The sequence below is a fragment of the Pseudoalteromonas nigrifaciens genome, assembly GCF_002221505.1.
Classification (GTDB): domain Bacteria; phylum Pseudomonadota; class Gammaproteobacteria; order Enterobacterales; family Alteromonadaceae; genus Pseudoalteromonas; species Pseudoalteromonas nigrifaciens.
In genome coordinates this window covers 1-57,671 of record NZ_CP011038.1, presented here as the reverse complement: position 1 = coordinate 57,671, position 57,671 = coordinate 1, and the positions used below count along the sequence as shown (strand labels likewise).

Annotated in this window: 51 protein-coding genes and 1 pseudogene (1 of these 52 running past the window's edge); 20 read left to right on the top strand and 32 right to left on the bottom strand. The window is 39.1% G+C overall.

Annotation, left to right across the window (positions count from 1 at the left end; genetic code table 11):
• Nucleotides 1–8 carry the 3' portion of a type I restriction endonuclease subunit R gene (locus tag PNIG_RS19820; protein ID WP_089369354.1) on the top strand. The gene continues 2,881 nt to the left of window position 1, outside the view, so 8 of the gene's 2,889 nt are visible here — the last part of the coding sequence; its start codon lies off the left edge, out of view; the stop codon is at nucleotides 6–8.
• A gap of 335 nt (nucleotides 9–343) precedes the next feature.
• Here the strand turns inward: PNIG_RS19820 and PNIG_RS19815 are convergent, their stop codons facing one another.
• The 5 genes from PNIG_RS19815 to PNIG_RS19795 all read right to left on the bottom strand — a co-directional run bounded on the left by PNIG_RS19815 (nucleotide 344) and on the right by PNIG_RS19795 (nucleotide 5,692).
• A complete protein-coding gene (locus PNIG_RS19815) occupies nucleotides 344–1,414 on the bottom strand; it encodes an SAVED domain-containing protein (RefSeq protein ID WP_086996380.1) in 1,071 nt (356 codons plus the stop codon).
• A gap of 15 nt (nucleotides 1,415–1,429) precedes the next feature.
• Complete coding sequence (locus PNIG_RS19810) at nucleotides 1,430–1,942, bottom strand: Mov34/MPN/PAD-1 family protein (RefSeq protein WP_115121855.1); 513 nt, start codon at nucleotides 1,940–1,942, stop codon at nucleotides 1,430–1,432.
• Nucleotides 1,926–3,632 carry a ThiF family adenylyltransferase gene (locus tag PNIG_RS19805; RefSeq protein WP_086996374.1) on the bottom strand — a complete coding sequence of 569 codons (1,707 nt, stop codon included), beginning with the start codon at nucleotides 3,630–3,632 and terminating at the stop codon, nucleotides 1,926–1,928. Before PNIG_RS19805 ends, PNIG_RS19810 begins: the two co-directional genes overlap by 17 nt.
• Entirely contained in the window at nucleotides 3,629–4,627 is a 999-nt protein-coding gene (locus PNIG_RS19800) for a nucleotidyltransferase domain-containing protein (protein WP_086996406.1), read from the bottom strand. Before PNIG_RS19800 ends, PNIG_RS19805 begins: the two co-directional genes overlap by 4 nt.
• A 408-nt stretch (nucleotides 4,628–5,035) precedes the next feature.
• Nucleotides 5,036–5,692 (bottom strand): hypothetical protein, encoded by a 657-nt coding sequence (locus tag PNIG_RS19795; protein ID WP_140391187.1) that lies wholly within the window; start codon nucleotides 5,690–5,692, stop codon nucleotides 5,036–5,038.
• A 582-nt stretch (nucleotides 5,693–6,274) separates the two neighbouring features.
• Here PNIG_RS19795 and PNIG_RS19790 point away from each other — a divergent pair.
• Nucleotides 6,275–7,821, top strand: a protein-coding gene (locus PNIG_RS19790) for an IS3 family transposase (protein ID WP_089367662.1) whose coding sequence is annotated in 2 segments (ribosomal slippage) — nucleotides 6,275–6,755 and nucleotides 6,755–7,821 — 1,548 coding nt in all. Because the reading frame shifts where the segments join, the coding sequence is not laid out codon by codon here.
• A gap of 20 nt (nucleotides 7,822–7,841) precedes the next feature.
• Here PNIG_RS19790 and PNIG_RS19785 read toward each other — a convergent pair.
• The 3 genes from PNIG_RS19785 to PNIG_RS19775 all read right to left on the bottom strand — a co-directional run bounded on the left by PNIG_RS19785 (nucleotide 7,842) and on the right by PNIG_RS19775 (nucleotide 10,102).
• A complete protein-coding gene (locus PNIG_RS19785) occupies nucleotides 7,842–8,321 on the bottom strand; it encodes a hypothetical protein (RefSeq protein WP_218564894.1) in 480 nt (159 codons plus the stop codon).
• 399 nt (nucleotides 8,322–8,720) lie between these two features.
• The gene (locus PNIG_RS19780; RefSeq protein WP_086996368.1) at nucleotides 8,721–9,455 is read right to left on the bottom strand and encodes an endonuclease; all 735 of its coding nucleotides are present in this window, start codon (nucleotides 9,453–9,455) and stop codon (nucleotides 8,721–8,723) included.
• 137 nt (nucleotides 9,456–9,592) lie between these two features.
• Nucleotides 9,593–10,102, bottom strand: a complete 510-nt coding sequence (locus PNIG_RS19775) for a hypothetical protein (protein ID WP_086996365.1) — start codon at nucleotides 10,100–10,102, stop codon at nucleotides 9,593–9,595.
• A gap of 230 nt (nucleotides 10,103–10,332) precedes the next feature.
• Between PNIG_RS19775 and PNIG_RS19770 the strand changes: the two genes are divergently transcribed.
• The gene (locus tag PNIG_RS19770) at nucleotides 10,333–10,749 is read left to right on the top strand and encodes a LexA family protein (protein ID WP_086996362.1); all 417 of its coding nucleotides are present in this window, start codon (nucleotides 10,333–10,335) and stop codon (nucleotides 10,747–10,749) included.
• Entirely contained in the window at nucleotides 10,734–11,993 is a 1,260-nt protein-coding gene (locus PNIG_RS19765; RefSeq protein ID WP_086996359.1) for a Y-family DNA polymerase, read from the top strand. Before PNIG_RS19770 ends, PNIG_RS19765 begins: the two co-directional genes overlap by 16 nt.
• A 213-nt stretch (nucleotides 11,994–12,206) precedes the next feature.
• Here the strand turns inward: PNIG_RS19765 and PNIG_RS19760 are convergent, their stop codons facing one another.
• Both PNIG_RS19760 and PNIG_RS19755 read right to left on the bottom strand, forming a co-directional pair.
• The gene (locus tag PNIG_RS19760) at nucleotides 12,207–12,581 is read right to left on the bottom strand and encodes a replication initiation protein (protein ID WP_086996356.1); all 375 of its coding nucleotides are present in this window, start codon (nucleotides 12,579–12,581) and stop codon (nucleotides 12,207–12,209) included.
• A gap of 532 nt (nucleotides 12,582–13,113) precedes the next feature.
• On the bottom strand, nucleotides 13,114–13,950 hold the full coding sequence (locus PNIG_RS19755) for an AraC family transcriptional regulator (protein ID WP_086996352.1): 837 nt from the start codon (nucleotides 13,948–13,950) through the stop codon (nucleotides 13,114–13,116).
• A 112-nt stretch (nucleotides 13,951–14,062) separates the two neighbouring features.
• Here PNIG_RS19755 and PNIG_RS19750 point away from each other — a divergent pair, with 112 nt between their 5' ends.
• The 7 genes from PNIG_RS19750 to PNIG_RS19720 all read left to right on the top strand — a co-directional run bounded on the left by PNIG_RS19750 (nucleotide 14,063) and on the right by PNIG_RS19720 (nucleotide 27,530).
• On the top strand, nucleotides 14,063–17,182 hold the full coding sequence (locus PNIG_RS19750; protein WP_076922385.1) for a beta-galactosidase: 3,120 nt from the start codon (nucleotides 14,063–14,065) through the stop codon (nucleotides 17,180–17,182).
• A 75-nt stretch (nucleotides 17,183–17,257) separates the two neighbouring features.
• The gene (locus PNIG_RS19745; RefSeq protein WP_086996403.1) at nucleotides 17,258–18,223 is read left to right on the top strand and encodes an aldose epimerase family protein; all 966 of its coding nucleotides are present in this window, start codon (nucleotides 17,258–17,260) and stop codon (nucleotides 18,221–18,223) included.
• Between the two features lie 165 nt (nucleotides 18,224–18,388).
• Nucleotides 18,389–21,136 carry a TonB-dependent receptor gene (locus tag PNIG_RS19740; protein WP_086996346.1) on the top strand — a complete coding sequence of 916 codons (2,748 nt, stop codon included), beginning with the start codon at nucleotides 18,389–18,391 and terminating at the stop codon, nucleotides 21,134–21,136.
• Nucleotides 21,137–21,317: 181 nt separating this feature from the next.
• Nucleotides 21,318–22,844 (top strand): tryptophan halogenase family protein, encoded by a 1,527-nt coding sequence (locus PNIG_RS19735; protein WP_024604794.1) that lies wholly within the window; start codon nucleotides 21,318–21,320, stop codon nucleotides 22,842–22,844.
• Between the two features lie 12 nt (nucleotides 22,845–22,856).
• Complete coding sequence (locus PNIG_RS19730) at nucleotides 22,857–23,618, top strand: SapC family protein (protein ID WP_024604793.1); 762 nt, start codon at nucleotides 22,857–22,859, stop codon at nucleotides 23,616–23,618.
• A gap of 36 nt (nucleotides 23,619–23,654) precedes the next feature.
• A complete protein-coding gene (locus PNIG_RS19725) occupies nucleotides 23,655–25,133 on the top strand; it encodes an SLC5 family protein (RefSeq protein WP_089369353.1) in 1,479 nt (492 codons plus the stop codon).
• A 264-nt stretch (nucleotides 25,134–25,397) separates the two neighbouring features.
• Nucleotides 25,398–27,530, top strand: coding sequence for an alpha-galactosidase (locus PNIG_RS19720; RefSeq protein ID WP_024604791.1), 2,133 nt, complete (start codon nucleotides 25,398–25,400; stop codon nucleotides 27,528–27,530).
• A 61-nt stretch (nucleotides 27,531–27,591) separates the two neighbouring features.
• On the opposite strand, the gene PNIG_RS19715 is transcribed toward PNIG_RS19720, so the two are convergent.
• Nucleotides 27,592–28,293, bottom strand: coding sequence for a FadR/GntR family transcriptional regulator (locus tag PNIG_RS19715; RefSeq protein ID WP_024604790.1), 702 nt, complete (start codon nucleotides 28,291–28,293; stop codon nucleotides 27,592–27,594).
• A gap of 185 nt (nucleotides 28,294–28,478) precedes the next feature.
• On the opposite strand from PNIG_RS19715, the gene PNIG_RS19710 reads away from it, so the two are divergent.
• A complete protein-coding gene (locus tag PNIG_RS19710) occupies nucleotides 28,479–29,237 on the top strand; it encodes an SDR family NAD(P)-dependent oxidoreductase (RefSeq protein ID WP_086996340.1) in 759 nt (252 codons plus the stop codon).
• Nucleotides 29,238–29,240: 3 nt separating this feature from the next.
• On the top strand, nucleotides 29,241–30,191 hold the full coding sequence (locus PNIG_RS19705; protein WP_024604788.1) for a 2-dehydro-3-deoxygalactonokinase: 951 nt from the start codon (nucleotides 29,241–29,243) through the stop codon (nucleotides 30,189–30,191).
• A 36-nt stretch (nucleotides 30,192–30,227) separates the two neighbouring features.
• Here the strand turns inward: PNIG_RS19705 and glpD are convergent, their stop codons facing one another.
• The 7 genes from glpD to galE all read right to left on the bottom strand — a co-directional run bounded on the left by glpD (nucleotide 30,228) and on the right by galE (nucleotide 39,057).
• The gene (gene glpD, locus PNIG_RS19700; protein WP_086996336.1) at nucleotides 30,228–31,733 is read right to left on the bottom strand and encodes a glycerol-3-phosphate dehydrogenase; all 1,506 of its coding nucleotides are present in this window, start codon (nucleotides 31,731–31,733) and stop codon (nucleotides 30,228–30,230) included.
• 36 nt (nucleotides 31,734–31,769) lie between these two features.
• The gene (glpK, locus tag PNIG_RS19695; RefSeq protein WP_086996333.1) at nucleotides 31,770–33,269 is read right to left on the bottom strand and encodes a glycerol kinase GlpK; all 1,500 of its coding nucleotides are present in this window, start codon (nucleotides 33,267–33,269) and stop codon (nucleotides 31,770–31,772) included.
• A gap of 201 nt (nucleotides 33,270–33,470) precedes the next feature.
• Nucleotides 33,471–34,793, bottom strand: a complete 1,323-nt coding sequence (locus tag PNIG_RS19690) for an alpha/beta hydrolase family protein (protein ID WP_086996330.1) — start codon at nucleotides 34,791–34,793, stop codon at nucleotides 33,471–33,473.
• A gap of 22 nt (nucleotides 34,794–34,815) precedes the next feature.
• A complete protein-coding gene (locus tag PNIG_RS19685; RefSeq protein WP_086996327.1) occupies nucleotides 34,816–35,820 on the bottom strand; it encodes a Gfo/Idh/MocA family protein in 1,005 nt (334 codons plus the stop codon).
• A 19-nt stretch (nucleotides 35,821–35,839) separates the two neighbouring features.
• Entirely contained in the window at nucleotides 35,840–36,988 is a 1,149-nt protein-coding gene (gene galK, locus PNIG_RS19680) for a galactokinase (protein WP_086996324.1), read from the bottom strand.
• On the bottom strand, nucleotides 36,978–38,042 hold the full coding sequence (locus PNIG_RS19675; protein ID WP_086996321.1) for a UDP-glucose--hexose-1-phosphate uridylyltransferase: 1,065 nt from the start codon (nucleotides 38,040–38,042) through the stop codon (nucleotides 36,978–36,980). Before PNIG_RS19675 ends, galK begins: the two co-directional genes overlap by 11 nt.
• A 1-nt stretch (nucleotide 38,043) precedes the next feature.
• Entirely contained in the window at nucleotides 38,044–39,057 is a 1,014-nt protein-coding gene (galE, locus tag PNIG_RS19670) for a UDP-glucose 4-epimerase GalE (RefSeq protein ID WP_086996318.1), read from the bottom strand.
• Nucleotides 39,058–39,389: 332 nt separating this feature from the next.
• On the opposite strand from galE, the gene PNIG_RS19665 reads away from it, so the two are divergent.
• Nucleotides 39,390–40,385 (top strand): tyrosine-type recombinase/integrase, encoded by a 996-nt coding sequence (locus PNIG_RS19665; RefSeq protein WP_089369352.1) that lies wholly within the window; start codon nucleotides 39,390–39,392, stop codon nucleotides 40,383–40,385.
• A gap of 8 nt (nucleotides 40,386–40,393) precedes the next feature.
• Complete coding sequence (locus tag PNIG_RS19660) at nucleotides 40,394–40,885, top strand: hypothetical protein (RefSeq protein ID WP_089369351.1); 492 nt, start codon at nucleotides 40,394–40,396, stop codon at nucleotides 40,883–40,885.
• A gap of 282 nt (nucleotides 40,886–41,167) precedes the next feature.
• Here the strand turns inward: PNIG_RS19660 and PNIG_RS19655 are convergent, their stop codons facing one another.
• From PNIG_RS19655 to PNIG_RS19640, 4 genes are all read right to left on the bottom strand, one after another.
• The gene (locus PNIG_RS19655; RefSeq protein ID WP_089369350.1) at nucleotides 41,168–43,039 is read right to left on the bottom strand and encodes a coiled-coil domain-containing protein; all 1,872 of its coding nucleotides are present in this window, start codon (nucleotides 43,037–43,039) and stop codon (nucleotides 41,168–41,170) included.
• 73 nt (nucleotides 43,040–43,112) lie between these two features.
• On the bottom strand, nucleotides 43,113–43,250 hold the full coding sequence (locus tag PNIG_RS20445; RefSeq protein ID WP_370446757.1) for an OmpA family protein: 138 nt from the start codon (nucleotides 43,248–43,250) through the stop codon (nucleotides 43,113–43,115).
• Between the two features lie 37 nt (nucleotides 43,251–43,287).
• Nucleotides 43,288–43,413 carry a hypothetical protein gene (locus PNIG_RS20285; RefSeq protein ID WP_279628569.1) on the bottom strand — a complete coding sequence of 42 codons (126 nt, stop codon included), beginning with the start codon at nucleotides 43,411–43,413 and terminating at the stop codon, nucleotides 43,288–43,290.
• 238 nt (nucleotides 43,414–43,651) lie between these two features.
• A complete protein-coding gene (locus PNIG_RS19640) occupies nucleotides 43,652–43,897 on the bottom strand; it encodes a hypothetical protein (protein WP_089369347.1) in 246 nt (81 codons plus the stop codon).
• Nucleotides 43,898–43,967: 70 nt separating this feature from the next.
• Between PNIG_RS19640 and PNIG_RS19635 the strand changes: the two genes are divergently transcribed.
• The 4 genes from PNIG_RS19635 to PNIG_RS19620 all read left to right on the top strand — a co-directional run bounded on the left by PNIG_RS19635 (nucleotide 43,968) and on the right by PNIG_RS19620 (nucleotide 48,239).
• Nucleotides 43,968–44,738 carry a DUF2726 domain-containing protein gene (locus PNIG_RS19635; RefSeq protein ID WP_089369346.1) on the top strand — a complete coding sequence of 257 codons (771 nt, stop codon included), beginning with the start codon at nucleotides 43,968–43,970 and terminating at the stop codon, nucleotides 44,736–44,738.
• Nucleotides 44,739–44,802: 64 nt separating this feature from the next.
• Nucleotides 44,803–45,342, top strand: coding sequence for a hypothetical protein (locus PNIG_RS19630; protein WP_089369345.1), 540 nt, complete (start codon nucleotides 44,803–44,805; stop codon nucleotides 45,340–45,342).
• 293 nt (nucleotides 45,343–45,635) lie between these two features.
• Entirely contained in the window at nucleotides 45,636–46,508 is an 873-nt protein-coding gene (locus PNIG_RS19625) for a DNA replication terminus site-binding protein (RefSeq protein ID WP_089369361.1), read from the top strand.
• 185 nt (nucleotides 46,509–46,693) lie between these two features.
• A protein-coding gene (locus PNIG_RS19620; RefSeq protein ID WP_089369344.1) for an IS3 family transposase occupies nucleotides 46,694–48,239 on the top strand; the annotation gives its coding sequence in 2 pieces (ribosomal slippage) (nucleotides 46,694–47,175 and nucleotides 47,174–48,239; 1,548 coding nt in all).
• 774 nt (nucleotides 48,240–49,013) lie between these two features.
• Here the strand turns inward: PNIG_RS19620 and PNIG_RS19615 are convergent.
• From PNIG_RS19615 to tnpA, 8 genes and pseudogenes are all read right to left on the bottom strand, one after another.
• Nucleotides 49,014–49,295, bottom strand: coding sequence for a hypothetical protein (locus PNIG_RS19615; RefSeq protein ID WP_089369343.1), 282 nt, complete (start codon nucleotides 49,293–49,295; stop codon nucleotides 49,014–49,016).
• Between the two features lie 123 nt (nucleotides 49,296–49,418).
• Nucleotides 49,419–50,228, bottom strand: a pseudogene (locus PNIG_RS19610) (IS30 family transposase); the annotation flags it as partial.
• 268 nt (nucleotides 50,229–50,496) lie between these two features.
• On the bottom strand, nucleotides 50,497–50,661 hold the full coding sequence (locus tag PNIG_RS19985) for a hypothetical protein (protein WP_157696016.1): 165 nt from the start codon (nucleotides 50,659–50,661) through the stop codon (nucleotides 50,497–50,499).
• Nucleotide 50,662: 1 nt separating this feature from the next.
• On the bottom strand, nucleotides 50,663–51,151 hold the full coding sequence (locus PNIG_RS19605) for a hypothetical protein (RefSeq protein ID WP_089369342.1): 489 nt from the start codon (nucleotides 51,149–51,151) through the stop codon (nucleotides 50,663–50,665).
• A 1,101-nt stretch (nucleotides 51,152–52,252) separates the two neighbouring features.
• On the bottom strand, nucleotides 52,253–53,779 hold the full coding sequence (gene tnpC, locus PNIG_RS19600) for an IS66 family transposase (protein ID WP_089369341.1): 1,527 nt from the start codon (nucleotides 53,777–53,779) through the stop codon (nucleotides 52,253–52,255).
• 56 nt (nucleotides 53,780–53,835) lie between these two features.
• The gene (gene tnpB / locus PNIG_RS19595) at nucleotides 53,836–54,189 is read right to left on the bottom strand and encodes an IS66 family insertion sequence element accessory protein TnpB (protein ID WP_255319079.1); all 354 of its coding nucleotides are present in this window, start codon (nucleotides 54,187–54,189) and stop codon (nucleotides 53,836–53,838) included.
• Nucleotides 54,186–54,353, bottom strand: coding sequence for a hypothetical protein (locus PNIG_RS20245; RefSeq protein WP_244181092.1), 168 nt, complete (start codon nucleotides 54,351–54,353; stop codon nucleotides 54,186–54,188). Before PNIG_RS20245 ends, tnpB begins: the two co-directional genes overlap by 4 nt.
• Nucleotides 54,334–54,492 carry an IS66 family insertion sequence element accessory protein TnpA gene (gene tnpA, locus PNIG_RS20240; protein WP_244181091.1) on the bottom strand — a complete coding sequence of 53 codons (159 nt, stop codon included), beginning with the start codon at nucleotides 54,490–54,492 and terminating at the stop codon, nucleotides 54,334–54,336. The genes PNIG_RS20245 and tnpA overlap by 20 nt, the downstream gene beginning before the upstream one ends.
• Before the next feature lie 94 nt (nucleotides 54,493–54,586).
• On the opposite strand from tnpA, the gene PNIG_RS19585 reads away from it, so the two are divergent.
• On the top strand, nucleotides 54,587–54,847 hold the full coding sequence (locus PNIG_RS19585) for a helix-turn-helix domain-containing protein (protein ID WP_086998905.1): 261 nt from the start codon (nucleotides 54,587–54,589) through the stop codon (nucleotides 54,845–54,847).
• A gap of 372 nt (nucleotides 54,848–55,219) precedes the next feature.
• Here the strand turns inward: PNIG_RS19585 and PNIG_RS19580 are convergent, their stop codons facing one another.
• Both PNIG_RS19580 and PNIG_RS19575 read right to left on the bottom strand, forming a co-directional pair.
• Nucleotides 55,220–56,302, bottom strand: a complete 1,083-nt coding sequence (locus tag PNIG_RS19580) for a ParB family protein (protein ID WP_089369340.1) — start codon at nucleotides 56,300–56,302, stop codon at nucleotides 55,220–55,222.
• Nucleotides 56,303–56,306: 4 nt separating this feature from the next.
• Complete coding sequence (locus PNIG_RS19575; protein WP_089369339.1) at nucleotides 56,307–57,512, bottom strand: ParA family protein; 1,206 nt, start codon at nucleotides 57,510–57,512, stop codon at nucleotides 56,307–56,309.
• Nucleotides 57,513–57,671 lie beyond the last annotated feature (159 nt).

The following is a 57,671-nucleotide window of genomic DNA, read 5'->3' as shown; positions in this document are numbered from 1 at the left end:
GGTTTTAAAGGAATGAGGTGTTTTTCGTAAACCGTGAGCGGTTTGTTAGGGACGTATAAGAAAATGTTGTATTTATGAATTTCAAACGTATTTGGAGTGAGTTTACGAAAACTGTATCTTAGTGTAGCAGGGCAACGTGGATTGAAATTACACAACAAAGTATAAAAATGAGACTGTAAGGCTGATAACTTTTTGGACTAGTTTTTTCGGCCGCTACGTGCCATAAGCCGACTATCAGCCGTAACTCGTTTCTGCCCCATTATTAGTTAGAATAATGGGGCTTTTGCATTTTGTTCATCCGGTTTTGCGATATAAAAATTTATCAGCCCTCACTATTACCGCTCTATGTTTCGATAATAGAAGGTTCTTGTCCTTGAACGTTAAATAAAACGCCCCAGGGATATTGAGTAGTTTGATCTGAGTTATTGACGTATTCATAAACTATGCATTCTGGATGGTTGCGCTCAACTTGTCGTCCCATTGCGAAATTAAATGATGACTGCGCGGCACAAAATATATGAACTCGCTTAACTCCATCAGTATTAAATGTTTTCAAAATCTCTCTAAACTTCTGCTGAAACCCCTCGATTTTATCAAGGCTAGACATACTGTCATACTTAACTTCAGGCATACTTACGGATACAATACCTCTTCCATTTAATAAACTACCAACTTGTTGATGAGAAACTTCAAAAGAAATTCCCATTAGTAAACAAACATCTTCTGTTTTCTTATAATCCTCCCAATTTATAATTGGAACATTCAAGTCTGATGGGGTGTCTTCAAGGGCATACCACTCTGATTTATCGCGATCAAAATCCCATAAAGAAACTTTAGAAGTATTACCTATAGAGTGTCCAAGTACGAAACCAATAGGAACAGATGGTGTACCACCATAGTGCAATGTGACATTGGTTGTATCTGCATTTCGCATCAAATTCGAGAACGTGTTTTTGAAACAAGCAAGGGAATAGTCTAAAGCCTGTTTATTTGAAACTAATAGCCCCTGATTATAATAATTTGATATGTCTATGTATAGACTACTTCCTAGCCCTGTTTTCTTTTTTGCTGCTTCGGTTAAACTTTGATTTTTGGGATATCTAAGGCCTATGTGCTCAATGAATATATTTGGATTTCGTCGCTCACGTTTAAAACCTAAATAAGATGCCAGAAAAGCTGATATAATACCTATTAAAAAAGCTGAGTATGTAATCATGGCGGTTACTGAATCTTGCGTAGAATACCCTGTACTTATACTCTGTGTGTCAGAGTACTTCCAAGTCACATTAATTGCACTATATAGCCCACCACAGATTCCTGTTGATAGAAGAAGCAGAGCTAACTTCCAAAGTCGGTTTTCTAAAGTCTTTGGTTTAAAATACCAATTAAAAACTTTATTGAAATAATATTTCATATAATCATTCTGCCACTACCCTTTATGAACACTATTTTTAAGAGAATACTCTCCTAGAAGTGTTATTTTATAATTTTTGTTGTTGCTTATCCAGAGTCGAATGTCTTTGTGCCCAACGATAATAAAAATTAACGACTGGCCTTCATATTGACCTTGTTTTAAGACTTTATGCCAATCTTTCTTATCCTCATTAGAGTACTCAGGCGTTGGTTCAGGGTGTGTATGCCAAAGGCCAACTAGGTACGCCTCCCCATTACTAGCTTTCCATTTTCCATTTAAAATTTTGTTATGAGCATTCGAGCGAAAAAATGAGTACCTAGTTCTTTTATCACTTGGTTGAGGTAACGTTAAGTCATTTACCTCAATTTCATTGTTTCCCCGTAGACAGCCCATAAGTGCTCCTCCTGCCTCACAATCATGCTTACCTAGTTGCCTGTAACTAATCAGGGTATTAATTACTTCTGAGTCAATTACTATATTCCCATATTCATCTGACTCAATTAACCAATTCTCAGTTATTACTGTCACAACATATACACTCATCGTTTTTTGATAAACTTATTTCTTCCATCAATGCCATACTTTTAAATCTATTAGTTGTTTGTAAGGTGCCTTTATCAATACCTTTCCATGATGTTACTTTTGGTTCCATTTTACCCGAAGTTAAAAAAGTAATAGCTTGCTGAGCTGCTGCTGAGGCGGTTTTAGTTGAATCTAAGTAAGAGAATGGTGTAAAAACACCCGCGCAACCTGTTAAGTTTTTGGATATAGCTTGTCCGAACTCAACTAAATTTATAGAAGTGCTCGGACTACTTTTTTTGTATAAAACACACTCAAGACAAACTTGATCTAAATTTAGAGCAACAGAGTGCCCACCGTAACCATCGGGCTCATTCCAGCAATAAATAACATTGTTGAATTGATGCTCTTTCAAGCTGCGATTGAGTAATAGACTGATGGATGGATTTCCAATAGCTACAATAACAATATCTACCCCTTTCATTACGCTTTTTACGTTGTGAGCTGAAAGTGAATACTGGCAAGCTTCAACGTGAATATGGGGAATATTTACCCTAATTTCTTTTGCTAATGCTCTCACCTTAGATATCTTTCGCACTTTTCTATCCTTGACAGAAGGACTGAAGTTTAAGTAGCGACCACCAAGGCTATGCCTATAGATATTGTCTGCATCAAGTAAATCGTCATCGATCAGTTTAATAGCCCCTACACCTGATTTGGCTATTAACATAGCAATTTCACTACCTACAGAGCCACACCCTACCACTGCTACTGTTTTGTTGTTTATGCTTAAATTGGCTCCGCCTCTTTCGAGTAGGTATTCTTTGTTATGCCTATTCAAAAGGAAAAACTTCAGTTGCCAATCTGTACTATCAGTGAGAATTGGGTGTAGCGCTGGTGCTTTAGCTTTGAACTGACAGATAAACTCACTTCTCTCTCTAGAGCTTCTTGGCATACTTACCAAAACAAAAAATTGGCGTTGTTTCTTAGAATTTTGTCCCAACAGCTTTATAAGTATTTTTGAGTTTTCTTCTGATATCTGCTGTTTTAACTCTGAAATGAAACGGGACGCTGATTCGCTTGTTGTAGACGGAACAACTGGAGCACTTAGGGGAATGTGAACGATATTCACTAATTGGTGTTTATTTAGTGCTTGGGTGTTGCTGAACCCGCAAGGTATATCGCTTGTGCTTTTGGCTAAAGCTATAGGATTTATGTCGGAAGGAGCTAATAGGTTGCTTGATGGTGCTATACGTAGAACTAACTTTTCTACCGAGCTACCTGCTCTGTAGAAGGAGTTAATGGTATCTGCGCCATGTATAAAGCCTTCTAGTTCATCATACAATTCACCTTTAAATACCCGCAAAGAGGAGCGTTCTAGAGTTTTTAAAGTTTGGCATAAGAACGTTTCGATAATCTCACTTGGTGAATGATAATCAACTAGTATCGAATCTCCCTCTTCAACACATAAAGTTCCTTTCGAATTCACATGTGGCATTTTGCCTATGTATTCTTCATTGAGGATTTGCGCAAGAGGTAAGCTAAATGGGAATGTTAGGTAGAAGTACAGGCGGACGTTCCATTTAATGGATCGCCCTTGTAGTTCAAAGTCAAAGGTTCTTTCATCGACTTGCTGTTTCGAAATAAGCTGATTGAATGTGATGCTTTCAATCAAGCCAGCTATTATTTCTGGGGTCATGCACTCATGCCTGTAGGCAAGTAGGGCTGCTTATTCGATTTAACAGCGTCGCTTATCACAGGGAAGTCGCCAAATACCTTGTTTAAAATTGTACTACTCTCCGAGAGACTCTCTTCTTCTTGAGCGGCCTCCAACGCTTCGACTAGTTCATCAACTTTGTTATAGTAGTTATCAAGTTGCTTTTTAGTCATCTTATAGTAAACGTTTTTGCCTGGCGCAACTGGTAGTGGCACATCCACGACTTTATAAAACTTCATATCATCAACACTAAACGATAAAGTAAAGCTATCACGAATACTCTTTGCTATGCCTATAAGGCAAGATAGGTCGTCTTCTTTTTTGTAAACAAAAGAAGTTTTTGCTTGGATTGTTAATCCAATTGAAGGGGGAGCAGTATTGCCGTTAGATGTGAAATTTTTGTTTTTCCAGCGCTTAAGGTATCGCACACAGCGTCTGAATTGTGCTCTTTGCTCACCATCGTTAGAAACGTCCTTGACCCATTGCTTTAAACCTTCTGGGTCTGACTCATACCAGACGTGTTCTGAGGACGTTTCTTTGCCCCATGCAATATGTATATTTCCGCCATTTTTGGCATATACAGGTATATCAACATGATAGCCTGCGGCATAGTTGACGCTAATACAAGGTCGGTTATATGAAACGTTTCTATTATTTTGTTTATCGAGTTTATCTCGAACAAGTTTCTTCAATTTTTTTGAATCATAGTCATCAGTATTGATGTCAAAGATCACCCCAACATCGATATCATAGTCATCATCAAGAGGTTTGACTCCTGTATGCATCGAGTAAGAGCCTTGATCGATCTTAGAAAAGGTCAGTTTCTTTTCGGTATTAGGAATCTTCTCGTCACGTAAAGACTCTTTAAGCCCATTTATCAGTAAGTCTCGCTTATCGCGCAACGCCTTATTTTCATCATATGTGCCTAGTTTTATTTGATCATGATAATCTATAAATGCTTTCTGAATATCAGCCACTGCAACCTCCACGATAAATTACTCAGTATTAAGCATTAATTATATGGGGGCGTTGTGGGTAAACCCAACCCATAAGATTATGATTTAATTAATGGTTGATCTGTCAGTAGTGCTAACTTGTCAGAGCGAACAGTATCACTTTCAATCCGTTAAGTATGATAAGTCTAAATTATCTAACACGCAGCCAAGTAACTCGCACCACTCAGATTGAACACTTCATTAAACGAGTTTGTCATACTTAAGATAATTTATTGATTTGCTAATTTAGTAAGGTTACTGAATTGTTTCTGTCCAAAAACGAGTTTACTCGACCGTCTGCTTCTCGCTCTTTGCCGAAGTTCGGCTCAGTGCCAATTGCGGACATTAGTAACTCTGCACTCTGCCGCTCGTCGGCAGCAGCTTGTTAGGCTATTTTTTTCGATAATTCACCTGATTAAACAGGTTTTCCGTCGTACCAATTTCAAGCATCGCTTTTACCAAAGACTTCAACAGCATATCTGATGCTTCGTACAAACCAGTCAAAGCTATGGAAAAATCCATGATTTTCAGCTCTGAGATAATTTCGTACTGATGTAGAGCGTCGGCCTCTCTATGGGCAATAGTGTTGTGCCTTGCCTCAGAAATTTCATTTTCAATTGCTTTTCTTGCTTTCTTTAATTTTTTTAGGGCATCAACAACCATACTCCTTGAAGAATCAGACAATCCTGTCGATTCGTATATAAACTGCATTCGCCGTCCAGTAACTTTTCCCATATCCCACTCATAAATGGTTAAAAGCAGTGCACGTAACGCAATATTCCTTTTTGTCTCATTAGGATGAGCGAAAGCATCAGCTTTTAAAGCTTGGATATCTCTCTCAGCAAGCAAGAAATACAGGCCAATATTTAGAAACTGCTTTGTCGCAGGAAACAGCTCCTCATTGACCTTCTTGCATTCTTTCACTGTGATTTCTATAGCTCCGTTTATAACTTTATCTTTTGCTTTAAATTCTTTTTCCAATTTACGGTAAAGTCGCCACAAGAAAACAGCTTTTATCTGCAGCCCAAAATTTCTGTGGAATTTCATTCGAAACCACCGCTCTTGAACACTTCTATCTTTATCGAAAAACCTACTATTGAGCATCAAACTTCCATTGGTTTATTGCCTAACTAGACTGTAGAATAACTCCAACAGTCAAATTCAATTAAAAAATAGCTCCTACAATTCACTCTAAGCCTTTTTAGAGCATTAGGTAATGCATTTGGAACACATAAAACAGGCTGTTTTCCTTAAAAAAAGTAATTCTGCAGCCTCAACTCCACGTTAAAGTGTGACAACCGTGTGCCATATTGTGAGCGCAGCAAAACTAGCACACGTTTGGAGTTACTCTTGAACGTTTTTTTCGTTACATTTATATTTCGAAGGTAAACATTGACTTAAAGCCACAATCAACGCGATGTTGAATGATTTTATGAACTGAATCATGTAACTCGTCAAACCTTTGCTTCTCTCGAATCACTCCATCCATATTTTGTCTACTGCTTACAAAATGGAATAATTGATTGTTCAAAACTGAAGATATCACACTAATATTGTCCAGTGACTTATTCAAATAGCCCCCTGTGTCAGGATAGTTGTCGCCTCTAACTTTTAATAGAGGCAGATATAATGAGACGTCAATTTACACAAGAATTTAAAGTTCAAGCGGTTGAAAAAGCATTATCTCAATGTGATGATGTTCGCTTAGAAGATATTGCAGATGATTTAGGTGTCGGTTATTCAACGTTACAGCGTTGGATAGCACTCGCAAAAAAACATCAACTTGAAACACACCAGACGGGTAGCCAAATGACAGCAGAAAAACGACCACAAGACTGGAGTTTAGAAGAAAGACTCAGCGCGATCATTGACTGTGGTCATTTAGATGAAACAGCCATTAATGAATACTGTCGTAATAAAGGGCTTTACCCGCATCATATTAAGCAGTGGAAGCAAGATTTTGCCCAAGGACCTACAACGAAACTAGCTAAATCAGACAGTAAACAGCTTAAGCAAGAGATAAAACAGCTGCAAAAAGAACTGAATCGTAAAGATAAGGCCTTAGCTGAAACAGCCGCTCTGCTTGTACTCAAAAAAAAAGCGGATGCACTTTGGGGTTTCAACGAGGACGATTAACAACAGCGACTGAGCGACATGAATTAATAACGCTTATCACAAACGCACAGGCTTCAGGGGCAAGGAAAGAAAAGGCATGTGAGTTACTTGGACTGACACTAAGAACCGTTCAGCGGTGGATTGAAGCAGACGATATGACTGACAAACGGACGAGTACGAAAAAACAGCCGCCAAACCGTCTCACAGAGTTAGAGCGGCAGCGCATTATTAATACGGTTAATTCAGCCGAATATGGGCATTTACCGGCCAGTAAAATAGTCCCTAAGCTGCTTGATAAGGGCATATGGATAGCGTCTGAAAGTTCGTTTTATCGTGTCATGAAGGCACATAACTTATTAACGCATAGAGAAAAAGTAAAGCCGGCTAAGCCGATGAAAAAGCCAAGAGCATTGAAGGCTGTGCGTGCAAATGAAGTATACACTTGGGATATCACCTATTTACCAACGAGCGTAAAAGGGCAGTTTTTATACTTATATTTAGTGATGGACATTTTTAGTCGAAAGGTTGTTGGCTGGCAGGTTTACGACACACAGTTAAGTGAATTAGCCGCAGATTTAATGAAGGATATTTGCAGTCGGGAGCAAATAAAGCGCGAGCAAGTCACGTTGCACTCAGATAATGGTAGCCCAATGAAAGGCGCGACATTACTGGCAACATTACAGGAGTTAGGGATTGTGCCATCATTTAGTCGACCGTCAGTAAGTAATGACAATCCATACTCTGAGTCGTTATTTAAAACGTTAAAGTATCGCCCAGAATACCCAGAAAAGGCATTTGAAGATATAAGCGCAGCAAGAGAATGGGTAAGTGGGTTCGTTGATTGGTACAATAATGAGCACCTTCACAGTGGTATAAAATTTGTGACGCCAAACCAGCGTCATTCAGGTTTAGATAAAGAAATATTAGCTAAGCGTCAGCAGGTAAACGACGCAGCTAAATTGAATAACCCAAGTCGTTGGTCAGGAAAGTCACGAGACTGGTCAATGATAAATGAAGTAAATTTAAACCCTGAGAAAAAAGAAGAAATGCGGGCGGCATAAAATTTAACTTGAGGCGACAACTAACTTGAAAAACTCCGATAGTTGTAGTCTTCTACAGCCTCTTTAGCTAGACAAACATTCCAGAATGATAGCTCTCTATTAGATTTATAAAGGTTTCGCCGTGCTTGATATAGGTTGCCCCAAACAATATTAAGATGCTCAATACGTTTGATTGATACATCTTTATCCTCAACCATCAATCCTGGTGTAGGACATATATGATCATAATGAAATCGCAACTCATGTAAGTTTTCTTCTATTTCATCTATAGCAGCGATGTATCTTTTGGCGACTAAATATGAATCCTCCTTTCGCTTGTTATTTAACCATTGAAAGTAGGTATAGAAACCAAAAATAAAACCAAGAGATGTAACAACTAAAGTACCAACATCAGTCCATTTGACCCCGTCAAACATAGCCGCTCTATCTGTAACACCAATGAAAAAGCCACAAGCTACCAGATACAATCCAACAACCATAAGTATAAGTACATTTTTCAACTAGTTGACACCTTTAATTCTGAATAACTCAAATATAAAACTAACATTTTATAGTCCGCTTATCGCGCATATTTCTGCCGACTTAACGCTCATTTTTCTGCTTTATATAGTTTTAACAAATAACCTAAGGTATTACTATCACTAAGTTTTCTAAAATTTTTGAGTAAAGTTAAATAGATCAATATGCGCGAGCAGCTCATTTTCATGAATATATGAGTAAAGAGCAGTTTGACCAATCAATTAACTATTATATTTAGCTAATCTCAATGACCGGTTATCGCTCAAAGCTGCTCATTCTGAATTAAAAACTAACTAATAAAAGCTGAGAGTTTCACGTTAAAAATCACTTGATTGATTATTAATTCTAAGCTTTCATAAATCATGATTAAGATGATATGTTTAAAGACCTCTACTCTCACAGCGACTTTTTACTACATCATTTTGATTCTTTTGTAGCTTTGAAATTTTTTCTGCTCTAGTACATTCCCAAGCATCTACAGGATACATTTTATCCCACGCATTCATTAGCTGGCTTTGTGCTTTACTCATGCTGTATCGTTTATAGGTGTTCTCCATATACAGATAAGTACGCGCAATTTGACCTCTAGCCATTTCAGGTGGCTCAGCTTTGCTGTCGTCAATCTTCATCGCACAACGTCCAAAATCGCTTTGAGCCGCTGGAAGCATAGTAAAGTTATGATTACTTCTCAGCGCATTCACGGCACCAATGGCCGGATAGAGGTTGAACATATCAGCTTGCATAAAACGGTATTCTGTATTTACTTTTTCTGCACATCTTCGACCCTTAAATGACTTCCTCACACTATTTACACACTGCTTATGTCCATCTCGCCATTCGCTAAAAGTACGACCAAAGTTTTCTGCCGGAACGACATGTTCCCATTCAATTTTTTTAGCTCGTTTGACGTACTTTGTTGTAGAAAAGCCCTCCGGTGCGGTTACTTTTTTACTAGCGTCAAATGTCGCACCACAATAAAGTGTAACGCGGTGGTTGTTATAAACTTGTTTTTCTAACAGTCGTTTAGCTTTGCTAAATGAGTCGATTTCTTGATTTGCTGAAGAGGCAGCAGAGAAAATAAGTGTTGCTAACAGTGAAATTGTGGATGCTTTCATTATGATTCTAGGTACCTATTTCAGTTTAAATATGTCACATATAATAAATGAGTTAATAAGCTAGTTCTCATTTGTGGTTACTGATAATTTTAATTTTTAGAACTAAGATATTGTGCTTTTAAAATTAATTGGGAAAGCTACTTCCCAGTCCATGTATTATCATTTTGATACTGTCCAGAGCAAGCGCTGTTATTTGCAAATTGGCCCGTAGACTTATCTCGACAGCGCCAGACTAAGTTGTAGTTACCATCATAAAACTGGTCCCATGCATAACCAGAAGAATAGTTATTTGACCCGCCAGCTCCTGCTGCCGCAACAGCTAAAACAACGACACCTACCGCAACGACAGCTGCAACAACGCCTTGAGCGATTTCTTTTCTGTCTTGCGCGGCTAATATCTCACATTTGTACTGAGTGAGTGCTCTATATTTAACTTCTCTATTAAGCGCGTAGATATAGTTCGCTTCATCAGTATTTTCGGCGGTATAATTTTTAGCGAGGATATCTTTATCATTAAGGTAATTTCGACACACTTGAGCATCTGTTAATTCAGAGTCACCGGAAATGATGGCGTGTCTAGAGGCTGAACAGCCAGTAATAAAGCTAAGTATCAGAAAAGATACAATAGTGTTTTTAACTAAAGTCATCAGTAAATTATTCCGTAATTAAAATAAGCTTTGAGTAAGCTCATAATTCCTTTGTGAAATTTTAACAAACCGATGGTAATTTTACTAATTGTTATTAAAGGGGTTTTTAATCTTTAAGTCTAAAACATGCTTATACCAGATCTAATTAAACTATCGTCTTCACAAAAAGAACCTTGGCATAATTTGAACCTTAAATTACACTGTATATATAAACAGTGCTTGAGGTGTGTATGTTCGTTATTCCAATTTTTATAGAAGCAGGCATTACCGGCTTTGAATCTCCTGTCGCAGAATATGTAGAGCTCGGTATTTCAATCGATGAACTAATCATTAAACACCCGAATGCTACTTTTATTGGTATAGCTTCTGGGCAATCCATGCAAGAAGTAGGAATATTCGATGGTGACTTATTAGTCATTGATAGAGCTGAGGATGTAAGTACCGGCGATATTATTGTTGCAAGTTACAACGGTTCGTTTGTTTGTAAAATCATAGATAAATCGAAACGCTTACTTATCTCTGCCTCTAAAGATTATAAGTCTGTTTATATCTCTAATGATGATGACTTTAAGCTCGAAGGCGTCGTTACTGCGAGCATCCGCCTACACAGAAATAAAGCTGAGGTAAATCGATGTTTGCCCTCGTAGATGCAGTGGCATTTTATGCCAGTGCGGAGAAGGTATTTGACCCATCCATTCGCTTTAAACCCGTTGTTGTTCTGACAAATAACGATGGATGTATTTGTGCCATATGTCCTATTGCTAGAAAGCTCAATATCCCGAAATTTGAACCTTACTTCAAAATTAAACCCTATTTAGAGCAGCATAATGTCATCGTACGCTCTTCAAATTATGAACTTTACGCTGATTTGAGTGAGAGAATGATGACGGTTATTAATCGTTTTTGCGATGACCATTATGTTTATAGTATTGATGAGTCATTTTTACGCTTTACTGGTTTTTCTAAAATCATTAATGACTGGGCTGATTACGGACACACAATACGACGAGCTGTATGGCGTGAGACAGGATTGCCTGTTGGTGTAGGCTTTGGCATTACGCCTACGCTAGCTAAAGCAGCCAATCATGCGGCAAAAAAACTCTCTGGTTATAACGGGGTTGCTGTTATTAATGATGATATCTCACGCCAGGAAGTCCTTATGCGTATGGATGTTACCGATGTCTGGGGTATTGGCTCTCGACTCGGTAGAAAACTTAAGGTCATGGGGATTAAAAGTGCATGGGATTTAGCAAACCAGAACCCTAAAGCAATGCGACGCATGTTTAGCGTTGTTGTTGAGAGGACCGTAAGTGAGCTTAACGGCATCGCCTGTTTAAGTTGGAATGAAGTAAAACAGAATAAAAAAGAAATCTACTCAACGAGAAGTTTTGGGGAAAGAGTAAGTGACTTAAATACATTAAAATCAGCCCTCGTAACACATGCAGCGATTGTTGGCCGCAAACTAAGGAAACAGCAATCATTAGCAAAACGACTCGTTATATTCGCTGCAAGCTCGCCACACGAAGACGTGTATTATAAAAAATCGTTGCTCTATGATTTCCCTATACCTACATCAGATACCAGTGTTATAGCCAATGCTGTTTCAGGTGTTATTGATGATATTTTTAAGGCTAACACGCGCTTTTATCGCTGCGGTATTGGCGCAATAGAATTAGAAAGTGAGTTATTTCAACAAGCGGATATGTTTTCTGTAAGTAAAGATAACCCAGAAGTAATGGCGTGTTTAGATGCTATAAATAAACGTTATGGGGTCGGCACTTTATCTTTAGGAAGTGAAAAGCTCACAAAATCATGGAACATGAAACGGGCTTTTTTATCGCCCCATTACACAACTCGCTGGTCAGATATTCCAATCATAGATTGTGATTGAACTGGGTTAGAACCATCAAATATTGAATGTGATAACAAGTGGTCAATAAAATTTGGCCACAGTTTTAGAGTCTTTATATCTAACCTCAGATTCATTGCCTGACATAGATTTCCTAAAAGTTAACTGATTTATCGACTAATTAGAAGTTACAATGTAACTAATTTGGTGCCTAGCAAACTAGAGAAGTCCACTAACGCTTCAATTTGTTAAGTGTTAAAGGCACGATACTAAAAACTCTGGGTTGAAGTACAGTTTTACCCGCCCCTTTCCAGATTCATATACCACGTTATCCAAAAACTTTATAGGTTCTTTTTTACCTTCGAACTGAACCATAGCCTTGGAGAAGGCAGAGGCAGCCCTTTTCATGTATCTGTATGGATTCTCCGAATTAATAAAAACTTCTTGCCACTCACTTGCAAAAATTGTTACTGGGTTGGAGATGCCAGACAAATAACTTAGAGGCTCTAATTTCGACAATGCTAATGTTCTCAAGCGCATGGCGCTGAGTGGCATATTATAGGAAGCATTAGTTAATTTGTTCGGCACATAATAGGAAGCTTCAATTAATTTGTTAGGCATATTAATCATGGTAATACTTTTCTCCTGAAGTGAAATTTTTTATATCTTTTCACTTTTCGAAACTAAAGTAACGACCATTCACCCATACTTACGTTTTTTACATTTAACACCTTATTGAACACCATTTTGGTGGTTTAACGTACCAAAATGGCATATATTACATACCTTAATAACTCCATTAATATGCCGTTTTACAATGTTATGGGACAGATTAAGAGTCAAATCAAAACAAAAATAAGTTTAACTCTTCAATATCCGTTTATCGCTCAAAGCTGTCATTCTTCTTCTAAATTCCAACTCTAAGCTGATGAGAATCGGTGACCAAAGTCATGAGAATATCAGCTAGGTGCTGTAAGTAAGTAGAAATATAGTCATGCACCATGATAACGATGATTATTTTACAGATCTAATGCCGTGGGAGGGCTTAGCTAGACTTCGATTATAGCTAAGCTGTCTGTACACACTTCATCACTTTGAAGTAGGGGGAAGTCTGAGATTAAAATTCGCTTGTCGTAGTTGCTTACCTAATTAGCTTTCAAGCTTACTCCAAGAAAGTATCAATTTTCCTGAATTCACTAGGCGCTATACCCACTGATTTTTTAAACCGTTTAGAGAAATTAAATATATTTGGATACCCCACGTAAACGGCAATATGTGCAATAGGCCAGCGGGTATTTAATAATAAGTTTTTAGCCCGCTCTATTCGTAAATAAATAAGCTGTTGTATGGGGCTTTTACCAAATTGAGCTAGACATAAACGATGTAAATGCGGCGGTGAGTAATGTGCATACTCGCACATTTTCTTTATTGTCCAACCAAACTGTAAACGCTTATCTACCTCTTCAAATAAACCAATTAAACGATTATGCGCCGCCCCCTGAGAGTTGTTTTGTAATGTAGTATTTAAATAATGACTTAAAACAGGCGTTACGCTTTTGCGTAAGTTAGCGTTGGGTTCGCTGTATAAAAGCTCCATAGCAAGATGCAACGACTCAAGCTTTTGATCGGTTAATACCAATGCTTGCGCAAGGTTTAAATGCTTCCAACGTTTGGTGTTTGCAAGGTTTAACCAAATCACATCCCAATGTTCCCCATCTATTTTAACTTCAAAGCTTTGCTTAGCTGGTAACACAATAAGTGTATTGGCATTAAGCGTGTACTGCTCATTTTGTGTGGTTAATTTACCTTGCCCCGCAAGCGTATAAAAAAGCGTATGTTCTAAGGGGGCTGTACGTGCCACGCAATAACGCCCCAATAGGTTTGAACAACCTGCTAGCGCTATTTCTAGGTTTGGCATTTGTGCGAGCGTTTGTGAATCTATAAAGCGCTCTGTGCAGTGCGGGCCAATATCGAGTATATCTTTAATGTTGTAGCGCATAATACAATGATAGCTTTGGATAAATAAATGAGAGCTTTAAGCATAACCCCTGTGATTATTTTTAGCTATATTTAGCGCATTATAATTGCCCGCTTATGCAACAGGAATAAACATGACCTCTTTACAGCACATAATTAATCGTCGCGATTGGGAAAATCCAATTACAGTACAAGTTAATCAAGTAAAAGCACATAGCCCACTTAACGGCTTTAAAACAATTGAAGACGCCCGTGAAAATACACAGTCGCAGAAGAAAAGTTTAAACGGGCAGTGGGATTTTAAATTATTTGATAAGCCCGAAGCGGTCGATGAGTCGTTATTGTATGAGAAGATAAGTAAAGAGCTAAGCGGCGACTGGCAAAGTATTACTGTGCCTTCTAACTGGCAACTACACGGCTTTGATAAACCCATTTACTGTAATATTAAATACCCATTTGCAGTAAACCCGCCATTTGTACCAAGCGATAACCCTACTGGTTGTTACCGCACTGAATTTACAATCACACCTGAGCAGTTAACGCAGCGTAACCATATAATTTTTGAAGGCGTTAACTCGGCTTTTCATCTTTGGTGTAACGGGCAGTGGGTGGGGTATTCACAAGATAGCCGCTTACCGAGCGAATTTGATTTAAGTGAGCTTTTAGTTGTCGGTACTAACCGTATTGCCGTTATGGTTATTCGTTGGAGTGATGGCAGTTATTTAGAAGATCAGGATATGTGGTGGCTAAGCGGTATTTTTCGCGATGTTAACTTACTTACAAAACCGCAAAGCCAAATACGCGATGTGTTTATAACCCCCGATTTAGACGCTTGCTATCGCGATGCAACGCTACATATAAAAACTGCGATAAATGCGCCAAATAACTACCAAGTAGCAGTACAGATTTTTGATGGTAAAACATCACTGTGCGAGCCGAAAATTCAAAGCACTAACAATAAACGTGTTGATGAAAAAGGGGGGTGGAGCGATGTCGTATTTCAAACAATAGCAATACGAAGCCCTAAAAAGTGGACCGCCGAAACGCCGTACTTATATCGTTGCGTAGTAAGCCTGCTTGATGAACAAGGCAATACAGTCGACGTTGAAGCCTATAACATTGGTTTTAGAAAAGTAGAAATGCTTAACGGGCAGCTGTGTGTAAATGGCAAACCGTTACTTATACGGGGTGTTAACCGACACGAACATCACCCAGAAAACGGCCATGCTGTTAGCACTGCCGATATGATTGAAGATATTAAGCTGATGAAGCAAAATAACTTTAATGCCGTACGTACAGCTCATTACCCTAACCATCCACTTTTTTACGAGCTATGTGACGAGCTAGGTTTATACGTGGTTGATGAAGCGAATATAGAAACCCATGGCATGTTTCCTATGGGGCGTTTAGCAAGCGATCCGCTATGGGCAGGTGCATTTATGTCGCGTTATACGCAAATGGTTGAGCGCGATAAAAACCACGCCTCAATTATTATTTGGTCACTTGGAAACGAATGCGGGCACGGCGCAAATCATGATGCTATGTATGGCTGGTCAAAAAGCTTTGACCCTTCTCGCCCAGTGCAATACGAGGGCGGCGGTGCAAACACGACAGCTACCGATATTATTTGCCCAATGTACTCCCGTGTAGATACCGATATTAAAGACGATGCGGTACCTAAGTATTCAATTAAAAAATGGCTGAGCTTACCGGGTGAAACTCGTCCACTTATTTTATGTGAGTACGCCCATGCTATGGGTAATAGCTTAGGTAGCTTTGACGATTACTGGCAGGCATTTAGAGAATACCCACGGCTGCAAGGCGGCTTTATTTGGGATTGGGTAGATCAAGGTTTATCTAAAATTGACGAGAACGGCAAGCATTATTGGGCTTACGGCGGCGACTTTGGTGATGAACTAAACGACCGCCAGTTTTGTATAAACGGCTTATTGTTCCCGGATCGTACACCGCATCCTAGCCTATTTGAAGCTAAATACAGCCAGCAACATTTACAATTTACACTGCGCGAGCAAAATCAAAATCAAAACCAAAACCAATACAGCATTGATGTATTTAGCGATTACGTATTTAGGCACACCGATAACGAAAAACTCGTTTGGCAATTAATACAAAATGGCGTGTGTGTTGAGCAAGGCGAAATGGCACTTAATATTGCTCCGCAAAGTACGCACACTTTAACCATTAAAACTAAAACAGCGTTTGAGCATGGTGCGCAATATTACCTTAATTTAGATGTAGCACTAATTAACGACTCACACTTTGCAAACGCTAATCACGTTATGGATTCAGAACAGTTTAAGCTTATAAATAGTAATAATTTAAACAGTAAATCATTTGCATCAGCTACAGAGAAAAGCGTTATAAGTGTTAATGAAACCGACTCCCACCTAAGTATTGAAAACAATACATTTAAACTTGTTTTTAATCAACAATCAGGACTTATAGAGCAGTGGTTACAAGACGATACACAAGTTATTAGTAGCCCACTGGTTGATAACTTTTATCGTGCCCCACTTGATAACGACATTGGTGTAAGCGAAGTGGACAACCTAGACCCTAATGCATGGGAAGCACGCTGGTCGCGCGCAGGTATAGGGCAATGGCAGCGCACATGTAGCTCAATCAATGCTGTGCAATCAAGCGTTGATGTCCGTATTACTTGTGTATTTAATTACGAATTTAATGGCGTGCTACAAGCACAAACACAGTGGCTATATACGCTCAATAATACAGGTACTATTAGCTTAAATGTTGATGTGAACTTAAACGACACCCTACCACCAATGCCGCGAATAGGGTTAAGTACAACGATTAACAAGCAAAGCGATACAAAAGTAAACTGGCTAGGGTTAGGTCCTTTTGAAAACTACCCAGATCGTAAATCCGCTGCACGTTTTGGTTATTACAGCTTGAGCTTAAATGAGCTATATACACCGTATATATTCCCAACTGATAACGGTCTGCGTAGCGATTGCCAATTACTGAGCATTAATAACTTAATCGTGACTGGCGCGTTTTTGTTTGCCGCCAGTGAGTATTCGCAAAATATGCTAACGCAAGCTAAACACACTAACGAACTAATTGCTGATGATTGCATTCATGTACATATTGATCATCAACATATGGGTGTAGGTGGCGATGATTCGTGGAGTCCAAGTACCCATAAAGAGTATTTATTAGAGCAAAAAAATTATAATTACTCGCTTACACTTACTGGGGGGATTACAACTTAACCTGTTTACTTATCATAAATTCATAGTAAGTAGATTATGTTTATTCAGTAATTTAATTAAAAGGAAAGTATTTTGATTGCTAAAGAAAGAAATTCTTTACAGAGTATCCAGCTTAGTGATGGTGAGAACTTAATTGCAGAAATAATACCATTCGGCGCAATAGTAAAAAGTATTAAATTTAAAAAACAGGAGGTTACGCTTAGTGTAGATGATCTCCAATACTATGTTGAAAACCCTTTTTATTTAGGTGCCACTATTGGCCGGTATGCAAATCGGATTGAAGGGGGGTGCTTTAATTTATCAGGTACACAATATAAGTTAGCAAAAAACAATGGTCCAAATAGTTTGCACGGTGGCATAAAGGGTTTTAATAAAGTGCTTTGGGAAGTGAGCAAGCAAAGTGCTAATGAAGTAGAGCTTTATTATTGCTCTGCAGATGGCGAGGAAGGGTTTCCTGGTCAGCTGCAAGTTTGGCAAACCATTACCGCAAACAATGGTCAATTAGTCTTGAGTTTTAAAGCCGTCAGTAATAAAGAAACTCTAGTCAATTTTACTAATCATTGTTACTTCAACCTTGAAGGTAGCGACACTATTGAAAATCATTTATTACAAGTAAATGCCACGCACTTTTTACCTATTGATGAAAACAATATTCCAATCAGTGAGCCTATTCCTGTTGCTAAAAGCTGCTTTGATTTCACTCAATCTAAACTGGTGGGTAGCGCACTTGAACAAAGTCATCCGCAGTTAGACATAGCTTCTGGAATCGACCATTGCTATGTATATGAAGATGATAATAGCCTCAAGTTAATGGCTAGCTTAACATCCACTCTTACTAATATTAATTTAACGCTTTTTAGTACTCAGCCAGGTATGCAGCTTTACACTGCTAACTTTGTTGACTTACCTTTTAAAGCGCGCCAGGCATTGTGTTTAGAGGCGCAAAACTGGCCTGATGCACCAAATAAAAAGGGTTTTCCTAAAGCAAATTTATTGCCAGGTGAAACGTATGAACAAGTTATCATTTATGCATTTTCATAAAAACACACTGAATAATGTTAATTTAAATGAGTTAAAAGTTACTCAAAGTTAAGTGAAAGGTTGCGCTTTAAGTCAATTTAAAGTATTTATAGTATAAATACTATTTGAAGCAATTCAGACCACACGACAATAAAATGACTACACACAATCAGGAGTTTTTTAAAAATGGTAATTAACAATAAGTTATCGTTCAACAAGAAAACCGCACTCAGTATTGCTATCACAGGTATATTGGCAAGCGGAACTGTTGCGGCTCAAGGTGTTGAAAACGACACACCTACAGTCGCGAATAAAGATGTTGAAGTTATCGCAGTAACAGGTATTCGTAGTAGTTTGCGTTCATCGATGTTGGATAAAAAAGCATCTAATGTGGTAACCGATGGAATTAAAGCAGAAGATCTTGGTAAATTCCCTGATTTAAACGTAGCAGAATCTCTGCAACGTATTACAGGTGTAGCAATTGACCGGAGTGGTGGTGAAGGACAAGCGGTAACTATCCGTGGTTTTGGTCCACAATTTAATACTGTACTTGTTAATGGCCGTCAAATTGCAACAGACAGTGCAGGCCGTGAGTTTAATTTTGATGTATTAGCTGCGGATCAAATCACCGGTGCTGATATTTATAAAAGTAACACAGCAATACTTCAGGAAGGCGGTATTGGTGGCACTGTTAACGTAACTACAGCTCGCCCTTTTGACTTTGGTGGTTTGCATGTTTTAGGTTCAGTTAAAGGTATGTACGAAAGCCTTTCTGAAGAAGTCTCACCGTCAGCATCATTTTTGATAAGTAATACGTTTAATGATGACAAGCTAGGTGTTCTTTTTGCTATCACTAACCAACAACGTAAGCTTCAGAATAATCAAATACTAACAGCAGGTTGGCGCGGCGGCCAAACAATATCTAATCCACAAGATGGCGTATTGTTTGACAATGCATACATTCCACGCAACTGGGACCAAATAGTTGATGAGCAAGATCGTGAACGTACGAACGCAAGCTTAGTACTTCAATATGCGCCGTCGGAGGATGTCACAATCACTGTTGATGGTATGATTTCTAAATTTGAAGTCGATTCAACGGTACGAAGTTTAGCATCGTGGTTTGAACCTGATCGCGTTGGTAGCGCAACTATCGATCCAAAAACAGGCACGCTTTTGACCTTTACTCAAGAAGTTGGTTTAGGCGCACCTAGTGGTGACCCTGCAAGTGACTTTGTATCAAAAACAAGTAATTCACGCGATGTAACTAATAAAGCATTTGGTATTAACGTTGATTGGCAAGTAAACGATTCATTAAAAGCAAAATTTGATGTTTCTCGTTCAACGGCTGAAAACGACCGTGCCGGTAAAGATCGCACTAACGTCGTAGGTATTATTAATAGCTATAACTTTGATGGTACAGGTAGTATACCAACAGTCCAACATGATGGTTTCGAAAACGGGGCATTACCAGATCCTAGTCTTGCACGCCTTCATATCAACGTAAAGGGTGATCAATTTACAGACGAAGATGAAATTACTGAAGTAAAGGCTGACTTCGAATATGTGCCCGATAAAGGTCCTGTTGAAAGAATTAATTTTGGTGCTTACCGTCAAGAGCGTGAAAAGTCGAGTTTCCAAATTTATGGAAATCAAGGTCATTTTAGTGGGTATACAGTTCCAGCACCACTTGATGCTATTGATTTTGAAGCCTACTCTGCTAGTAATTACTTCCCAGGTTTAATTGATACATTTTATAGCTATGACGGCGATAAGATGGTTAGTTATTTAGCTGAACAAGGTTTTCCTATTGAGCCAACGCTACAAAATAACCGTTATACAATCAACGAAGATATCACTAGCTTATACATGGACTTTACACTTGGTTTTGACCTAGCTGATATGCCTGTAACTGTTAACTTAGGTGCACGTTATTCTGAAACTGACATTGATGTCGCAGCAGTACAAAGTTTTATCAGTGATGTAGTACCAACTCCTGATGCAACATTGTTTGCTAACGTATTTGGTCCAGCGACAAATATTGAACAAGGAACTAGTTACTCAAACTTACTACCATCTCTCAATGTGAAGCTTGAACTACAAGAAAATATGATACTACGCTTTGCTGCATACGATAGTATAACACGCCCAACCATGTCGCAGTTATCTCCTGCTACAACATTTAATGAGCCACGCCGTCAAAACTTAACAGCCAATGGTGGTAACCCTGCACTCAAACCATTCCAATCAGAAAACTGGGATATCTCTTATGAGTGGTATTATAACGATGCAAACTTATTTAGTTTTGCAGTGTTTAGTAAAGAAGTTGATGATTTCATAGTCACATTAACAGGTTCTGAAACTTATGAAATGGCTGACAGAACAGGTCCTGGCTTTGCATGTACTACATGTACAGGGCAAATCGATGATGAGCTAAATGGTAGTTCAGAAGTATACACTACCACTCGACCTCAAAATGGTGAGTCAGCGAAAGTAACAGGTTACGAACTTGGTGTAACTCATATGTTTGAAAGTGGCTTTGGCTTTATAGCTAATGCGACCGTAGTTAATAGCGATATTAGCGTTGGTGCTGACACTACACAAACATTCGCACTTGAAGGGTTAGGCGATTCACAAAATTTGGTGTTGTTTTATGAGCAAGATAACTGGCAAGCGCGAGTTGCATTTAACAACCGTGAAGGTTTCTTACGCTTAGTTGATAATGGATTTAATGGCGAACCTGTGAATGTTGAAACCTACGGGCAATGGGATATTAGCGCAAGCTATGATATCAACGAGAACTTTACTATTTTTGCAGAAGGGATCAACATTACTGAAGAAGAGTTAGTACAAACAGGTCGTTTTGCTAATCAAATTTATTCTATAGAAGATAATGGTTCGCGATACGCGTTTGGTATTCGAGGGTCGTTTTAACTAATAATAGAGGCAAGTACTTTGCCTCTGATTATTTTATTAGAGTGCTACATGTGCTAATGCCAATAAGTTTGGCTTAGCCATAGCGCCCAACCCTAAGAAATTACGTCTATACAGCAAATGCCCGTTAGGGCATTTGCTGTATAGACGTTACTAGAAAGCGTTCAAAGAGCAGTTCATTATGAATAAAACAATAAAAACAGTCGCGGTAATTGGTGGCGGTACAGCCGGATGGCTAAGTGCTGCAATTATAGCATCACATCACCAAAGTCAAAATGGTGATGGCTTAAAAGTGATGTTGGTTGAATCCTCAGATATTCCAACTATTGGCGTAGGTGAAGGTACTTGGCCCACGATGAAAAATACACTTCAGCAAATAGGTTTGCGTGAAGTTGATGTTTTTAAAGCCTGTAATGCCACTTTTAAACAAGGCGGGAAGTTTGTAAATTGGACCCATGGCAATAACGACTTCTATTACCATCCATTTACTGTACCACTAGGTTACGGACGTATAGATTTAGCTCCTTACTTAGATAACGTTGAAAACTATGCACAACAAACTAACTTCCAACATGATATTTGTGAAGAAAACCTAGCACCACGCAGTATTACACAAGGTGAATATCAAGGTGATTGTAACTATGCTTATCATTTCGATGCAGGTGCCTTTGCTGATTTATTAAAGCAGCACTGTAAAAATAACCTAGGTGTTGAGCATATTATTGGCACAGTTGATAAAGTAAAGCTTGATAATAGTGGAGAGATAAACGAGCTTACTCTGAAAGATAGTACTCATACTATAAACGCCGATTTATACATAGATTGCACTGGTTTTTCATCGCTGTTGTTAGGTCAAACGCTTAACGTACCATTTAAAAAAATAGACCATGTATTGTTTAACGACAGTGCACTTGCTATGAAAGTCCCTTACGGTGAAGATGATCAATCCATTGCTAGTCATACTATTGCTACCGCTCAAAATGCAGGTTGGATTTGGGATATAGGCTTAACAGACCGCCGTGGTGTAGGTCACGTATATTCAAGCAAATTTTTATCGGATGACGAAGCTGAGGAAAACTTACGGAACTATTTAGGCGATGCAGCGAAGGGCTTAACCGCTCGCAAAATAAGCTTTGAATCAGGGTATCGTGAGAAGTTTTGGCATAAAAACTGTGTTGCTATTGGTATGTCGGCAGGATTTGTAGAGCCACTTGAAGCAACCGCAATTATGTTAGTAGAGATTTCAGCTCGCTTCGTAGCAGAACACATGCCAACTGATACACAGGTCATGCCTATTATAGCTAAACGCTTTAACGAACAGATGGATTACCGTTGGCAGCGTATTATCGATTTTTTAAAACTGCATTACATGCTGTCTAAGCGTCCAGAACCTTATTGGCAAGCACATGTTAAACCTGAAACTATTCCACAAAGCTTACAAGAAGACCTGTTGGTTTGGGGAGGGCGCGGTCCACTTATTCAAGATTTCCATGGTTCATTAGAGTTATTCCCTGCTGCTAGTTATCAATATGTTTTGTATGGTATGGGTTTTAAGCCCGACTTTACTAAGCAAGCGTATTTATATACACAACATACGCAAGCAAAACAAATAATTGAACGTAACACTCAATTAACACAGCAGATGTTGCAAACTTTGCCGCCACACCGTGCTTACATAAACCAGTGGTTGGCAGCTAACTCAATTTAAGGATGTGTGAAGATGGCAATTAAAAAATTATCAAACACAGAACATCAAGCATTAAAAGTTAACCCTAATGCTGCGGCAATTTATGCATCAACCAAGCATTTACTTAATTTAAGAGCAACAGAAGTAGCTAAAGTAACGTGCGATCTTCCTGTGTTTTTTGCACGTAATGCACAAAATGGTAGCTATACAATTTCAGCCCTAACCAGTTTTAATGCTAATAAAAATTTATTAGTAAATAACACAAAATGGCACGCACTTTATACACCAATGTGTATGCAATCATATCCACTTTATTTATTAACACACGATGCTAATAGTAGTGATTACTTTGTTGCTATAGATGAAGAAAGCTCAGTAGTAAATATAGAGCAAGGTGAAGCGTTATTTGATAATAAAGGAACCCCAAGTTTATTTTTAAGCGCGCAGAAAAAACTACTCGAAGCTGATTTAAAAAACGATTATCTCACTTATAAATTTACACAAGAGTTAGTGCGTTTAGGGCTTATAAAGGATATTGATATTATTTTGCAGTTCGAACAAGGCGACCCTCAAACTATTCAAGGCTTGAGTACCGTTGACGAAGATAAGCTTCAAGCACTTGATCATGACACTATTGTTAACTTACATAAGCAAGGTTACTTAAATGTGTTAAATAGCATGTTAATTTCACTTTTTCAGCTTAACGCCTTAGTAAAAATTCATAATCAGCATCCAGAACTCAAGCCTTTAAAGCAAATTAAATTAGAGCTAAGTCGAGATGCGCACGCATTTTAGCGTGTCTGTTTTCACACACATATAAGAGACACACACATGTCAGATAACATTTTACAGTTAGTGGTTTTTGTTTTTGTCACCGCATTAATTGGTGGCCTTACTTATTGGAAATGTCGAGGTCAAAATCGCAATAACGGACAAAGCCAAACCAAAGAGTATTTTTTAGCGGGCGGTGGCCTTACTTGGATTTTTGTTGCAGGTTCGATCACATTAACTAATCTAAGTACCGATCAGCTTGTAGGTATGAATGGTAACCAAATGGCGTTACTAGTTTGGTGGGAATTAGCAGCAATTATTGGCTTAATTATTTTAGCTAAAGTGTTTATTCCAGTTTATTACAAATACAATTGTACTACCACGACAGAGTTATTGGAAAAGCGCTATAACAACAAGCATATTCGCGCTGTTATTGGTGGGTTGTTCTTTTTAGGTAATGCACTTATTTATATGCCAGCGGTAATCTACTCTGGTGCGCTATTTATGCAAACCATGTTTAAAGTGGATATTCCGTTAATGTATATTGCGACAGCCTTTGCCATTATTGGTGCTGTTTATGCCTTTTTTGGTGGCCTGCGTGCAGTTGCTGTATCGGATACCTACAACGGTATACTTGTACTCGGTATGGCTGTTTTAGTGGTGTTTTTAGCACTTAATGCAATTGATTATGATTTTAGCGGTATTCCAGAAGAACGTTTAACATTAATTGGCGATGCTGATTCACCTATTCCGTGGCCAACACTTTTAACCGGCATGATCTTCATTCAAATGTTTTACTGGGGTACTAACCAAACAATTACGCAGCGAGCAATGGCAGCGCCTAATGTTAAAGAAGCGCAAAAAGGTATATTTGCAGCTGCGGGGATTCGCTTTTTAATCGTCCCAGCAATCGTGGTATTACCGGGTATTATTTCGTTTAAGCTTTATGGTGATATTGGCGACGCCGCTTATGGTCGAATTGTGGGCGATGTAATACCTACATGGTTAACAGGTGTGTTTGCCGCAGCAATGGCTGCAGCAGTGCTTTCAACTTATAACAGTTTACTAAACTCATCTACGGCATTATATGTGTGTGATATTCACGAAGCATATTTTAATAAAGAACCAAGTGTTGTAAAGCTAAGTGGTTATGTAACATTGCTACTAACAAGCTTAACGCTTGTACTTGTGCCTATTTATCAACAGGCCGATAGCATCATTAATTTACTGCAACAATTGAATGGCCTGCTAAGCATGCCTATATTTTCTATTTTTGTTGTGGGCTTGCTATTTAAAAATGTTGATGCGCGAGCAGGTATTGCAGCTGTAATCTTAGGAGTTACTATGTACGGTATGCTGACCTTTAAAAACTCACCATTACATACTGATTTGCATTATATTCATGTAATGCCTATTACCTTAATTGTATGCGTAGCTTTTGCATTGATTGTAAATAAGGTTGTATTTGGCTTAACAGCTCAATGGGCTGGTAAGTCACCTGCAATTGAAGTTATTGGATCTGCTCAAGAGCAAAAATAAATTACCAATTGTTAAAGCTGACAAATCGGTCAAGGGGGTGCTCTGGCCGATTTTTACTTTTAGAAGCCTTATTAAGTACAGGAAAGTTTGTGATTTAGGTGCAATAGTCTATTAACAATTTATTTGTATGATATATACTATTATTAATTATTCCCATCTGATAGATTATGCCTTGAGCAACGATAGGCATATAAACTCAGGATATAACTAATATACCTTCATTATATTTACAACTCACACAATGGATAAAAGGATAGGAGAATCATGGCTGACACTAAATTATTTTATCGATTAGACAGTGCAAATTGCACTGTAATTTTCGACTGTCAAAGAAAAACACCTTCGTTACTATACTTTGGTAAAAAATTATCAGAGCAAACTACAGAAACTATGTTAGCTCAACTTGCTACCCGCCAAGAAGTGAAATGTGCTGTAGTTGAAGAAGCACCCATTTCCCTTTCACCATTATTAGGTGAAGGTTTTACTGGTGCACCAGGGCTTGAGTTAATAAATGATTCTATTGCTTGGTCAGTTGGTCCACAGCTTAAAGAAGTTCGCCAGCCTTTAAATTCAACAATTGAGTTTTTAAGTGTAGATACATTACGTGGTATTGAATTACTGCACAGTATTACGCTCGATAATGATACCGATGTATTGAGCGCGCATACTGTACTAACTAATTTAGGCGATTTGCCATTAAACGTTAACTTCTGTGCTGCACCAACATTTCCGTTACCAGATAGCATAAATAAAATTGTAAGCTTCGAGGGTCGTTGGGCGAATGAGTTTCAACGCCAATCAGTTGATTTAACACTAGGTAGTTTTGTACGTGAAAATCGTAAGGGTAAAACATCACACGACGTATTTCCTGGTTTATTAGTACATAGTGAAGGCGCAGGAGAGCAGCATGGCGAGTGTTATGGTTTCCACTTAGGTTGGAGTGGTAATAATAAATTGCGTGCAGAGTTATTACCCGAAGGGCGCCGTTACGTACAAATGGGTGAATTGCTATTACCTGGTGAACTTACTCTTTCTAAAGGCGAAACTTACCAAAGCCCTAATATTTATAGCTCATTCTCAAACAAGGGGTTTAGCGCGCTTTCTCGTAATTTTCACCGTTTTGTTAAAGCAAATCTACTTACTCAAGCACAACGTGAGAAAGCACGTCCGGTGCATTATAATACATGGGAAGGAATTTACTTCACCCATGATGTAGATACTCTTAAAGAGTTAGCTGACAAAGTTGCTCCATTAGGTGTTGAGCGCTTTGTACTTGATGATGGTTGGTTTAAAGGGCGTCATGACGACAATGCAGGACTTGGTGATTGGACTGTAGACTATGATGTGTATCCTGATGGCTTGTTGCCAATAATCGAGCATGTAAATGGCTTAGGTATGGAGTTTGGCCTTTGGTTTGAGCCTGAAATGGTAAACCCAGATAGTGACCTTTACCGTGCTCACCCTGATTGGGTGTTAGGCTCAGAAAATAATGAGCAATTAAGCTTCAGAAATCAATTCGTGCTTGATTTAACTCGTACAGAAGTTATTGAGTACTTATACACAGCAATCCACGATATCTTAGTTGAGTACCCAGCGATAAAGTATATTAAGTGGGATATGAACCGTGATATTAACCATGCAGGTAACTTTTCAGGAAAACCTGCGGTGCATCAACAAACACTTGCACTTTATCGTTTAATTGACCGTATTAAAGCCGCGCATCCTGGGCTTGAAATAGAAAGCTGTTCATCAGGTGGTGCCCGTGTAGATTACGGCGTACTTGCACATACAGACCGTGTATGGACGTCAGATTCTAACGATGCGCTTGATCGCCTTGAAATTCAGCGTGGTTGTTCGTTCTTCTTCCCATCGTCGGTAATGGGGGCTCATGTAGGTCCTCGGGATTGTCACATTACAGGGCGTAACGTAAGTATTGAAATGCGTGCTGCTGTATCAATGTTTGGTCATATGGGCATTGAAATGGACCCACGTGAATTAACTGATCACGAATACAGCGCACTTAAAGCAGCTATTTCTCTACATAAAGAGCATCGTGACTTTATTCATGCTGCAGATTTATACCGCCTTGATAGCGACGATTTATCAATTAACTTTGGTTTAATCGATGAGCGAAAATCAAAAGCATTATTTGCTTATAACAGCGTGCGCGAAACACCGCGTACAGCGCCTAATAAGCTTCGCTTTGTTGGCCTAGATGCTGATGCGCAGTACACACTTAGCTTAGTATGGCCTGTTAAATTTGAAGAGTATCGTCCATCTTCTATTGCTGCGGTAAATGGACAGAAATTCACAGGTGAAGCGTTAATGCAATTTGGTCTACAAATGCCAATATCATTTCCACAAACATCACTTGTTTTTGAACTTAATAAAATTTAAAGTTTAAAGAAAAAGTAGCAAAAGGGAGCAAGTAAGCTCCCTTTTTAAAGCCTTCAAAATATTAAACTAATCTAGATTCAATTAATTCAAGGGCTTCTTCTAAAATTGTTTCTACTGCTTTTTTAGCTCGTTCAGGGTTGCGTGATTTAATGGTATTTAAAATATCTGCATGTTTTGCTACATCAGCACCAGGCACGCCTTTTATATGATTTGTATAACGAATGCTTACGCGTAAAGCTGTACTGATAAACTCAGTTAACTGTACAAAAAATCGATTATTACTGGCAACTAATATACTAGTATGAAAAGCAATATCTGCTTCCAGCGTATCATCCAATCCTTTGTCAGCATCTGCCATACGCGCTAATGCATTATCAATTTCTGCGAGTTGCTCAGCTGTGGCACTTATAGCTGCAAGGGCTGCAGCCTGTGGTTCAAGCGCTACACGTACTTGGGTGAATTCTTTTAACAATGAAAGTGACGGGTTACTGCTTAGAATCCAGCGTAATACATCAGTATCAAACATATTCCAGCTACTTTCAGGTAGAACACGAATACCTTGTTTAGGACGAGAAGATATTAACCCTTTAGCTGAGAGCATTTTTACCGCTTCTCGAGTTGCGCTGCGGCTTACATCGTATTTAATACATAAGTCAGCTTCAGAAGGCAGCCCTTCATTTATAGGGTAAATACCACGCACAATAGCAAACCCTAGATCGTGAGCGAGTTGTTGCGTTAAATTTTGACGAGGTTGGCTTTTCATTACGCAGGATTCCGAGTTGAGATATTACTTTATTATATAGCATATATCATATTAATGTACGTATAGATATGCTATAAACTTTTATTAGTAAATGTTTAACACAGTGATAAAAGCTCTGCTTGGTTCATTATAGATTTATTATGGTGTTAAATAGGAGTGAATATACACTGTATGGAGAATCTAATTTGAACACCTTAGCCCAATATCATAGCCTTAGAGGTAAAGTTATCTTTATTACTGGCGGTGCTTCAGGCATCGGAAAGGCAATGGTTGAATCGTTTGCTAAGCAGGATGCTAAAGTGGCATTTATAGATATAGATGATGACTCCGCACGAGTGCTTATTAACAGCCTCCCAGAGGCTAATTTATGGTATAGACAAGTCGATGTAACAGACTCATATGCTCTGCAAAAGTCACTAGTTGATGCGAGTTTAGTTCTTGGTAATATTAATGTACTAGTTAATAACGTAGCAAACGATCGTCGCCAAGCAAGTGAAGAAGTTACGGTTAATGATTGGGAACAATGCTTACAAATAAATTTAAATCCAGCCTTTTTTGCCTCTCAAGTCGCAATGTCTTTTATGCAAAAAGAGAACTCAGGTAGCATAATAAATTTTAGCTCTATTAACGCTATTATGGGGCAACCCCAAATGGCAGGCTATGTAACCGCTAAAGCGGGTATCATAGGAATGACTAAAGCATTAGCTCGAGATTATGGTGAATTTGGTATTCGAGTAAACGCTATTTTACCTGGTTGGGTCGCCACAAAGCGGCAACTAGCAAGCTGGTTTACTGAGGAAGAACAAGTAAAATGGATGGCAGCTATGGCATTAAAAAAATTAGTTACACCTGAGGATGTTGCAAATTTAGCACTATTTTTAGCTGCAGATGAAAGTAGTATGATCACCGGGCAAAGTATTAAAATTGACGGCGGGAGGCTTTAAAACTTGACTGCTTCACCATCTTTTATTGCTGTTGACTGGGGAACGAGCCATTTACGTGCTTATTTATGTGAAGTACAAACGCAATCAACATTTAAGTTATTAGCGCAACGCGACGGACCCGGCGTAGTAAAAGCTAGCCAACACTTTGGGCAAACCTTAGTTGATACAGTTGGTGACTGGGAGCAAGAGTATGGCAGTTTACCTATTTATATTTCAGGGCAGATCACCTCGAATATTGGCTGGCATGTAACGCCTTATTTAGAGTGTCCAATTAACCCTGAAGAGTTACTTAATTTAGCAGTGAGTTTTAGTTATGCGGGACTTACTATAAAGGCGTTACCTGGTACAAAGTGCATGCTAAAAAATAATTTATTTGACGTAATGCGTGGTGAAGAACTTCAAATTTTGGGGTTTTTAAAAGAAAACCCCGAATACCAGCATGTTAAAGTGCTACTTTGTTTGCCGGGTACCCATACAAAGTGGGTGTTATTAGACCGCGGTGAAATAATATGCTTTAAAACAGCAATGACCGGTGAATTATACGATTTATTATGTAATCAAAGTGTTTTAATTCCTAACGATTGCGCAAAAGGAGAGTTTGACTGGGAATCATTTGAACAAGGTTGTGAGCTTACTTTAGGTAGTGATAACGGGAACTTGGCGCATGGTATTTTTAGTGTGCGTACTCGTCAACTTTCAAAGGATTTAACTCCAGTACAAGCAAAAGCATATTTATCGGGCGTCTTAATTGGCAGCGATGTAAGAGCATCTCGCCATGCTAGCGAATGGCAATTATTAAGTGATACGCAAGTAGTAGTTATTGGTACAGAGCAACTTAATAAATGTTTTATTACAGCACTGAAGCAAATCGGTGTTAAGAGTATTGGGGTTGATGTTAAAGCAGCGACGCTTAGTGGCTTTAATTATTTATTTAATTTAGAGATGAAAGAATAGCCCCTCTATTATGAGGGGCTATATGACTGCATGTTATTAAGCACTTTTAGCTGACTTGCTGTACTCAATATAGTGATTAAGTGTAGTAATTTGTTCAGGATTGAAACGTAGTCCTAGCTTTGTGCGTCGCCACAATATGTCGCTTGTACTATTAGCCCATTCATAATTCAATAGATAATCCACTTCTGCCGCATATAAATTATGACCGAAGTTTTGACCTAAATCACTCAACTGCTTTGTGCCACCTAAAACATTTACAGCACGCGTACCATAAGTACGTATCAAACGATTTAAGAGTACCTCTGGTAACCACTTATAGCTTGATTTTAATTGTTTTTTAAGTGTTTTTACAGAGCTAAAATCACCACCGGGCAAAACATTATGTTTCGTCCATGGTTTGCCTATTTGCGGATAAAAGCTTTCAAGCTTATTAATTGCTGCTTCTGCAAGTTTTCGATAAGTGGTAATTTTACCGCCAAATACACTCAGTAACGGCGTGCGCTGACCGTCACTTGAAAGTTCTAATTTATAGTCCCGAGTAACAGCCTGTGCATTAACCGACTCGTCATCAAGTAATGGCCTTACCCCAGAAAAGGTATGTACTATATCTTCACGTTTAATAAGCTTTTTAAAGTAGTTATTAGTAATATCGATAAGATAATCGATTTCTTCGTCACTTATTTTTACATCCTGTGCAGCACCATTATATTCAACATCGGTAGTACCAATTAGAGAATAATCATCCTCAAATGGCAACACAAACACAATGCGATTATCTTTATTTTGTAAAATATAAGCATGTGATTCATCATGAATACGCGGTACAACAATATGACTGCCCTTTACAAGGCGAATATTTTGTGGCGATTTTTCTTCAAGTGTTTCATCAAACAATTTAGCAACCCAAGGGCCTGCAGCATTTACAATACCTCTAACTGAAATATCATAGTGCTGTTTAGTCTCTTGCTGTTCTAGGGTTACTTGCCATGTGCCTTGCTCGCGGTGCGCTTTCACGCATTTTGTTTGTGTGGCAATAACAGCGCCTCTTTCTTGAGCGGCTAATGCATTTAAAATGACTAAACGAGAGTCATCAACCCACCCATCCGCATATTCAAAGCCTTTAGTGATTGTAGGCTCTAATACACTATGTTCGCCAAATTTTATACTTTTAGACGCAGGCAAGGTAACCCGTTTAGCCAAGTTATCGTACATAAACAGACCAATCCGAATCATCCAAGCTGGGCGCAGATGTTTCTGATGTGGTAATCTAAAAGTAAGTGGCCACATAATGTGGGGAGCATTTTTTAGAAGTACTTCACGCTCAGCTAGCGCTTCTTTTACTAATCTAAATTCGTAATGCTCTAGGTAGCGCAGTCCACCATGGATCAGCTTGGAACTATTTGAAGATGTTGCAGAAGCTAAATCAGACTGTTCGCACAAAAGTACTTTAAGCCCTCTTCCTGCAGCATCAGCTGCTATGCCTGTGCCGTTTACGCCACCACCGATGACGAGTAAGTCATATTCATTATCTGCTAATTTCACCGCTCACCTTCTATTAATCATATGAAAACATTGAATTTACTGGTCACAACTATCATTAGTTAAGCAAACTTGAGCAACACAGTGCTGCCATTTTGCATATAGCTCGTTACGTTCGTCGACGCTCATTGTTGGTTCGAAACGGTGATCACATGTCCACATTTTAGATAATTGCTCTGTTGACTCGTAAACCCCTGCTTGAAGACCTGCTAAGTAAGCGACACCTAGAGAAGTTGTTTCGCTTACTGTAGGACGCTCAACTGTCGCACCTAAAATATTTGATAAAAACGCCATTGCCCAATTATTTTTAACCATACCACCATCAACACGCAGTACACTTGGGCGCAAACCATCACGCTCCATCGCCTTTTGTAAATCTTTAGTTTGATAACCTACCGATTGCAACGCTGCGGCAACGATGGTGCTAATACCTGAGTCACGTGTGAGGCCTAAAATAGCGCCACGCGCATTAGGATCCCAATACGGAGCGCCAAGCCCTGTGAATGAAGGAACTAGGAATACGCCATGATCCAGTGGTACATCTTTTACTATCGACTCACTTTCACCAGCATGGCTTAGTAGTTTCAAGCCTTCAACAATCCACTGCATGGTTGCGCCAGCCATAAAAATACTGCCTTCAATAGCATAAGTTGATTTGCCATTTAAGCGATATGCAACAGTGGTTAACAAACGATTTTCAGAAGTAAGTGCTTTTTCACCGGTATTAAGCATGAGAAAGCAACCTGTACCATAGGTGCTTTTTGCCATTCCTTGTTCGAAGCATGCATGACCTACAAGTGCGGCTTGTTGGTCACCTGCAATACCACAGATACGGATTGGCGAACCAAAAATATTATCACTCGTTGAACCAAATTCATCTGCTGAGTCCATCACTTCTGGCAGCATGGATTCTGGAACCTCAAATAAATCGAGTAATTCTGGATCCCACTGTTGAGTATGGATATTAAATAACATGGTGCGCGATGCATTCGTTGCATCAGTACGGTGTTCTTTCCCACCGGTTAGGTGCCAAAGTAAATAAGTATCAACTGTCCCAAAAGCAAGCTCGCCGGCAAGCGCTTGTTCGCGAGCACCTTCCACGTTATCTAAAATCCAACGGATTTTAGTGGCGGAAAAGTACGGGTCGAGTATCAAGCCTGTTTTGTCGCTTATAGTTTGGCAAAAATCATTTGTACTTAAGCTTTCGCAGTAATCACTGGTGCGGCGATCTTGCCAAACAATTGCATTGTAAATAGCTTTTCCTGTTTTTTTATTCCACACCAAGGTAGTTTCGCGTTGATTAGTTATACCAATGGCAATAACTTCTTCAGGCTTCACATTGTTTTTAGTTAACACTTCACGGCTAGTACTAAGCACTGTTTGCCAAATATCGTAAGGGTCGTGCTCTACCCAACCATTTTTTGGAAAGTGCTGAGAAAACCCTTGTTGTGCTGTACCAAAAACGTCAGCATCCTTTGTAAACAAAATGGCCCGAGAGCTTGTGGTGCCTTGATCAATCGATAGTATGTATTTAGACATAATTATTAATATTATTTATCTTATATATAACTAGATTGCCTTTAACGCTAGCTAATGGCAATGGTTTTTCTTAAAATATTTGTATAAAAGTAAAATATGCTTGTTTTTATAGATAAGTTTCTTATATAAAAGCTGTTTTACTTTAGAGGATTTTTAAGTGTGAACACGACTATTTAAACAAAAAGCAGCTTTGAATTTTCACTACTTACTGTGAGGACTTGTTTGTTGCCAGTCCATACCGGTAGAAAAACGATTATCAAACCCACGCCACTGTGGCAGTGGCTTGCCATCAACAACAGCTTGGTCGCCGCTTTGTGGTAAATCTAAGTATTTACATTCGCTGGCGATACCTTTTACGTGGCAATCCATCATAGCAAGTACAAAGTGTTTATTGATTTCGTTTAGCGTGCGCATAGACCACGATGACTCGTAGTAATGACCTATATCTAACTCACTACTACTTTGTGCAATAGCTGGAGCTGGGTGCGGTGCAATATTATGGCGTGCATTTTTGTAAGTAAGCATGTACTTATTTTCGCTGCCCGTTTGGTTATAAAGACTTTTAATACCTTCATACCCTGATATATCATCTAAACTACCGGATATATAAAGCGAAGGTACTTTAATATTTCCCATCGCTTTGGTATCAAATATATCGTGCTGTCCGCCCCAAGGCGCAAAGGCCACCATCGCTTTTATACGTGGGTCTACTTTTGGATTTTGGTATTGCCCACCAGCACAGCTGTTTAGTAATTGTTGTACTTTTTTAATTTGAGCTGGGTCTTTCATACCCGTAAACATAGCCGTAGTTTGCTCATTAAAAGCATAACAACCACCAATGGTATTTACCGCGCCATAGCCACCCATTGAGTAACCAATTACGCCAGCGTTTTTGCTATCTACTTGCTTGCTTGCAAAGTTTTTTTGCTCGTTAAAGTAATTAATAACAAATTGCTGATCGCGCGAGCGATTTATGAGCGTGCTAAAAAAGCCCGAAAATGGTGCGTTTTTAAAATCAACATCAGCATTGGTTGAGTCGGTATGATCAATTGCTACAACAATGTAGCCATTCGAGGCTAAATGCTCACCAAGGTAGTACATAATGGTGCGATAGCCAGTATAGCCGTGAGAAAGTACAATAACAGGGTAATGCTCTTTATTATTAATGGCTACATCGCGCATAGCATCGGCTTGCAGAGTAAATTTTTTACCTGAGCGAGTTTGATCGGTGTAGCTGGTAAGCGGCGTTTGTGCTGTATTTGCAGCCGGATACCATACCTCGACTTTTAGAGGACGATCATTTTGACCTTGTGTAGCTGGGTCAAATTGCTCAGGGTTAACTAAATCAAGTGTTTGCACTCCTACATTATAGCTACCTTTGGCTGCAAGCTCTGGGAGTACTTCGCTAGTGATTGGAGGATATAGTTGCTCTGGTTTATTAGACTCAGCAAAGGTTACACTGGCAGATAAACTGCACGTAGCGAGTAATATAGCTTTTGAAAGCGCTTTGAGTGCGTGTGTCATTGTGTGTCCTTGTTGTGTGTTTTTATTTTGTCAGTTCAGCCGACTCAATAGCGTAGTTATATTTCAGTTGCCATTGTGCCCGTAAGGTATCCATTATGTTTATAACTCGTAAGCTAGTACTTAGTGGTAACACGGTGCTTTGCGTCTGTTTTTGTAATATACACTGCGTAACATGTGCAATTTCAAACTTAAAGTTTTCATCATCACTAAAGCCGTATTCAAAGTGTTGCGAGTCTTGGCCATATATATGGAGTTCTATAGATTGAGCGCCTACAAATTCAGGAATGCGAATGAAGCCAAGCTCACCATTAATACATGCCTCAGTTGGGCCGCTTTGTTGGAGTGCACTAGCAAGAGATGCAAACTGTCCGTTACCGTAATCAACTATAGCAGTGCTTCGCTCATCAACACCGGTTATGCTTTTGTGTACAAAAGATTTGATTTGTTCTGGGGCTTTATTAAATACCACATCAGCAATAGAAATAGGGTAAATACCTAAATCTAGCAGGGCGCCACCCGCTGTTGTAGGGTTCATTAAACGATGCGTGCTTGCAAAGCTGCCAGGTAAGCTAAAGTTCGCATTCACGCTATGTACATTACCAATAATATCTTCGCTTAGGAGTTGCTGTAATTTTACTATTGCCGGTAAAAAACGCATCCAAACGCCTTCCATTAAAAAGCAATTTTTCTGCTTTGCAAGCTCGGTGAGGCTTTCCAATTGCTGAGCATTAACAGTAATTGGTTTTTCGCTTAGTACATGCTTATTGTGTGTTAAGCACTGCGCTATCGTTTTAAAATGTTGCTCATGCGTATTAGCTATATAAATAGCATCAATATTTTGGCATTGCATAAGAGCTTGATAGCACTTATAACCTTTAATATTGTACGGTGTTGAAAACTCTTTTGCGCGCTGCTCGCTAGTCGATGCTGCGCCAATAAGCTGAGCATCAGCGCAATGCGCAATGCTTTTAGCAAAGGTGTGAGCAATATTGCCACACCCAATAATTCCCCAATTAACCTTTGCCATGCTTATTCCTTAACTTTATTTAAAAAGACGTAATTTGTAACCCTGAACCCGCTGAACATACGTAAATGTCGGCATTTAAGTTAAAGCGTTCAAAGTAATGCTGCTCAACCGCTGCTTTAATTAGTGGCACTTCTGCATCACGACATAAACATACAATAGCACCACCAAAGCCGCCTCCGGTCATACGTACTGCACCGCGATCGCCCATGGCTTCTTTACAAATTTCTACTAGGCCATCGGTCGCTGGTACGGTTACTTCAAAGTAATGCTTAAGCGACTGGTGCGATGCAGCCATTAGCTCACGTAGCGCGTCAATGTCGTTATTTTGCAGCGCTTTAGTTGCTGCAATTACACGGTCATTTTCGCTAATTACATGGTGTGCACGCTTGTATTCGTTTTCACTCAATGCGTCTTTTGTTGCTTCAAGCGTGGCCATGGTTGCTTTACGAAGTGTTGCTACATTCATTTTTGCAGCTGCTTGCTCACAGTCAACACGACGTTGGTTGTATTCGCTATCTACCAATTTACGAGGGTAGTTAGAGTTAACAATAACAATATTTAAGTCATCTGGAACTTTTACAGACTCGGTTGCTAGGTTTTCACAGTCAATTAAAAGAGCATGGCCGTTTTCGCCTTTTGCCGAAATAAGCTGATCCATAATGCCCGATTGGCAATGCATAAAGTCGTTTTCGGCTTCTTGGCCTAGTAATGCTATTTTTTCTTCGCTTAAACCAAGTTGTGCAATATGGTTAAACATACCACCAACAGCAACTTCTAGCGCAGCCGATGACGACAAGCCACTGCCTTGCGGTAAGTTACTGTCGATAAGTAAATCGGCGCCGCGTAAAGTATGGCCCGCACGCTTTAATACAAATGATACTGCACGAATATAGTTACCCCATTGCGATTGTCCTTCGCTGATTGCTTCATCAACACTAAAGCTGTCTTTTTCGCCTGGGTAATTTAAAGAATGCACAGTGATAATGTTATCGTCGCGCTCTTTAAACATAACTTGAGTACGAAACTCTAACGAGCACGGTAAAACAAAACCGTCGTTGTAGTCGGTAAATTCACCAATTAGGTTTACACGCCCTGGAGCGGCTGCAATACCTTGAGCAGGCACGTCATACAGTGACAAAAATTGTTGTTGGAATTCGTTAAGCTTCATTTGTGTGTCCTGCTGTATTTTTATAGTGTGTGGTACTGGCTGCTTGTAAAATAGAAGCGGCGGTTTCTGCGCTTAAGTCGCGCTGACTTTCGGCTAGCATTTCGTAGCCAACCATGTGTTTTTTCACGGTAGCTGAGCGAAGTAGCGGCGGATAAAAATGGGCGTGCAAGCGCCAATGTTGCTCATCTGAGCCACGATTAGCCGGTGCATTGTGCCATCCCATAGAATACGGGAAGCTACAATTAAATACGTTGTCGTATTTAGTGGTTAATACTTTAAGTGCTTGTGCGAGTGTATTTATTTGTATATCGTTTAGCTGGCTAAAATTTTGAATATTATCTTTAGTTAATAGTATTGTTTCAAACGGCCAAGCAGCCCAAAACGGGACAACAACAAGCCAGTGTGCGTTTTCAAATACAACACGTGTTTGATCTGCTTGTTCTTTTTGCGCGTAATCGGCAAGCATTGCGCTGCCATGCTTTTTATAATAGGCAAGTTGCTGTGTATCTTCTGCTTCTATTTCGGTAGATGAGTGCGAATGAGCCCATATTTGGCCGTGTGGATGAGGTTGCGAGCACCCCATGATTTCCCCTTTGTTTTCAAAAACGTGTACACATTCATAGTGCTGTGCAAGTTCAGTGTAGTTTTCTTTCCAGGTTTTTACTACTTCATACAGGGCGTCGAGCTCTAGCTCAGGTAATGTTTTGTTATGCTCTGGCGAAAAGCAAATTACACGGCATTCGCCGCTTGCTTCATCGGCAATAAATAAATCGCTGTCTGACTCTAAGCTTTGAGATTGGTCGCTGGCATTAGGTGTCAGTGCGCCAAAATCATTGCTAAATACATGCGTGTATTCGTAATCTGGATTGCTGTCGCCATTTGCACGGGTGTTACCTGGGCAAAGTGGGCAGCTTTCATCGTGCTTAGGCAGTGCGCTTTCATTTACAGCTTCTGTTGCGCCTAACCATGGGCGGTTATTACGATGCGGTGACACTAACACCCAACGACCCGTTAGTGGGTTTTTACGTCTGTGAGTACTTTCTAATAAAGCCATGTTAACTCTCCAACCCACGAGGGTAATTAGTTTGCCAGCGCCATGTATCGTTGGTCATATCGCTAAGTGTTAGTTCTGCGTGCCAGTTAAGTGTATTTTTCGCTTTTGTGGCATCGGCGTAGTTGCAGGCAATATCGCCTGCTCGGCGCGGTGCACTCTTATACGGAATATCTTTATTGGCTGATGCACTAAATGCCTTAATCATATCAAGCACTGAATAACTTTGGCCTGTGCCTAGGTTGTAAGCATGAAAAGCGGTATCTGTTTTATGCTGCATAAATGCCGCTACATGGCCTTTAGCTAAATCTAAAACATGAATATAGTCGCGCATGCCTGTGCCATCTTCGGTGTCGTAGTCGTCACCAAAAATATTAACCACCTCGCGTTTACCTACCGCTGTTTGAGCAATAAATGGCATTAAGTTATTAGGAATACCATTGGGGCTTTCACCTAATAAACCACTTGGGTGCGCACCTACAGGGTTAAAGTAACGCAGCGCTATGCCCATAAATTGACTATTGGCATTACATACGTCTTGCATAGCTTGCTCAACCATGACTTTAGTCCAACCATATGGGTTAGTAGCGCGTATAGGGTGCTTTTCGTCAATAGGGAGGTAATCTGGCTCGCCGTACACAGTGGCCGATGAGCTAAATATAATGTGGTTAACATCGGCTTCTTGCATGCTTTGTAACATACTTAATGTGCCCGACACATTATTTTGATAATAGCGCAGTGGTTGCTCGGTAGATTCGCCAACGGCTTTTAAAGCCGCAAAGTGAAATACAGCTTCGGCTTTAGTATGTTTTAGAGCGAGCTTAAACTGTTGCTCGTCTTGTATGTCGCCCAAAATAAACTCAAACCGAGTACCCGTAATCTTTTCGAGTTGGTCAAGTACCTGCGCACTTGCATTAGACAAGTTATCATAAATAACAGGTGTAATACCTGCGTCATGTAATGCAATACATGTGTGGCTACCTATGTAACCCATGCCGCCAGTAACTAAAACTCTCATACATATACCCTAGTACTATTTATACTATAAATAGTACTATTTAAGCTGTGGAAAAACAATAGCCAAAAATACATTCGATTCGGTATAAAAAATAGATAACCCACTAGCACCTACTTATTAAAATGACCCTTTTAGAAAGTAGAGCCTGTGATATAATAAATATCGAGTCAACACCATCAGAATTTAAAATTAGAAGCTGTAATTTAGCCGGTGATACTGAGTAAAATAAACACAGATAATATGCCCGTACTTCATTATTTAGGGTTGTTCTAAACACACAAACTTAAACTTAGTATGGAGCAAAAGCACAAAGTTACTTTGAGGCATCAAAAATGCACGAACAAAACAAAGATGGAAATACCGAAGTCACATTTCTCCCTGCAGAGCGTACTTTTGAAGTGTTAAGTGCGGAGGCTGCGGGCACTGGTGTAAATGGTATTGAAAAAAACCCTGCAGTTTCATACTTAATGGGCTTAAGGGCTGAAAGTAGCCGGCTAGCCATGAGGTCGTTTTTAAACAACATCGCTAAAATGATGGGTTACCATGATTTAAGAACCTGCCCTTGGGGTATGCTTGAGCGGCACCATGTACAGGCAGTTTTGACCATGCTCACTGATGCGGGAAAAGCACCGGCCACTATAAATAATTACTTGGCGGCAATAAAAGGTGTAGCCGTAGAGGCGTGGACACTTAAGCTTATTAGCACTGACACTTACCAACATATCAAGTTAGTTAAATCGGTTAGAGGGTCAAGGATACCCAAAGGTAGAGCCCTGGCCCCTGCTGAAGTGAAGAAATTATTTTTCACATGTGAAAGTGATAAGTCTGCTATTGGGGTTAGAGATAGCGCTATTTTATCTGTTTTAGTCGGGTGCGGATTACGAAGAGCTGAAGTTGTATCCCTTGATTTTGCTCATTATAACCGGCATAACCGCTCGCTAAAAGTGCTAGGTAAAGGTAATAAAGAGCGCATGGCGTACTTGCCAGATGGCGCATTTCAAAGGCTTGAAAGCTGGGTTGAGGAAGTGAGAAGTGATATTCCGGGGCCGCTATTTAGTCGTATTCGCAGGTACGATGATGTTACCTCAGAGCGCATGACTAGCCAGGCAATTTACCATATTTTAAATAGTAGATCTGTCGAGGCCGGTATAGAAAAGTGTGCCCCGCATGACCTAAGAAGGACATTCGCTTCGTCAATGCTAGAGAACGGCGAAGATCTAATTACAGTTAAAGATGCAATGGGCCATGCAAGCTTAGCAACAACGCAAAAATATGACTTTAGGGGTGATGAACGCCTAAGAGCAGCAAGTAAACGCTTAGATATTTAGGGGGAAGAATGTCACAACAGAACAATTTTGGTGAAACACTTACATTTTATGCTGATAGGCATCCAGATCCATTAAAGCGCACAGCTATGAACGTTCAGTACACATCTAGTCGGCTTGGCTTGCAGACGTTAAGTATTGAAATGACCACCATTAACTCCCCTGGTGAATCACCAGACTGGGCAAATAAAACAATAATACAGCTGACTAAAAGCGAGTTAACCGGGTTGTGCGGCGTGTTGTTTGGCTTGAAAAGCGAAGTAAAAGCTTCATTTCATGGCGAGAATAAAAACAAAGGGATTGCAGTTTATAATAATGGTGCACAGGGGGCTGCTGTCACTATTTCAGTCGCTGGCCGACACTTACATCACTTTTTATCACCCGAAGATAGACTTGAATTAGGTGTTTTTACTTTACGCAGATTGTCGGGCGCGTGGCAAGTCACACCTTCGGATACCTTAGCAATATTACGTCAAAATGAGTTGATAAGAAGAAGCCAGTAATGATTTTAAAAATTTCACTACATTTGCCCTAAATGAGCTAATAGACACCTCCTAGGGGTTTGTTGCCCATCCCCTCGAAATTAACCTTAAGCCTGTTTCTTAAACAGTAATTTGAGTGTTAAACAATTATCAAAACGTTTTAAATTTTTTGATCTATACTTAAAGTTAGGGGGCGCAAAGTTTTTCAATAACTTACATCAACTGAGGTTCATATCGAGGGGATGGCCGCAAAACCCCATGTACTTCATTAGTCTTGGACGTACTTGTTATGTAATTTAAAATCTACTTTGGAAAAACAAGATCATCCAACGCTTCTAAGTATTCAATTAATGGTTCAAACAATTCCTTTATGCTGATGTAGCCATTTGTACTTTCACCAATGTAATAAATGCCTTCAAGAATAGCCATAACAAAGCTGCACACTTTTTCAAAAGCAAACTTCACCGGCCACTCAGAGTGCAAATAACTGATAAGACACAAAGTAGCTAGCATAGTTATTAGCAAAGCTACCCTAGGGTTCATTTGAGCATAGTAAAAGGGCTTATTGTATATTTTGCGTGATTCGGTTCTCTTTGCGAAATTGATTTGACTGTATCTATTGATATGCAGTAACAAATCAAAACTAAGCATTATGATCAAGAAGAGACTTATCGAAATAGCGAAAGGTATAACCAACAACGCTTTAAAATGATTGGTTCCTATTTGGCTGTTTTCGCTTTGGTTTTCAAAACTACTGGGGGGAGAGTTTAAAGCTGAAATAATATTATCAATACTTGATTCAGTTACAGGAGTGGCCACAATAGCGTTAAAATTTTCCTGCGAGTAGTCACTAAACAACAAAGCCGATTGCTTGGTGCTTAATGTAAATGGTAAGTTCAAAGGTGACTGTTCAATAGAATACGCCACAAAGCCTACTTTATTAAGTCCTAGAGGGACGCCACCTGAGCCCTTTAATATCGCGGTTTCCTTCGCCTCATATAGTGATTTAAGCAAGCTATTTTCAAAACCTTGCTTATCATCAATGTTTACCTGCTCTACATCAATGTTGTTAGTCATTATCGAAGCCAGTTTTTCTTTTATTTGGCTTTTCACTTTATCTTGAGTAATAAAGTTTTGCTTATCCTTTATTTCATCAAAAAAACCTGTTTTAGCTTCGCGTAACAAAGCCCTGTACCGCTTATGGTAAAATCGCTTTGCAGCGGCCACATCAACACCTCCCCATATCTTTGGGGGCAAATAAATACCATTTTGCCAGTCTTGTGGAGTTGTCCCTTTTAACACCGTTTCCTTGGTGAAATGCTCGTATTTTTTAAAAAAAGAATACGAGCCGCCATGCCGATATGACCTAAAACCACTGTCTAACTTATTCATTAAATCAGCATCTAACTTTTCATTACTAATTTCTTTTATTGTAGCGCGGTAAGTTTCCCATGCCTTATTTTCTGTTAATTTTAATTTTTCCCAGTATGTATCAACCGCCGCTTTGGTTTTGTTGATTTTTTCATCATAAGCTACATTTAGTTGATCAACACTTTTGTTAAGCTCTACATACTGCTGGTATTTTTCATCAAGCTTACTATTCAGGCCACTAAATTGACTATACATTTTGCTTAAAAGCTTTGATTGCTTTTGCTTTGTAATTTCAGTTAAGTGCATGTCACTCAAGACAAAAGGAGTGGAGTTAGAATAATAAAAAGCTGGCAACAATGCCGCATTGATTTTCTTGGTAATGTTAAGGGGAGTACCGGCAACTATAAAGGAGCCTTTGACCAAATCACTTTGCACGGCTTTCATACGATCATCGCCGCTAGCCATACTACTTAAAGTATCTATTAGTAATTTTTGTCCAAAATAAACGGTAGGGATAGCGAGTGCGGCCATAATAAAAAACTTAGCACAATATTTAGCCGCGCTCCCACTTGGTTTAATTCTTCGAGACAGCAATACCAAGCAACCAATGCAACTTAGAAATCGGCCAAACAGCTCTATAAATTTCAATTCGTCAGTTGTGACAGCAAGATCGGAAGCGGTTGATACTACAAAGTAATTAAAAGAAACCTCTAACCACAAATAAAATAAAACCATTAAAATATAAAAAAAATACTTATTTTTAGTGGATTTATATTGAAAAACTACTTGCTGTTTAATCAGCATTAAAAATACTCTTTGGCTTTAGTCATGGGGTGATTATCTCAAAACCACCCACTCCGTGCAGCAAAAAGACGCTCTAATAACCTTGCATTACGGTTCTTTTGGGAATGAAGTTGTTGTGTCGCTCACCTACTGAAAGTACAACTAGTTGCTTCTCATCTACACCAAGCTCTAAAAAAAGCCCCTTGACTGCGTTTGCTCTTTCTTTACCCAAATTGTAGTTGTAACCCCTACCGCCTTCACTAGACGCGTTACCTTGGATCGCTACCTTTATTATCTGGATTGGCTATAAGGTAGCGAGCATGCGGCTCAACAACCTCTGCAGCATTGAATGGTAACTCAGATGAATCGAACTCAAACTCCACTAAATGTGACACGCGCTTTGTGAAAGTCACCTGTTGGTTGTTTAAATCACCATGCGTAAATATCACTGTCGCTTGAGTGACAACCGCTTAGCAAGGCACTTAAAGCCAAACCTATATATGTATACTTTGTTATTTTCACAATTATTACTCTCTACATTATTATTGCGCTAACTGTGTAGTTGAAAAAAGCCCAATTAAAAAATTAGGCTTTGGTTTACTTACTTTAGGAGGGTACTACTATTTAACACTGTTACTTATTTTCTTTGTTTTTATCTTTATCAATTTCTATCGGTTTATTCAGCAGCTTGGTTAGGCTCCACGCTCCGATCGCAATGGCAATAAAAGCAGGGATTATATACAAGCTAATCCCACCTTCTTGATATTCTCTGGTCAAACCTAAAAGGCCATAAGCGGCAGCAGCTAGAGCGACCAACATAAGCAGCTTTTCTTTGCCACTTTTAAATTTATACTTTTCAATTAGGGGTTTGTTGCCCATCCCCTCCTATTAACCTTAGAAATGATGGATAATCACTTTAGCCTATATTAATAAAAGGGGGTATAACCGTATGAGCTTAACATTGATTGTTTTTATTATTGCTGTATTTGTTTTTATTGCAATAGCACTTTCTGGGATCGAAAAGACCGGCTCTGGCAGCCCTGACTACACCAAAATAGGCCCTTTATTTACGCCAGCTGAGCGCTCTTTCCTTGGGGTTTTAGAGCAAGCCATTTCTAATAACTACCGTATTTACGGTAAAGTTAGAGTAGCAGATGTTCTTAAAACTAAAGCTACTAAGCAGCGTTCATCTTGGCAAACTGCTTTTAATAAGATAGCAGCTAAGCATTTTGATTTTGTACTATGTAACATGAGTACAATGGAAGTTATTTGTGTAATAGAGCTCGATGATAAGTCACATAATAGCAAAAGAGCCCAAGAAAGAGATTTGTTTTTAAACAATGCCTGCCAGGGAGCTGATTTAAAGTTGGTTAGATTCAAGGCCCAAAAAAGCTATCAAATTGAGGCAGTACGAAACGCAATTCTTGAGGCAACCAACAGCCTATCTGTAAGCGAAGACGTTGGTACGCCTACCTGTAACAAGCTAGAGCTAATCAACAGTGAGCGCCTAACTTCATCAAAGTTAGCGAAAAAGCACGGACTCAAAACTTCGGAGTTCTTGGATAAAATGGTTGAGTATGGGTATTTAACAGAAATCAACGGTACGCATCAGCTAACCGAAAAAGGGTTGAGAAATGGTGGGGAGTTTATAGAAAAAGGCCGCTATCCGGCTCATTTTAAATGGATAGAAGAAAATGTACCGCTATTTAAAATGAAATAACTGTTAAGGTAAGCAATAGGATTATTCATAGCGACAATCGCGCACTAAAAATAAGGGAATTTGAATGCAAAAATTAAAAGGTAAATTAACGGATATAACAGTAAGTCACACCTTTAAAACGAATAAAACAACGCTAAATATATATGATTATTTGGAGATAGACAGCGTAAGGTACGGTAATGTGCAAGTGCCTGATGTAATAAATCGACATTTGGTTGATGGGGTTGGCAAAGAGTTTGAACTTGATTATTTGGAAGTTAAAGATGGTAAAAACTTGAAGCGAACAATTGTTGGCATAACTACTGAAAACGGTAAATATGATCACATACCTGATATTGAGCTCAAGGGTGATTTAACAGCAATAAGTACGCTCTATAACATAAGAACCTTCATGTACTTTATGATCTGGTTTATTGTTGGAGGCTTATTGTCTTTATATTTAAACTTTAAAACTAAGAGTGATGTAGCTGCCTACGCGTTGCTAATAGTCGGATTCATTGTGATATTTATATTTTCTACCAAGGAAAAAAAGCGAAAAGTAGTGCCAATAAAGGAAATATTAGAGTACGTAAAGCAAAGAAAAAAACAATCTGATATTAGATAAAGCGGCACACTTTCCAATGCATGATAGGCTAGACCATCATGCAAAATAAGGGTTTGTAATAAACAAACCCTTAACCCCGAACTCCTTCTCAGCCAACCTCATTGCCTTTTCTATTTTTTCTCTCTTTTTCTCTCTCTTTCTCATCCTAATCTCAGGGCGGGGCCAGCCAAAGCAGTACCACAAAAGTTAATATTAAAAGAACTACATGGTTAACTTCCATTATATTGCATGATGGTCTAGTCTTAGGCTATTAACTGTACTCTGTGCTTTCACAACAAATAATGAACCATACTATGCATTTTATTACTGATCGATTTGATGAGCTGAAAAACAATATCCGTTCTCTCAATACAATCCTCACACATACGCAACCATTGGCCGCCCTTGCCTACCCACTACCCTGCACCTCAAAGGGAATGGAAAGCGAACCGGTTAAATATATTGCAGCAGAAGAACATACCGGACATAAGGCTGTTGAACTCGCGGCTTCCTGCTACCAAGACCTTTACATTCAACCAGGCTATTCACAAAAATCAGCGCGGCGCACTGTCGGCGTTATTTGGCTCTCCCCTGCCCAAAACCCAACAAGCATTACTATCCCTGAGCTGGTGGATAAAATAAACGCGGCAAAAACGGATATCGAAAACCATATCATTCAAACGTATGAAACAAGGCAAGACCGGTTTGAAGCGCTTCGCGCAGAGTGCCCTGGTATTATGACTATGCACCTATATAGGCATATTCGGTGTTATTCAGAGCAAAACATTCAATCAATTCGCTTTGCCTGGCAAAGAAAGGACTCGCTATCAAAGCCGGTTAAAAAAGACCTTTTACTTAAAATTGAAGAGGAATTTGATAGATCGGGGCCTGAATACCGCGTACCTCTTGAGCAATTGATTAATAGAATTAAGCAAACTCCTGGGGAGCTGCTTAGGATACGCCGGCAGGTTCGCGTACAACCGGCAGCAAATATACGCTTTGATGCTGGAATAAAAACAGTAACAGCACCAATGCCTATAATCATAATTCAAAGTAATGAGCTTAAGCTTAAAGCTTTAACTGATTTTGATGCTAAATCACAAAGAAAAATACGATCAGACAAAGCGGTATCAGAAGTTATCGGCTCCTTTGGTGGGGTAACGATTGAGGTGTTTTCAGCTCGGTAGTGCAAATACAATTGGCTAACACAGACAATTATACCAAGAGGTCGCTTTGTAGTGGTCATTAATAATTTACCTTTTCGTAGCAACTCGGGGTTTTGCGCCCATCCCCTCGATATGAACCTCAGTTGATGTAAGTCCCACTGTGTCAGGATAGTTGTCGCTTCTAACTTTTAATAGAGGCAGATAAAATGAGACGTCGATTTACACATGAATTTAAAGTTCAAGCTGTTGAAAAAGCATTATCTCAATGTGATGATGTTCGCTTAGAAGATATTGCGCTTGATTTAGGTATCGGTTATTCAACCTTACAACGATGGATCGCGCTTGCTAAAAACCATGAACTTGAAACTAAAAATAATGGTAGTCACATGACAACAGAAAAACGCCCTCATGACTGGAGCTTAGAAGAAAGGCTTAACGCCATTATTGAATGTGCTAGTTTAGATGAAGCAGCTCTTAATGAATATTGCCGTGCTAAGGGGCTTTACCCACATCATATTAAACAATGGAAGCAAGATTTTGCTAAAGGGCCTTCAACGAAGCCCGTAAAATCAGACAGTAAACAGCTCAGACAAGAAATTAAGCAGCTTCAAAAAGAGCTTAATCGTAAAGACAAAGCGTTAGCAGAAACAGCCGCCTTACTTGTACTCAAAAAAAAGCAGATGCGCTTTGGGGTTTCAACGAGGACGATTAACCCACTCAACTGAACGTCATGAATTGATAAAGCTCATTACAGACGCGCAGAAATCAGGAGCTAGGCAAGCAAAAGCATGTGAGTTACTTGGTCTAACGGCAAGAACAATTCAACGCTGGATTGAAGCTGATGATATGACAGATAAGCGAACGAGTACGATAAAGCGACCACCTAACAGGCTAACTGAATTAGAGCAACAGCGTATTATTAAGACAGTAAATTCAATAGAATACGGACATTTACCACCCAGCAAGATAGTCCCTAAACTATTAGATAAAGGTGTGTGGATAGCATCAGAAAGCTCGTTTTATCGTGTTATGAAATCACATAAATTATTAACACACAGAGAAAAAGTTAAACCAAATAAAAAGATAAAAAAGCCAAAAGCGCTCAAGGCAACACGTGTAAACGAAATTTATACATGGGATATCACATATTTGCCAACAGCGGTTAAAGGTCAGTTTTTATACTTATATTTAGTGATGGATATTTATAGTCGAAAAATAGTTGGTTGGCAGGTTCATGACACACAGCTAAGCACACTGGCGGCTGATTTAATGATAGATATTTGCAGGCGAGAGCAGGTAAAGCCAGATCAAGTCACGTTGCACTCGGATAATGGCAGTCCAATGAAAGGGGCAACGTTATTGGCAACATTGCAGGAATTAGGTATTGTTCCTTCATTTAGCCGACCGTCTGTGAGTAATGATAATCCTTATTCTGAATCGCTATTTAAGACATTAAAGTATCGCCCGGAATACCCTGAAAAAGCCTTTGAAAGTATGGGTAGCGCAAGAAAGTGGGTTAGCGGATTTGTAGATTGGTACAACGATGAGCACTTGCACAGCGGTATTAAATTTGTCACGCCAAACCAGCGTCATTTAGGATTAGATAAAGCGATACTAGCGAAACGTCATCAGGTAAATGAAATGGCGAAATTACAGAACCCAAGTCGTTGGTCAGGAAAATCTCGAGATTGGACAATGATCAATGAAGTAAATTTAAATCCAGAAAAAAAAGAAGCAATGCGGGCGGCATAAAATTTAACTTGATGCGACAACTAACTTGAAAAACTTTGCGCCCCCCTAACTTCAAGTAAAGATCAAAAAATCTAAAACGTTTTGATAAATCCATTATGAGAGCACTTTTGATAGGTATTTACAGCCAAAATCATTATGTAAACCTTTTGAGAATTGTTTACCTCTTAAATTACTGTTTAAAAAATAGGCTTAAGGTTAATTTCGAGGGGATGGGCAACTAGCCCCAATTTTTGCCAGTCATTAAGGGTTCTTTTTTACATAATACTTCCTGTAGAAACTGACGGTATTTTCTATTAATTAAATCCAATCTACTAAGTGTCGTTGCTCGGACGCTTACGATATATCCTTATATTAGATGTATTCTACAATAACGACATTCGTTTAAAAAGAAAACAACCTTTAGCTGCTACATTTTGGTCGCTGTGTAGGCATTGAGGATTTACTTTTACATCACTATTTTGCTGGTAAACGATTATAAAGAAGTGAATTTTTTCACATTTCCATCTCAGGTTTTAACTGGTAAATTCTGTCTCAAATAGCCATTTTCAGACGTTTTCCTACTTCATCTTAAAAGTAAAATCGCACGAAAACCCTGCAACTTAAATTTTGGCCAAAAAAGCCCTTGACCTTATATTTATGTAGTTATAAGCTAGTCCTAGATTTGGTGGGACTTACCAGTTGGCGCTGGTTGCTTACAACATTACATAGATATAAAACCTTCCTAGAACCTACTTTTGTGTCGGTTTTTGTTTTTCTATTGCTTAGCAATGTATATTATTTTTCTTCGTTAAGATTTTGCCTTTTAAATTCGTTAATAACCTGATTCTGTTGTCGCTGTATTAATGGCGTAGCCTTTCTTGCGTATAAATAACTTCCACCAGCGAGAATGCCAGCTATTCCAAATGAAATTGTTACTCCTGGTTGAAATGATCCTAAAGTCATGAATGGTGTCGTTATAGCTCCAATGCCATAAGCAATAGCTGTATTTACTTCATAAATTGGCCTGAATAAAAACTCAACATATCGCCCATCAGTTCTGTTGTACTTGCTACTCACTTGAACACCTCTTTAGTTGACACATCTTGTATGTGAGCTTTTATAGTGAATGTCTTAATATCTATAATCTGAACTTCGTTACTGTAATTTATTTCGCGGATTCAAATCTGAAGTGCATAACGTTTAGGCGGCTTTAGCCGCCAAGTGATCCTGCATCAATTTTGCAGGCGTTTCAAATCCAAGTGTCTTCCTCGGACGATTATTAAGTTGCTCAAGTACTGGTATAACTTGCGCTGCTGTTACCGCCTTAAAATCTGTGCTCTTCGGCCAATACTGACGTAGTAATCCATTCGTGTTTTCATTCAATCCGCGCTCCCATGAATGATAAGGGTGAGCAAAATAAACAGGAACATTTAAAGCCTCTGTGATTTGCTCGTGATAAGCGAACTCTTTCCCATTGTCAGCCGTGATGGTATGAAGCGCTGACCTATATGGCCTTAATAGTTCTATCGTCGCCGCAGTGACGGCTTGTGCTGTTTTGCCTGCCACCTGAGTTGATACAGTGAATTGGGTGACCCGCTCTACAATGGTAACAAGGGCGCCTCGATGACCTTTACCTATGACGGTATCTATTTCCCAATCTCCGATACGGCCTTTCTCATCAACTATTTGTGGACGTTCTTCAATGCTAACGCGATTTTTTATTTGCCCTCGGTTTGTTTTACAATGACTGCGCTTGTGATATTTCTTACCGTGTCGGCGCAGATGTAGGTATAACTCACCACCTGCTTTTTTATCTTCCCAGATATACAGATAAATGCATTCATGGCTGACAGACCGTTCACTTTCTTTGCGCAACCATCCCGTTATTTGTTCAGGACTCCACTTCTCATTAAGCTTCTGGGTAATTAAAACTATCATTTCTGGTGTCATCTTAAGCGGTTTTCTTGCACTTCTTCGGCGAAACAAAGCCCGCTCATGAGCTTGGTTGTTTGTAATGTCTCATTGTAAAATCTCTTGCCGGAGAAAAAGCAGTTAGCTTATGAGCAACTGACCACTTAATCTAGCCAAAACAAGTTATGCACTTACAATTTGATCTAGGTTTTTAAATCTTGGATTAGCTTGCTTATGCGAACACCGTTTATATTGGATTTATTAGAATCGCTCGCTTGAGCTAGGTCTTTAAGGTTGATGTTTATGTATTCACGATCACCATGCACTTTAAATTTGTGAGCTAGTAGAGTTTCGCCAAGGCTGCCCTTTACGCTGGTGGTTGATTTAAAAAAGAATGAGTGTGATCAGTCTTGTACTTGATAGTGGTAGTGATGGTTTTCATTCTACCTGAATGCTTAGTAACTGCTCTTTGTTGGGCTTGAGTCTTTATTTCAGGTGTTAACGATTTTGCTTTTTGTGTTTTATTCGTCATTTTATAACTCCGTTGTTGCTTTAGTATTTAATTTATTTAACAGCTTTAAGCTTTGGTGAATGCTATTAATCAAGGTTATTACTGGTTCTGCTTCACTTAGAAACCTATCAATCTGTTCTACTTCCCAGCTCACGGCTTCTTTAGTTAATTTGAAACAGCTGGTGGTGCCATCTTTATTGCGCTTAATTTCTTTAGCATAACGAAGGGTTTGCTTATCTTGCTTGGCCGCATTGAGGCGCGCCCAGCTGTTTTCGTAAATTCGCCATCTTAAAATTATTCGATCATGTGCCTTGGTAGCGTATACACGAATACTTGGAGCCACTGCGCCTACGCGGGCAACTGAGTCTGGATTGCCGCTTTGAGATATAATGTTCCTATTGGTATCTCGCCATGTAACCCAGTATTCATCAACCAGTGATTCAAGTTGTGAAGCTAGCTCATCCTTTTTAGAAGTTAAATATTCAATAATTTCCAAAACGTCGTTATTCATTGATTAGGCCTCTTGTATCTACAATTTTTCTATTTTCACTCACGAGCTTCAAAGATTGAAAAAATACAGAGGGTCAAAATGCATGTTGTAACTTTCTACCACCTACCGGTGAGTTTTTAATATGCCCAAAAATCTAATTGGGGGCGCTTTGTGAAAACTGCCCCTTATAGGTGAGTACCGCCAAACTGCCCCCAATTAATAGGGGAGATTTTCTTAGTTAATGTTTTGTTGTTTTGAACGTAACTACGGGATATTAGATTAGTAATCTAAAACGCCCCTATAGGGGCGCTAATTTAATTTAGAACCAATTAATTGGGGGCAGTTTTCAATTTTAATTAAGTGTGTTCTAAAATAGCGCCCCTAAAGGGGCGGGAAAGTTTATTCGCCCCATTAATTGGGGGCAGTTTTCAATTTTAATTAAGTGTGTTCTAAAATAGCGCCCCTATAGGGGTGGGAAAGTTTATTCGCCCCATTAATTGGGGCAGTTTATTTTTTAGCTGTGTTTATCGAACGTCCTATTAGGGGCACTTTCATAAAGGCCCACTTATTAATTAGAGCTATTGATAAGTGTAATACTTAATAAGTTTGAGTAAGCTGAAATTAAAACGCTTCCCCACACTTCAATTTAGTACATCAATTACTTTCAATCACCAGACTAGGTACTGCCAGCTTTAATGCAGACAATTCTGCGTATTTACCGAAAACCGACCGATTAATGTCACTTTTAGACCCTTTACTGCCGTGTGCATGCTGCTACGTATTGGCTTACCATTTTCAGGCCTTTTTGTATCACTTTTTAGCTCCGAGTGATTGAGTTGAAAGTTAATTTTAGATGTGTGTAGTTTTATGTCATTTTCATGTCACTTTTGAGCCTTTATATTTCTTGTATGCGAAACATGCTGATTGAAACTTTACAAGTATGATTTTGGGCTTCCCTAAAATTTTCTGCTTTAAAAACTGAAGTGTATTATTTGCGTGAACTATAAATTTAGGAGTATTCAAATGGCTAAGAAGATCATACGAGCCGCTGAGGTTGGATTCGGAACTGTAAGCTTTACAGTCTCAGGAGACGATAAGTAAGCGCGCATTTAAGCAGTGCGCTTAGCTATAATCAAAGTCTAGCTGCACATTCCACGGCATTAAGTCGGTAAAGTCATCATCACCCACATCTCTGCTCGGCAACGTTTTAAATAAATGCAGAAAGTAGTAATAAGTGTTGATGTCATTGGCGCGGCAGGTCATCACAATACTATAAAGTGTGGCGCTTGCCTGGGCACCATTAACCGATTTTGAGAATAACCAGTTTTTTCTACCGGTAGTAAACGGCCGGATATCTCGCTCGGTAATATTATTATCAATGCCTAAATGGCAATCTTCAACGTATCTAATAAGTTTATGCCACTGGTTGAGATTGTATTTTATCGCTTTGCCAATATAACTTCCCGCAGTGACTTTATCACTGGCTTCATCAAGCCATGCTTTGAATTGTAATAATATCGGTAAGGCTTTTTCTTGACGCAGTTGGTACCGCGCTTGGGGGGATAGCTTTTTGTTTTTCGCTTGCGTTTCTAGTTTGTATAATTGACTGATAAAGCTAATAGCTTTATGAGCACGACCTTTGTTTTTTGATTCTGCTTTTAAAGCTTCATCGTATTTACGTCTGGCGTGTGCCCAACAGCCCACAGGAATAATGCCTTCAATACCGTCATAAACACAATAACCATCGCATTGTAAATAGCCTTGATAACCCGCGAGAAATTCTTCTGCGCAAGCGCGGCTGCGACCCGCCTGATAGCCGTAAATAACCACAGGCTCATCGCTGGCTTCATTGCTGCGATAAACCCACATGTAAGAATTGCTGTTAGGGTTTTCACCTTCATCTAACACTTGTGTACGGGTTTCATCAGCACACAAGCTATGCTCACCAAGCAAGTGACGCTGCATGGCTGCTACTAATGGCTTGATAAGCAGACCCGCTTTAATGCACCAATTAGCTAACGTTCCTCGTGATAGCTCAAGACCGCCACGACCCAGTATGTCAACTAAACGATAAAGCGGTAAGGCATCACAGTATTTGCCCGTAACAATCGCCGCTAACGCTTCTGGACTCGCAATACTGCCAGGAATAGGCTGCTTGGGTTTAGGCGCGGTGATTATTTTACTGGTCAGTTGTTCGTGCTCGCAATGTCTGCAAGCATATTTAAATTGCTTGTGCTTAATGACACTCACTTTCGCCGGAATAATTTTCACTTGCTCGCTGTCTTCACTACCGCAATGGTGTAGTTGTTCACCACAGCATGGGCAATCAAGTACCGTTAACGTGTGCTCAACTTCTTCGCGCTCAAAATGCGCCGCTAATGTTTGCTTACCTTTTTTATGATGTTTAGGCGGCTCTGTGGATTTATGCTGCTCAGCTTCGTTGAAGGTACCTCGCGGGGCTTTTTCACTTTTCTTGCCGTATTTTTGCGATTTACTTAATTTAAGCTCAGCCAGTAAATGGTCGATACGCGCTTGCATTTCAACCTTATCTTCTTGCAATGAAATTTTATCTTTTTCCAAGGCATCAAGCTTAGCCTGCATAAGCGCAAGCTGATTTTGTAGTTCGGTGATGAGAATAGTGTCTGGCATGTTGATAGCATGACACAGGGGAAAGATCGTTCAAGTAAAAAAACGATCTGGTTAATTTACATCACCGATAACCCAGATAAAGCCAGGTGCCGAGTTTGATTACTGACTGGTAGCCCCGATAGTAACCATTGTAATTGGCGTTGCTCAATCCCCATAGCCGTGTGTTCATTAGTCTCTTTGGGCCATTGAAATCGCCCTTGCTCTAAACGACGATAATAAAGCCAAAAACCGTTGGTATCCCAAAATAGAATTTTTAATTTATCGCGTTGTTTATTACAAAAAACGAACCATGCTTGGCTTAAAGGATCGAGTGATAGGGTATCGCTGACAATAATACTCAGGCCATTGATTGATTTTCGCATGTCAGTGACCCCCGTGACCAAGTAAACTTGGTGGGTGCAAGGTTTCACAGTACGCTCAATAATTTGGCTAGTGCTTGGTGCGCTAATGTCGACTCGAAATCTAATTGGTAGCCGTTTGGTGTGGTGAGCTTAATCATTGAGGGTTGTGTAAAGGCTTGCTCATGAATAACAAAGGGGATCACCTGTTGCTTTTTAACCGGCGGTGTTTTCACCAAAAAGGCGCTTGCGCCAGGCATAGAAAGTAGATGGGTTAATGTTGTTATCACGACAAAATTGAATGGTAGTTAACGCGCTAGATTGCTGTTGTTCAATGATGGCTTGCCAGTACTTTATTTTTTGCTGTTTTTTCATAATTACCTCAAGTTAATATGCTGAGTTAATTATGCATAGGTACCATTAACATTGGTATGTGGGGTTAATTACGCGCTTACCTTCATATTGTGCTATGAGTATTCGAAGCTTTAGTCGCTATTTTAAAGCTAACCAAGGAATAAGTTTCAAACTATGGCTGAATAATTTGCGTCTAAATCGTAGCCAAGAGTTACTTGAGTCAACGGCCCTGTCTATTACCCATATATCAGAACAGGCAGGGTTTAGCTCAGAACAAATATTTCGTAAACACTTTAAGCAGCGATTTGATACAACACCTAATGCTTGGCGAAATTTGTTTAGAAGTAAAGTAGCGAGTGCCGAACCTCATATTTGAAAATGTTTTATAATTGGTACTGCTATTTATTATAAGTCTTTAATGACCGTTATGGTTACATAACTGACAGTTAAAACTCGCTACGTGCCATCGCTATGACTGCTCATGACACATAGCGGCCGAAAAACTAGCCCAGAAAACTCTAAACTTTATTATCTTGGTTTCATACTTTAGTTTAATTTTAACTTTTTAATATCAACCCAGCAGATATATGAGCGTGAGTCAGGCTAGATACAGTTGATTTATTCAGCCTGAATAACTACAAATAAAAAACACTAAAAACCTTAAAAACAATAACTTAAAACAAAATCTCCGTTGAGGAACCTAAAAGGTATTCACTCATAAATTAGCTATGACTGAATACCTTTATTATTAAAGCGAGTCTTGCAACACTTTAGCAATAGCCTGGTCTAAAGTATCTTGTACTTCTTTTGTTAGCTGTGAAAACTCATAAGCGAATTTTCTACCTTTAACGCGCTTACGTGCATAGGTATTCTTTTTGCTAAAATTTGCAAGTGGAGTAACGATAGCCTGCTCGGTTGGCTTAGGTTTGTATGTTTTAATAGCGTCTGTAACTATTTTTAATACAGCTTCTTTATAATCGTCTTGAACTAATTCACTATTGATATTAATTATATTGCTTTCTATATCCTTTATAAATTCATTTACGTTTTCACCTAACGTTTTTTGTACTGTATTTAATACTTTGTAGTCTGAGTGTGACAATAAAGAAATATCCGGAAACAGCTCAATAATAGCACTATCGATAGAGGCAGCAGTTAGCGCCTTACTTACCTTAGCTTGGCTTAAGCCCATTTCTTCAGCTAATTCAGATTGCGTGAGTTTTTTATTATATTTTTTTTCATAAAGCTGACTTTCTAACTGACAACGCATACCAATTTCACGTAAGTTGTGCTCTTTACTAACTTGCAGCTGCTTAGCTAATGCTTTAGCGTCACCAGAGCTAATATCGTCATCTGTGACTAATATTTTAAATGAGTTAATTTTACCTACTTCAAGCAAAAACCTAGCTCTACGCCTGGAGCCATCTAGCAGATCAATCACGCCATTAACTCTTCGGCCTATAGCTGGGTAATATTGTTGTATACATAATGAGTCTAGATCTTGAAGGGATTCTTTGGTTAGACCAGATTGATCTCGACCATTCACTTCAAATGTGACCGAAGTAAGCTCTTTAACTTGCTGATAACTTAATGTAACAGGAACAAATTGCGCTATTTTTCCTGATTTTAACTTCCAGGATACACTCTCTCCAACATTACTTATCCCTAGATGGGTTTGTAATACATCCATTATTGATAATTTAGAACCAGTGACCTCTGCTTTTAATTGCTTTGCAAGCGACTCTATATTACTTTTCTGTCCTGACTCGATTGCATCTTGCGCTCCGACTGCATTGCCAAGTGGTGATCTTATTCCACGTTTTCTAGCCATGATTTTACTCCTGCTCCTGCTCTTGCTTACGCCATACATTTACAATATCGCGCTGTAGTTGACTTGTTACTTCATAAGCATTTTGCTGTGCCACTTGGTATGACATTTTACTTTTTGGGTACTCACTTTTAGACATATCAAACACCGTTGATAATAAAGATGATGCCTGCCTTACAGCTTCACTATTTTTAAATTCTTTAGAGTATAAATATGGTGAAAAGCTATCATTAAGGCTATTGAGTAACTCCGTTGTTGTTGAACTGTCTTTATGATTTGTAATAAGTATTTTCATGAAGTCATACCCCTGATGCTTAGCATTATTCAATAATCCCCAGACTTGCGGTATATATGAAAAATAAGAACACGTTGCATCTATGTCATTTTCTGTAATTGATAGTGGGAAAAGTACACTGGTTGCGGCGTAGTAAGCGTTATACGTTGCATAGCCTAATGATGGAGGGGTATCTATTATGATAATATCGAATTCATCTTCAACTTCATTTAAAATCTTACTCAAAATAGAGTAGGGCGAACTTAGAGACTTATTAAATACGCCTTCATGAAACCACCCCTCAATACCACGATCTGATTGTGAGGCAGGTAAAATACGGAGGTTTGGAATTGTAGTAGGTAAAAAGGCACTTGAAATAGCTTCTTTTTTAGTTTCATTTTCGTCTAATTCATAGTTTCCCATGATCAGATCGCCTACAGATAAACAACCTTCTTGTGCTGATTCAGGGGCGTAATACATTGATAGTGTAGCTTGTCCATCCATATCAATAAGACCTACGCGATACTCTTGATGAAACTCAGTAGCTAGTCCTGAACCTATTGTTGCACTTGACACTGTTTTACCAACACCACCTTTTTGATTCTGAATCACTATAATCTGTGCTTTCTGCTTATCACTACGTTTGAACTTAGGTTCTTTACGTAATTCAACAGAGAGCGAATCTCTTACTTTATAAATTTCTTCGATGTCAATTGACCACTGTGCATCTTCGTGTCTACGTGGGTCAATACCCAGTGAAGCGCAATACCTATCTAAAGTTTTTACATCAATATCTAAATATATAGATGCTTCAGCTCGCGTAAAACTTCTAAGCTCCTTACGATGATTTACTAAAAGCCTCTGATTGCGTCTTTTTATATAGCGATCAGCGCCTTCCTTTAAATCTTGAAAAATGTGAGTAGTCTTTTCAATGGTCATAGATGAATCCCTTTTTATTTAAAACAAGTGTATCCCTTGTTTTTTGAGTTGTCCATGTGTTTTAGAGGTATTTGATTTTTGTTTTAGTTTTATAATTTGAGTTATTCACATTGAATAATTACCAAAAAAGAAGCCGTAGGTGTTGGCAAATGTGGCTTG

Coding starts and splice junctions, on each gene's coding strand:
- PNIG_RS19815 (WP_086996380.1), bottom strand. CDS start 1,414: ATGAAATATTATTTCAATAAAGTTTTTAATTGGTATTTTAAACCAAAG.
- PNIG_RS19805 (WP_086996374.1), bottom strand. CDS start 3,632: ATGACCCCAGAAATAATAGCTGGCTTGATTGAAAGCATCACATTCAAT.
- PNIG_RS19795 (WP_140391187.1), bottom strand. CDS start 5,692: ATGAAATTCCACAGAAATTTTGGGCTGCAGATAAAAGCTGTTTTCTTG.
- PNIG_RS19780 (WP_086996368.1), bottom strand. CDS start 9,455: ATGAAAGCATCCACAATTTCACTGTTAGCAACACTTATTTTCTCTGCT.
- PNIG_RS19775 (WP_086996365.1), bottom strand. CDS start 10,102: ATGACTTTAGTTAAAAACACTATTGTATCTTTTCTGATACTTAGCTTT.
- PNIG_RS19770 (WP_086996362.1), top strand. CDS start 10,333: ATGTTCGTTATTCCAATTTTTATAGAAGCAGGCATTACCGGCTTTGAA.
- PNIG_RS19765 (WP_086996359.1), top strand. CDS start 10,734: ATGTTTGCCCTCGTAGATGCAGTGGCATTTTATGCCAGTGCGGAGAAG.
- PNIG_RS19760 (WP_086996356.1), bottom strand. CDS start 12,581: ATGATTAATATGCCTAACAAATTAATTGAAGCTTCCTATTATGTGCCG.
- PNIG_RS19755 (WP_086996352.1), bottom strand. CDS start 13,950: ATGCGCTACAACATTAAAGATATACTCGATATTGGCCCGCACTGCACA.
- PNIG_RS19750 (WP_076922385.1), top strand. CDS start 14,063: ATGACCTCTTTACAGCACATAATTAATCGTCGCGATTGGGAAAATCCA.
- PNIG_RS19740 (WP_086996346.1), top strand. CDS start 18,389: ATGGTAATTAACAATAAGTTATCGTTCAACAAGAAAACCGCACTCAGT.
- PNIG_RS19735 (WP_024604794.1), top strand. CDS start 21,318: ATGAATAAAACAATAAAAACAGTCGCGGTAATTGGTGGCGGTACAGCC.
- PNIG_RS19730 (WP_024604793.1), top strand. CDS start 22,857: ATGGCAATTAAAAAATTATCAAACACAGAACATCAAGCATTAAAAGTT.
- PNIG_RS19725 (WP_089369353.1), top strand. CDS start 23,655: ATGTCAGATAACATTTTACAGTTAGTGGTTTTTGTTTTTGTCACCGCA.
- PNIG_RS19720 (WP_024604791.1), top strand. CDS start 25,398: ATGGCTGACACTAAATTATTTTATCGATTAGACAGTGCAAATTGCACT.
- PNIG_RS19715 (WP_024604790.1), bottom strand. CDS start 28,293: ATGAAAAGCCAACCTCGTCAAAATTTAACGCAACAACTCGCTCACGAT.
- glpK (WP_086996333.1), bottom strand. CDS start 33,269: ATGTCTAAATACATACTATCGATTGATCAAGGCACCACAAGCTCTCGG.
- PNIG_RS19690 (WP_086996330.1), bottom strand. CDS start 34,793: ATGACACACGCACTCAAAGCGCTTTCAAAAGCTATATTACTCGCTACG.
- PNIG_RS19685 (WP_086996327.1), bottom strand. CDS start 35,820: ATGGCAAAGGTTAATTGGGGAATTATTGGGTGTGGCAATATTGCTCAC.
- galK (WP_086996324.1), bottom strand. CDS start 36,988: ATGAAGCTTAACGAATTCCAACAACAATTTTTGTCACTGTATGACGTG.
- PNIG_RS19675 (WP_086996321.1), bottom strand. CDS start 38,042: ATGGCTTTATTAGAAAGTACTCACAGACGTAAAAACCCACTAACGGGT.
- galE (WP_086996318.1), bottom strand. CDS start 39,057: ATGAGAGTTTTAGTTACTGGCGGCATGGGTTACATAGGTAGCCACACA.
- PNIG_RS19665 (WP_089369352.1), top strand. CDS start 39,390: ATGCACGAACAAAACAAAGATGGAAATACCGAAGTCACATTTCTCCCT.
- PNIG_RS19660 (WP_089369351.1), top strand. CDS start 40,394: ATGTCACAACAGAACAATTTTGGTGAAACACTTACATTTTATGCTGAT.
- PNIG_RS19655 (WP_089369350.1), bottom strand. CDS start 43,039: ATGCTGATTAAACAGCAAGTAGTTTTTCAATATAAATCCACTAAAAAT.
- PNIG_RS19640 (WP_089369347.1), bottom strand. CDS start 43,897: ATGGGCAACAAACCCCTAATTGAAAAGTATAAATTTAAAAGTGGCAAA.
- PNIG_RS19635 (WP_089369346.1), top strand. CDS start 43,968: ATGAGCTTAACATTGATTGTTTTTATTATTGCTGTATTTGTTTTTATT.
- PNIG_RS19630 (WP_089369345.1), top strand. CDS start 44,803: ATGCAAAAATTAAAAGGTAAATTAACGGATATAACAGTAAGTCACACC.
- PNIG_RS19625 (WP_089369361.1), top strand. CDS start 45,636: ATGCATTTTATTACTGATCGATTTGATGAGCTGAAAAACAATATCCGT.
- PNIG_RS19985 (WP_157696016.1), bottom strand. CDS start 50,661: ATGACGAATAAAACACAAAAAGCAAAATCGTTAACACCTGAAATAAAG.
- PNIG_RS19605 (WP_089369342.1), bottom strand. CDS start 51,151: ATGAATAACGACGTTTTGGAAATTATTGAATATTTAACTTCTAAAAAG.
- tnpC (WP_089369341.1), bottom strand. CDS start 53,779: ATGCCAGACACTATTCTCATCACCGAACTACAAAATCAGCTTGCGCTT.
- tnpA (WP_244181091.1), bottom strand. CDS start 54,492: ATGAAAAAACAGCAAAAAATAAAGTACTGGCAAGCCATCATTGAACAA.
- PNIG_RS19585 (WP_086998905.1), top strand. CDS start 54,587: ATGAGTATTCGAAGCTTTAGTCGCTATTTTAAAGCTAACCAAGGAATA.
- PNIG_RS19580 (WP_089369340.1), bottom strand. CDS start 56,302: ATGGCTAGAAAACGTGGAATAAGATCACCACTTGGCAATGCAGTCGGA.
- PNIG_RS19575 (WP_089369339.1), bottom strand. CDS start 57,512: ATGACCATTGAAAAGACTACTCACATTTTTCAAGATTTAAAGGAAGGC.